44 protein-coding genes and 2 pseudogenes (1 of these 46 running past the window's edge) are annotated in these 57,671 nt (G+C 73.5%); 23 read left to right on the top strand and 23 right to left on the bottom strand.

Going from position 1 to position 57,671, the window contains the following annotated elements; translation table 11 throughout:
* The 5 genes from ACZ6Q9_RS04320 to mce all read right to left on the bottom strand — a co-directional run.
* Positions 1–610 carry the start of an AI-2E family transporter gene (locus tag ACZ6Q9_RS04320; protein WP_396827730.1) on the bottom strand. It extends 719 nt beyond the left edge of the window, so only the first 610 of its 1,329 coding nucleotides appear in the window; it begins with the start codon at positions 608–610; its stop codon lies off the left edge, out of view.
* Positions 611–1,028: 418 nt separating this feature from the next.
* Positions 1,029–3,215: a hypothetical protein gene (locus ACZ6Q9_RS04315; RefSeq protein ID WP_396827728.1), complete on the bottom strand. Its 2,187-nt coding sequence runs from the start codon at positions 3,213–3,215 to the stop codon at positions 1,029–1,031.
* A gap of 175 nt (positions 3,216–3,390) precedes the next feature.
* Positions 3,391–4,662, bottom strand: a complete 1,272-nt coding sequence (locus ACZ6Q9_RS04310; RefSeq protein ID WP_393260964.1) for a coiled-coil domain-containing protein — start codon at positions 4,660–4,662, stop codon at positions 3,391–3,393.
* A 277-nt stretch (positions 4,663–4,939) separates the two neighbouring features.
* Entirely contained in the window at positions 4,940–6,295 is a 1,356-nt protein-coding gene (gene ccrA, locus ACZ6Q9_RS04305; protein ID WP_393260961.1) for a crotonyl-CoA carboxylase/reductase, read from the bottom strand.
* A 282-nt stretch (positions 6,296–6,577) separates the two neighbouring features.
* Positions 6,578–7,048 (bottom strand): methylmalonyl-CoA epimerase, encoded by a 471-nt coding sequence (mce, locus tag ACZ6Q9_RS04300; protein ID WP_393260958.1) that lies wholly within the window; start codon positions 7,046–7,048, stop codon positions 6,578–6,580.
* Between the two features lie 62 nt (positions 7,049–7,110).
* Between mce and ACZ6Q9_RS04295 the strand changes: the two genes are divergently transcribed.
* From ACZ6Q9_RS04295 to ACZ6Q9_RS04270, 6 genes and pseudogenes are all read left to right on the top strand, one after another.
* Positions 7,111–8,310, top strand: coding sequence for an acetyl-CoA C-acetyltransferase (locus tag ACZ6Q9_RS04295; RefSeq protein WP_393260956.1), 1,200 nt, complete (start codon positions 7,111–7,113; stop codon positions 8,308–8,310).
* Between the two features lie 236 nt (positions 8,311–8,546).
* Positions 8,547–9,482, top strand: a complete 936-nt coding sequence (meaB, locus tag ACZ6Q9_RS04290) for a methylmalonyl Co-A mutase-associated GTPase MeaB (RefSeq protein ID WP_393261655.1) — start codon at positions 8,547–8,549, stop codon at positions 9,480–9,482.
* 84 nt (positions 9,483–9,566) lie between these two features.
* A complete protein-coding gene (locus ACZ6Q9_RS04285; protein ID WP_357699960.1) occupies positions 9,567–9,980 on the top strand; it encodes an Asp23/Gls24 family envelope stress response protein in 414 nt (137 codons plus the stop codon).
* A gap of 109 nt (positions 9,981–10,089) precedes the next feature.
* Entirely contained in the window at positions 10,090–11,778 is a 1,689-nt protein-coding gene (locus ACZ6Q9_RS04280; protein ID WP_393260954.1) for an acyl-CoA mutase large subunit family protein, read from the top strand.
* A 191-nt stretch (positions 11,779–11,969) separates the two neighbouring features.
* Entirely contained in the window at positions 11,970–12,887 is a 918-nt protein-coding gene (locus tag ACZ6Q9_RS04275) for a tetratricopeptide repeat protein (RefSeq protein WP_393260951.1), read from the top strand.
* Between the two features lie 66 nt (positions 12,888–12,953).
* Positions 12,954–14,207, top strand: a pseudogene (locus ACZ6Q9_RS04270) (arginase family protein); the annotation flags it as partial.
* Between the two features lie 646 nt (positions 14,208–14,853).
* On the opposite strand, the gene ACZ6Q9_RS04265 reads toward ACZ6Q9_RS04270, so the two are convergent.
* Positions 14,854–16,818, bottom strand: coding sequence for a penicillin-binding transpeptidase domain-containing protein (locus ACZ6Q9_RS04265; RefSeq protein ID WP_396827724.1), 1,965 nt, complete (start codon positions 16,816–16,818; stop codon positions 14,854–14,856).
* A gap of 286 nt (positions 16,819–17,104) precedes the next feature.
* Between ACZ6Q9_RS04265 and ACZ6Q9_RS04260 the strand changes: the two genes are divergently transcribed.
* On the top strand, positions 17,105–22,156 hold the full coding sequence (locus ACZ6Q9_RS04260; protein ID WP_396827722.1) for an NAD-glutamate dehydrogenase: 5,052 nt from the start codon (positions 17,105–17,107) through the stop codon (positions 22,154–22,156).
* 176 nt (positions 22,157–22,332) lie between these two features.
* Here ACZ6Q9_RS04260 and ACZ6Q9_RS04255 read toward each other — a convergent pair whose 3' ends face one another.
* Both ACZ6Q9_RS04255 and ACZ6Q9_RS04250 read right to left on the bottom strand, forming a co-directional pair.
* On the bottom strand, positions 22,333–23,013 hold the full coding sequence (locus ACZ6Q9_RS04255; RefSeq protein ID WP_393260940.1) for a class F sortase: 681 nt from the start codon (positions 23,011–23,013) through the stop codon (positions 22,333–22,335).
* 1 nt (position 23,014) lies between these two features.
* Entirely contained in the window at positions 23,015–24,106 is a 1,092-nt protein-coding gene (locus ACZ6Q9_RS04250; protein WP_396827720.1) for a hypothetical protein, read from the bottom strand.
* A gap of 433 nt (positions 24,107–24,539) precedes the next feature.
* On the opposite strand from ACZ6Q9_RS04250, the pseudogene ACZ6Q9_RS04245 reads away from it, so the two are divergent.
* Positions 24,540–24,611, top strand: a pseudogene (locus ACZ6Q9_RS04245) (hypothetical protein); the annotation flags it as partial.
* Positions 24,612–25,083: 472 nt separating this feature from the next.
* Here ACZ6Q9_RS04245 and ACZ6Q9_RS04240 read toward each other — a convergent pair.
* From ACZ6Q9_RS04240 to ACZ6Q9_RS04230, 3 genes are all read right to left on the bottom strand, one after another.
* On the bottom strand, positions 25,084–25,467 hold the full coding sequence (locus tag ACZ6Q9_RS04240) for a hypothetical protein (RefSeq protein ID WP_393260937.1): 384 nt from the start codon (positions 25,465–25,467) through the stop codon (positions 25,084–25,086).
* A gap of 305 nt (positions 25,468–25,772) precedes the next feature.
* A complete protein-coding gene (locus ACZ6Q9_RS04235) occupies positions 25,773–26,822 on the bottom strand; it encodes a hypothetical protein (RefSeq protein ID WP_396827718.1) in 1,050 nt (349 codons plus the stop codon).
* A gap of 10 nt (positions 26,823–26,832) precedes the next feature.
* Positions 26,833–27,426: a hypothetical protein gene (locus ACZ6Q9_RS04230; RefSeq protein WP_393260932.1), complete on the bottom strand. Its 594-nt coding sequence runs from the start codon at positions 27,424–27,426 to the stop codon at positions 26,833–26,835.
* A gap of 266 nt (positions 27,427–27,692) precedes the next feature.
* On the opposite strand from ACZ6Q9_RS04230, the gene ACZ6Q9_RS04225 reads away from it, so the two are divergent.
* The 8 genes from ACZ6Q9_RS04225 (at position 27,693) to ACZ6Q9_RS04190 (ending at position 38,232) form a co-directional block, all read left to right on the top strand.
* Entirely contained in the window at positions 27,693–29,183 is a 1,491-nt protein-coding gene (locus ACZ6Q9_RS04225) for a catalase (RefSeq protein ID WP_396827715.1), read from the top strand.
* 230 nt (positions 29,184–29,413) lie between these two features.
* The gene (locus tag ACZ6Q9_RS04220) at positions 29,414–32,098 is read left to right on the top strand and encodes a sensor histidine kinase (RefSeq protein ID WP_396827713.1); all 2,685 of its coding nucleotides are present in this window, start codon (positions 29,414–29,416) and stop codon (positions 32,096–32,098) included.
* Entirely contained in the window at positions 32,098–32,520 is a 423-nt protein-coding gene (locus ACZ6Q9_RS04215; RefSeq protein ID WP_393260927.1) for a roadblock/LC7 domain-containing protein, read from the top strand. Before ACZ6Q9_RS04220 ends, ACZ6Q9_RS04215 begins: the two co-directional genes overlap by 1 nt.
* Positions 32,510–32,899, top strand: coding sequence for a DUF742 domain-containing protein (locus ACZ6Q9_RS04210; protein WP_393260926.1), 390 nt, complete (start codon positions 32,510–32,512; stop codon positions 32,897–32,899). The genes ACZ6Q9_RS04215 and ACZ6Q9_RS04210 overlap by 11 nt, the downstream gene beginning before the upstream one ends.
* Positions 32,880–33,482: a GTP-binding protein gene (locus ACZ6Q9_RS04205; RefSeq protein WP_350708658.1), complete on the top strand. Its 603-nt coding sequence runs from the start codon at positions 32,880–32,882 to the stop codon at positions 33,480–33,482. Before ACZ6Q9_RS04210 ends, ACZ6Q9_RS04205 begins: the two co-directional genes overlap by 20 nt.
* A 123-nt stretch (positions 33,483–33,605) precedes the next feature.
* A complete protein-coding gene (locus ACZ6Q9_RS04200) occupies positions 33,606–34,643 on the top strand; it encodes a lactonase family protein (protein ID WP_396827711.1) in 1,038 nt (345 codons plus the stop codon).
* 132 nt (positions 34,644–34,775) lie between these two features.
* On the top strand, positions 34,776–36,536 hold the full coding sequence (locus ACZ6Q9_RS04195; RefSeq protein WP_393451076.1) for a substrate-binding domain-containing protein: 1,761 nt from the start codon (positions 34,776–34,778) through the stop codon (positions 36,534–36,536).
* A gap of 214 nt (positions 36,537–36,750) precedes the next feature.
* Positions 36,751–38,232 carry a sugar transferase gene (locus ACZ6Q9_RS04190; protein ID WP_396827709.1) on the top strand — a complete coding sequence of 494 codons (1,482 nt, stop codon included), beginning with the start codon at positions 36,751–36,753 and terminating at the stop codon, positions 38,230–38,232.
* A 16-nt stretch (positions 38,233–38,248) separates the two neighbouring features.
* Here ACZ6Q9_RS04190 and ACZ6Q9_RS04185 read toward each other — a convergent pair whose 3' ends face one another.
* On the bottom strand, positions 38,249–39,379 hold the full coding sequence (locus ACZ6Q9_RS04185) for a PP2C family protein-serine/threonine phosphatase (RefSeq protein WP_396827707.1): 1,131 nt from the start codon (positions 39,377–39,379) through the stop codon (positions 38,249–38,251).
* A 97-nt stretch (positions 39,380–39,476) separates the two neighbouring features.
* On the opposite strand from ACZ6Q9_RS04185, the gene ACZ6Q9_RS04180 reads away from it, so the two are divergent.
* Entirely contained in the window at positions 39,477–40,016 is a 540-nt protein-coding gene (locus ACZ6Q9_RS04180; protein WP_393260914.1) for a MarR family winged helix-turn-helix transcriptional regulator, read from the top strand.
* 38 nt (positions 40,017–40,054) lie between these two features.
* Here ACZ6Q9_RS04180 and ACZ6Q9_RS04175 read toward each other — a convergent pair whose 3' ends face one another.
* Positions 40,055–41,293, bottom strand: coding sequence for an ROK family protein (locus tag ACZ6Q9_RS04175; RefSeq protein WP_396827704.1), 1,239 nt, complete (start codon positions 41,291–41,293; stop codon positions 40,055–40,057).
* 76 nt (positions 41,294–41,369) lie between these two features.
* Here ACZ6Q9_RS04175 and xylA point away from each other — a divergent pair, with 76 nt between their 5' ends.
* The 4 genes from xylA to ACZ6Q9_RS04155 all read left to right on the top strand — a co-directional run bounded on the left by xylA (position 41,370) and on the right by ACZ6Q9_RS04155 (position 46,676).
* On the top strand, positions 41,370–42,557 hold the full coding sequence (gene xylA / locus ACZ6Q9_RS04170; RefSeq protein WP_393260908.1) for a xylose isomerase: 1,188 nt from the start codon (positions 41,370–41,372) through the stop codon (positions 42,555–42,557).
* A 12-nt stretch (positions 42,558–42,569) separates the two neighbouring features.
* Positions 42,570–44,036, top strand: coding sequence for a xylulokinase (gene xylB / locus ACZ6Q9_RS04165; protein WP_396827702.1), 1,467 nt, complete (start codon positions 42,570–42,572; stop codon positions 44,034–44,036).
* Between the two features lie 40 nt (positions 44,037–44,076).
* Positions 44,077–45,189 carry a DUF5925 domain-containing protein gene (locus ACZ6Q9_RS04160; protein ID WP_396827700.1) on the top strand — a complete coding sequence of 371 codons (1,113 nt, stop codon included), beginning with the start codon at positions 44,077–44,079 and terminating at the stop codon, positions 45,187–45,189.
* Positions 45,190–45,251: 62 nt separating this feature from the next.
* Positions 45,252–46,676, top strand: coding sequence for an MFS transporter (locus tag ACZ6Q9_RS04155; protein WP_393260901.1), 1,425 nt, complete (start codon positions 45,252–45,254; stop codon positions 46,674–46,676).
* 52 nt (positions 46,677–46,728) lie between these two features.
* Here ACZ6Q9_RS04155 and ACZ6Q9_RS04150 read toward each other — a convergent pair whose 3' ends face one another.
* The 5 genes from ACZ6Q9_RS04150 to ACZ6Q9_RS04130 form a co-directional block, all read right to left on the bottom strand.
* Positions 46,729–48,405, bottom strand: coding sequence for a glycoside hydrolase family 13 protein (locus ACZ6Q9_RS04150; protein WP_393261653.1), 1,677 nt, complete (start codon positions 48,403–48,405; stop codon positions 46,729–46,731).
* Between the two features lie 63 nt (positions 48,406–48,468).
* A complete protein-coding gene (locus ACZ6Q9_RS04145; protein ID WP_396827698.1) occupies positions 48,469–49,548 on the bottom strand; it encodes a LacI family DNA-binding transcriptional regulator in 1,080 nt (359 codons plus the stop codon).
* A 60-nt stretch (positions 49,549–49,608) separates the two neighbouring features.
* Complete coding sequence (locus ACZ6Q9_RS04140; RefSeq protein ID WP_393260896.1) at positions 49,609–50,577, bottom strand: carbohydrate ABC transporter permease; 969 nt, start codon at positions 50,575–50,577, stop codon at positions 49,609–49,611.
* A 1-nt stretch (position 50,578) separates the two neighbouring features.
* On the bottom strand, positions 50,579–51,628 hold the full coding sequence (locus ACZ6Q9_RS04135) for a carbohydrate ABC transporter permease (RefSeq protein WP_393260893.1): 1,050 nt from the start codon (positions 51,626–51,628) through the stop codon (positions 50,579–50,581).
* Between the two features lie 66 nt (positions 51,629–51,694).
* Positions 51,695–53,035 (bottom strand): ABC transporter substrate-binding protein, encoded by a 1,341-nt coding sequence (locus tag ACZ6Q9_RS04130; protein ID WP_393260892.1) that lies wholly within the window; start codon positions 53,033–53,035, stop codon positions 51,695–51,697.
* A gap of 247 nt (positions 53,036–53,282) precedes the next feature.
* Between ACZ6Q9_RS04130 and ACZ6Q9_RS04125 the strand changes: the two genes are divergently transcribed.
* On the top strand, positions 53,283–54,056 hold the full coding sequence (locus ACZ6Q9_RS04125; protein ID WP_396827695.1) for a peptidoglycan DD-metalloendopeptidase family protein: 774 nt from the start codon (positions 53,283–53,285) through the stop codon (positions 54,054–54,056).
* 178 nt (positions 54,057–54,234) lie between these two features.
* Here ACZ6Q9_RS04125 and ACZ6Q9_RS04120 read toward each other — a convergent pair whose 3' ends face one another.
* Genes ACZ6Q9_RS04120 through ACZ6Q9_RS04105 form a run of 4 tightly spaced genes read right to left on the bottom strand, consistent with a single transcriptional unit; the run spans position 54,235 to position 56,065 of the window.
* A complete protein-coding gene (locus tag ACZ6Q9_RS04120; RefSeq protein WP_018786997.1) occupies positions 54,235–54,378 on the bottom strand; it encodes a GPGG-motif small membrane protein in 144 nt (47 codons plus the stop codon).
* A complete protein-coding gene (locus ACZ6Q9_RS04115; RefSeq protein WP_396827693.1) occupies positions 54,369–55,145 on the bottom strand; it encodes a metallophosphoesterase family protein in 777 nt (258 codons plus the stop codon). The genes ACZ6Q9_RS04120 and ACZ6Q9_RS04115 overlap by 10 nt, the downstream gene beginning before the upstream one ends.
* A 9-nt stretch (positions 55,146–55,154) precedes the next feature.
* Complete coding sequence (locus tag ACZ6Q9_RS04110; RefSeq protein ID WP_350678265.1) at positions 55,155–55,430, bottom strand: hypothetical protein; 276 nt, start codon at positions 55,428–55,430, stop codon at positions 55,155–55,157.
* A complete protein-coding gene (locus ACZ6Q9_RS04105; protein WP_393260883.1) occupies positions 55,427–56,065 on the bottom strand; it encodes a nucleotidyltransferase in 639 nt (212 codons plus the stop codon). The genes ACZ6Q9_RS04110 and ACZ6Q9_RS04105 overlap by 4 nt, the downstream gene beginning before the upstream one ends.
* 101 nt (positions 56,066–56,166) lie before the next feature.
* Here ACZ6Q9_RS04105 and ACZ6Q9_RS04100 point away from each other — a divergent pair, with 101 nt between their 5' ends.
* A complete protein-coding gene (locus tag ACZ6Q9_RS04100) occupies positions 56,167–56,898 on the top strand; it encodes a dTMP kinase (RefSeq protein WP_396827690.1) in 732 nt (243 codons plus the stop codon).
* 45 nt (positions 56,899–56,943) lie between these two features.
* Here ACZ6Q9_RS04100 and ACZ6Q9_RS04095 read toward each other — a convergent pair whose 3' ends face one another.
* Positions 56,944–57,636, bottom strand: coding sequence for an SDR family oxidoreductase (locus ACZ6Q9_RS04095; RefSeq protein ID WP_393260878.1), 693 nt, complete (start codon positions 57,634–57,636; stop codon positions 56,944–56,946).
* Positions 57,637–57,671 lie beyond the last annotated feature (35 nt).

Below are 57,671 nucleotides of genomic sequence, written 5' to 3'. Positions count from 1 at the left end.
GGTAGCTCGGCAACTGGTCCACGAACTGCCCGGTCTGCGTGACGATCGGCGGCACCAGGGCGAACACGCCGCCGCAGAGGAGCAGCACGACCGTCAGCGCGACCGTCGCCACCGCCGCGCCGTGCGGCAGCCCCCAGGAACTCAGCCGGACCACGGCGGGGTGCAGGCCCACGGCGAGGAAGAGCGCGATGAGCACCAGGACGAGGATTCCGGCCGCGTTGCGCAGGCCCAGATAGAGGGCGTACGCGAGCAGCACCCCGGCCGCACCCGTGAAGCCGACCAGGAAGCTGCTGCGCCGCAGCGGTCGCCCCGGCCTGCCGAACCGTCCCGGCCCGACGGCCGGGGGCTCGTCGCCGCCCGGCGCCGACGCCGGGCCCTCGGTCACCGCCCCGGCCCGTTCCTGCTCGGCGGCCCGTCCCCACCCGGGCTCGGCCGTCCCTTCTGGCTCGGCGGCCCGCGTCCGTCCCGGGTCGTCGGCCCCCTCCGGCTCGGCGGCCCGCGTCCGTCCCGGGTCGTCGGCCCGCGCCGGCTCGGCGGCCGTCCCGGCCGGGTCCGGGGTGGCCCCCCGCTCCCGGTCGGCGCCCGACGCCGAGGGTCCGTCCTGTGCCATCCGGACCTCCCTGATCGACTTCCGCCGGCGCCTGCCGGCCCCCGGGCGCGGGGACCCCAGGTCCGGGGGCTCCGATCAGGAGCGTAGTGGTCGTCAGGGCGCCGGACCGACCCCGTCCGTCCCTCGGGTCGCGTCGGCCCGGCCGCCGGCCCACCCCACGGGATCCGCCGCCCGGCCGCTGTCGAGCTGCCCTCACAGACGGGGCACGACCGGATCCCACAGGATGCCACCGCCCGGCCGCTGTCGAGCTGCCCCCACAGACGGGGCACACCTGCCCCCGGCGGACGTGGCCCCGCATGGCCTCGACCCGGCCGATCAGGCGGCAGGCAATCGGGCCTGGTGTGACGGGTGGTCCCACAGATGGGGCAGCTCGACAGCGCCCACACCACCCGACCCGCCCGTGCGACGGGGCGGGTGGTCAGTCCTTCTCGACGACGACCTTGCTCGGCTTGGCGCTGCGCTCGTCGGTGGTCGGCTTCGTCGGCCGCTTGCCGTTCTCGCCGGTGCTGGTGATCTTCGTCGGGGTGGCGCCCCGGCCGGCCTCACCCGGCACCGCCGCCACGGTCGGCTCCCCCTCCACGCCGGCGCTGGCGGTGCCGCCGTCGACGGTGGTCACGGAGGCGACCCTGCCGCTCTCCGGCTGCCCGGCGTCCGCCGGCTCGATCCGACCCTTGGCCGGCTGGCCGGCCTCCGCCGGCTCGACCTTGCCCGCGCCGGGCCTGCCGTCCGCGGCCGGGGCGGCCTCCTTGCCCCCGGCCCCACCCGCCGAAGCCGCTGCCGCTCCGGCCGGCGTGGCCTCCTTTGCCGCTCCGGCCGGCGTAGCCTCCTTCTTCGCCTCGCCCGCCCCGGCGGCGGTCGACGCCTTCCCGCCGTTCGCCGTCGCGGTGCCGGTCCCGGCCGGCCCGCCGTCGGCCACCGGGCCGGCCGCGGCGGTGGCTGTCCCGCCCGGTCCGTCGGCCGCACCGACCAGCCCCAACCGCAGCTCGGCCACCTGCCGCTGCAACTCGTCGGACTCCTGCCGCGACTTCCACGTCTCCTGCCGCAGGTCGGCGAGCTGCTGCTGGGCCTGCGCGATCTCCAGCATCACCTGGGCGAGCTGCTGGCGGCTCGCGGCGGCCTCCTGCTGGGTGGCGGCGAGGTGCTGCTGGGTGGTGGCCAGGTGCTGCTGCGTCGTCGCCGCGTACTCCTCGAACTGGCGACGCGAGGTCGCCACGTGCTCGTCGGCCTTGCGGCGCTTCTCGGCCGCCTCCGACTCGGCCCGGCCGAGCAGCGTCGCCGCCTCCTCCTCGGCCTGGCGGCGCATCGCCAGCGCGTCCCGTTCGGCGGCCTGCCGGACGGCGGCGGCACCCTGCTCGATCTCGTTCTTCCGGCTGGTGTACTCCGACTCCAGCGCGGCGCGGCGCGACTCGAACCCGGTCTCCAGCTCGTCGTGCCGGCTCTTGTGCTGCTGCTCCAGCTCGGCGAGGCGGGTCTTGTACTGCTTCTCCAGGTCGTCGCGGCGCTTGGTGAACTCCTGCTCGGCGGTCGTCCGGCGCTGGGTCAGCTCGCGGTCCGCCGCCTCGCGGCGGCTGTTGACCTCCTGCTCCACCCCGGCCCGCCAGGCGCCCAGCTCCTGCTGCGTCTGCGCCCGGGCCTGCTGCACGTACGCCTCGGTCTCCGTGCGCATCCGCTGCACGTACGCCTCGGTCTCGGCGCGGCTGCGCTTGGCCGCCTCGGCCGCCTGTGTGGTGAGCCGCTCCGCCTCCTGCCGGGCCTTGTCGCGGGTGGCCCGGCCGGCCTGGGCGGCGTCGTCGATGATCTGCTTGGCGTCCCGCTGGGCCTTGGCGTGGGTGGCCCGGCCCGCCTCGGTGGCCTGGTCGACCAGGCGCTTGGACTCCTGCTGGGCCTTGGCGTGGACCTCCTTGGCCGCCTCGCGGAGCTGGGTGGCCTCCTGCTGGGCCCTGGCGTGGACCTCCTTGGCGGCCTCGCGGAGCTTGGTCGCCTCCTGCTGGGCCCGGTGGTGGATCTCCTTGGCCGCGTCCCGCAGCTGGGTGGCCTCCTGCTGGGCCTTCGCCAGCGCCTCCTGGGCGGCCTTGCCCAGCCGCGCGGCCTCCTCCTTGGCGCCCCGGACCGCGGCGTCCGCCTCGGCCCTGCGGGCCGCGCTGTGCCGCTCCTCCTCCGCCCGGCGGGCGGCCAGCGCGATCTCGAAGTCCTTGAGCGCGGCGGCGGCCTGCTCGCGCGCCTCCTCGATGATGTTTTCGGCGGCGGCCCGGCGCGCCTCGATCTCCTGGTTGGCGGCGACCAGGACCGCGTCGGCCTGCTCCTCGGCGAGGGTGAGGATCTGCTCCACCCGCGGGCCGAGGTGCCGGAAGGAGACGTTCTCCAGCGCGCCGGAGGACTTGCGCGCCTGGGCGAGGTCCCGCTGGAGGACCTCCACCTGGCCGGCGAGCTTGTGGATCTGTGTGTAGGCCTGCTCCCGCTCGGCCGCGAGGGCCGCGATCTCGTGCTCCGCACGAGCGACGTACCGGTCGACCTGTCGTTTCTCGTACCCCCGCAGAGCGGACTCGAAGCTGGGCTCCGTGGTCACGTCCCCGCCGAGAGCGAACAGTTCCTCGCCGTGCGACATGCCCCCATCCTCACACGCATCCGGCTCTGCTGGGGCGATACGGACGCCCCGGATGGGACCTACTTCACTGCGGCCACGCTCGGGCAATTCCCTGACGGGCAAACGCATACGGCGCGGGGCACACCGGTCACCCGGTGTCACCCCGCGCCGTCGTCATGCCCCCCGGTCGGGTCGGTCAGTTGGACGTCTCGGCCGCCACCCGCTCGTCCGCGCCGTCGGCCTTCTTCGCCTCGGGCTTGGCCGGCGCGGCCTGGGCGGCCGGCTGCGCGGCCGGCACGCCCGGCACGATGCCGGCAAGGCCGGAGAGCATCTGGCCGAGCTGGGAGGTGACGGCGTCCTTCTGCCGGGTGAGGTCCTCGACCTCGCGGCGAGCCGCCTGGGTGGTCAGTTCGGCCTCGGTGCGCGCCTCGGTGAGCAGCCGCTTCGCCTCGGCCTTCGCCTCGCTGAGCGTCTTGTCGGCGAGCGCCTTGGCCTTGTCGACCGTCTCGTTGGCGGTGCGCTCCGACTCGACCCGGCGGGCCTCGGCGCGCTGCTCGATCTCCTTGGCCCGCTCCTGCGCGGCGTGCGCCCGCTGCTCCGCCTCGCTGACCAGCTTCTGGGTCTGCGCGACCTGCGCCGCGTGCCGCTCCGACTCCTCACGCTCGGCCTTCTCCCGGCGCTCGGCGAGCTGGAGCTCCAGGGCCTGGAGGTCCTTGTCGCGCTTGTCCCGCGCGTCGGTGAGCAGCTTGGTCGCCTCGGCGCGCTTCTCCTCGGCCTCCCGGGCGGCCTTCGCCCGCTGCTGGGTGATCTCCCGCTCGGCGGTCGCCCGGAGCGTGGCGACCTCGCGCTCGACGGTGGACTTCAGCTCGGCGACCTCGTGCGCGGTGACCGTGCGCAGCTGCTTGGTCTCGCGGTCGGCGTCGGCGCGCAGCGTGTCGGCCTCGCGCCGGGCCTGGACGCGGACCTCGGCGGCCTCCCGCTCGGCGGCGGTGCGGACGGTGCCGGCCTCCCGCTCGGCGGTGGCCTTCATCGCCGCCGCCTCGGCCCGCGCCTTGTCGGTGATCTCACGGGCCTCGAGGCGGGCGGCGGAGAGGATGCCCTCCGACTCGCGCTTGGCCTCGTTGCGGTGGTCGTTGGCCTGCTCCTCGGCCAGCCGCAGGATCTGCTCGACCCGGGTGCCGAGGCCGGAGAGGGTGGGCCGGCTGTTCTCCTCGAGCTGCTTGTTGGTGTCGGCGAGCTTCTGCTCCAGCGTGCTCATGCGCTGTTCGGCCTGGCGGAGCCGGCGCTGGGCGTCGTTCATGCGCTGCTCGGCCTCGGCCCGGGCCTGCTCGGACTGGGTCAGCGCGGCCGTCATCCGACCGATGAAGTCATCGACCTGGTGGGTGTTGTAGCCGCGTAGGCCGACGGTGAAATCGGGCTGGGAGTTCGCGTTATCGAAGAACGCAAGAGGGGAGGACTGCTGGGGCATTGGGACATACTCGCAGACTCCCCAGGGTGCTTCGCAAGAGCGGTCCCGAGCTTTCGCGTCCTCTTTACATGGTCAACTACGGGAGCCCCGGGAGGCGGGACCAATCGGCGATCTTGGCAGGTCCCGGGCGGGTCGGTCGGCACAGAGAGTGACTACGGAAAAGGGCCGCGGGAGATCGCCGCGGCCCTTTGTCGCGCATGGCCGGGTCGCTCGAATGAGCGCCCCGCGTCGGTGGCGGAAAACGATCGTCGTTCGCCCCCAATGGTCGTCGGTGTGGTCAGTGGCCGCGGAACCGGTTGATCGCGTCCTCGTGCCGGGAGCGCAGCTCGCGGTCGCGCACGCCGAGCCCGTCGGAGGGGGCGAGGCAACGGACGCCGACCTTGCCCTGGTGCGCGTTGCGGTGCACCTCGTACGCGGCCTGGCCGGTCTGCTCCAGGCCGTAGGTCCTGGACACGGTCGGGTGGATTCTGCCGAGTGCCACCAGCCGGTTCGCCTCCCACGCCTCGCGGTAGTTGGCGAAGTGGCTGCCGACGATCCGCTTCAGGTGCATCCAGAGGTAGCGGTTGTCGTACTGGTGCTGGTAGCCGCTGGTGGAGGCGCAGGTGACGACGGTGCCGCCGCGCTTGGTCACGTAGACGCTCGCGCCGAAGGTCTCCCGGCCCGGGTGCTCGAAGACGATGTCCGGGTCCTCGCCGCCGGTCAGCTCGCGGATCCGCTCGCCGAAGCGGCGCCACTCGTCCGGGTCCTGGGTCTCCTCGTCCTTCCAGAAGCGGAAGCCCTCGGCGGCCCGGTCGATCACCAGCTCGGCGCCCATCCTGCGGCACAGCTCCGCCTTGTCCGGGGAGGACACCACGCAGACCGGGATCGCTCCGCCGTTGAGCGCCATCTGGGTGGCGTACCCGCCGAGGCCGCCGGAGGCGCCCCAGATCAGCACGACGTCGCCCTGCTTCATGTTCGCCCCGTGGTGCGACACGAGCTGCCGGTACGCCGTCGAGTTGACCAGGCCGGGGCTGGCCGCCTCCTCCCAGCTCAGGTGGCGCGGCTTGGGCATCAGCTGGTTGGCCTTGACCACGGCCAGCTCGGCGAGGCCGCCGAAGTTGGTCTCGAAGCCCCAGATCCGCTGCTGCGGGTCGAGCATGGTGTCGTCGTGCCCGGCCGCGTCCTCCAGCTCCACCGACAGGCAGTGCGCGACCACCTCGTCGCCGGCCTTCCAGCGGGTCACCCCGGGCCCGGTGCGCAGCACCACGCCGGCGGCGTCCGAGCCGACCACGTGGTACGGCAGGTCGTGCCGCTTGGTCAGCTCGGAGTGCCGGCCGTAGCGCTCGAGGAACCTGAAGGTCGGCAGCGGCTCGAAGATGCTGGTCCAGACCGTGTTGTAGTTGATCGCACTGGCCATCACCGCGACGAGCGCCTCGCCCGGCCCGAGTTCCGGCGTCGGCACCTCCTGCACGTGCAGCGCCTTGCGCGGGTCCTTGTCCCGGGTGGCCAGGCCGTCGAACATCCCGGCCTCGTCCGCGCGCACCACGACGCCCCGGTACGACTCCGGCACCGGCAGGCCGGCGACGCCGCCGAGCTCCCGCTCCGGTTGGTCGGATCCCTCCGCCGCCATGATCGCTTCGAGGATGTCCTGCACGTCGACCTCCCGTTCGTCCGCACCCGCGCACGCGGGCCTGGGTGCTGCCATCGTCGGCGCGAGTGCGGCCGGCCGCCATGTCGGCATCCGACACATCCGACACGGCCGCGCTCCTGTTGAGGCGGGACGTTACTGAACGGTAGCTAGGGCTGGAAGTCCTCTGTGAAAAACTGCATCGGCCGATGCGTGGAGGTGTCCGGGCGGCGGTCGTACCGCGCAGTGCCGCGCTCGACGCCGGTGGTCACCGGCCCCCAACCCGGCGGCGGGGGCCGGTCGTGGGCGTCAGTGCGCGGCGGGCTCGACCAGCTCGACGAGCACGCCGCCGGCGTCCTTCGGGTGGACGAAGTTGACCCGGGAGTTCGACGTGCCGCGCTTCGGGGTGTCGTAGAGCAGCTTCACGCCCCGCTCGCGCAGCGCCGCACAGGCGGCGTCGATGTCGGCGACCGTGTACGCCACCTGCTGCACGCCCGGCCCCTTGCGGTCCAGGAACTTCGCGATGGTCGACTCGGGCGTCAGCGGGGCCAGCAGTTGCAGGCAGCCGCCCTCGGTGGTCGGGCCGACGGCCAGCATCGCCTCGCGGACGCCCTGCTCGGCGTTGGTCTCGGTGTGCACACAGCGCATCCCGAAGGTGCGCTGGTAGAAGTCGATCGCGGCGTCCAGGTCGGCCACGGCGACCCCGACGTGGTCGATGCGGAGCAGGCCGATGCCTGTGACATAGTCGGCAGCGGTCTCGGCGGGGGAGTTCTCAGCCATGGCGCTAGTCTGACCGAACAATCGTTAAGGCGTACAGGTCGGCACCCCCTCGGAGGCAGGTTATGGCTTCGGTGATCGTCAGCGGCGCGCGGACCCCCATGGGGCGCCTGCTGGGCAACCTCAAGGACCTCTCCGCGACCAGGCTCGGTGGCGTGGCGATCAAGGCGGCGCTGGAGCGCGCCGGCGTCGCCCCCGAGCAGGTCCAGTACGTGATCATGGGTCAGGTGCTCCAGGCCGGTGCCGGGCAGATCCCGGCCCGCCAGGCGGCGGTCGAGGCGGGCATCCCGATGTCCGTGCCGGCCCTGACCATCAACAAGGTCTGCCTCTCCGGCCTGGACGCGATCGCCCTGGCCGACCAGCTCATCCGGGCCGGCGAGTTCGACATCGTGGTGGCCGGCGGCATGGAGTCGATGACCAACGCCCCGCACCTGCTGCTCGGTCAGCGCGGCGGCTACAAGTACGGCGACGTCGTGGTCAAGGACCACATGGCGCTGGACGGGCTCACCGACGCCTGGGACTGCTGCTCGATGGGCGAGTCGACCGAGCGGCTCGGCGCGAAGCACGGCATCAGCCGCGAGGAGCAGGACGCGTTCGCCGCGGCCAGCCACCAGCGGGCCGCCGCCGCGCAGAAGAACGGGCACTTCGCCGACGAGATCACCCCGGTGGTCATCCCGCAGCGCAAGGGCGACCCGCTGGTGATCAGCGAGGACGAGGGCATCCGCCCGGACACCACCGTCGAGGTGCTGGCCAAGCTGCGGCCCTCGTTCACCAAGGACGGCACGATCACCGCCGGCACCTCCTCGCCGATCTCCGACGGCGCCGCCGCCGTGGTCGTGATGAGCAAGGCCAAGGCCAAGGAGCTGGGCCTGACCTGGCTGGCCGAGATCGGCGCGCACGGCAACGTGGCGGGGCCGGACAACTCCCTGCACTCGCAGCCGTCCAACGCCATCCAGCACGCCCTGAAGAAGGGCGGGCTGAGCGTCTCCGACCTCGACCTCATCGAGATCAACGAGGCGTTCGCCCAGGTCGGCATCCAGTCCACCCGTGACCTCGGCATCAGCCCGGACAAGGTCAACGTCAACGGCGGCGCGATCGCGCTGGGCCACCCGATCGGCATGTCCGGCGCCCGGCTGGTGCTCACCCTGGCCCTGGAGCTCAAGCGCCGGGGCGGCGGCACCGGCGCGGCCGCGCTCTGCGGTGGCGGCGGCCAGGGCGACGCACTGGTCATCCACGTCCCGGCCCCCGGCGAGAGCGGTCAGTGAGCGCGGCGCACCGCTGATCCGGTAGCCGCCGACAAACGAAGGCAGTGCAGTGAGCGGGAGGAGTGACCCGGTCTTGCGAGCCCCGCAGCCGCGAACAGAGGCAGCACAGTGAGCGGGAGGAGTGAGCCGGTCTTGCGAGCCCCGCAGTCGCGAACAGAGGCAGTGCAGTGAGCGAGATCGTCGACGACGTGCCGGCGGCGGGCGCACCCCCGGTGCGCCGCAGCCGGGACGTGCCGATGCTGGTCGAGCGGGCCCGCGCGGGGGATCCCCGCGCGGTGGCCCGGCTGATCACCCTGGTCGAGTCGGGCGACGAGACGCTGCCGCGGATCGCGGCGGCGCTCGCGCCGTACGCCGGGCAGGCCCAGGTGGTCGGCCTGACCGGATCGCCCGGGGTGGGCAAGTCCACCACCACGAACGAGCTGGTCCGGGCGCTGCGCGCCCGGGGGCACCGGGTCGGCGTGCTGGCGATCGACCCGTCCAGCCCGTTCACGGGCGGGGCGATCCTCGGCGACCGGGTCCGGATGCAGGACCACGCGACCGACCCGGGCGTCTACATCCGCTCGATGTCCAGCCGGGGGCACCTCGGCGGGCTGTCGGCGGCCACGCCGCAGGCGGTCCGCGTGTTGGAGGGCGCCGGCTGCGACGTGGTGCTGGTGGAGACCGTCGGCGTCGGGCAGGCCGAGGTGGAGGTCGCCTCGCTGGCCGACACCACGCTGGTGCTGCTCGCCCCGGGCATGGGCGACGCGATCCAGGCGGTCAAGGCGGGCATCCTGGAGATCGCCGATGTCTTCGTGGTCAACAAGGCCGACCGGGACGGCGCCGACGCCACCTACCGCGACATCCAGGGCATGATCGCCCTGGGCGAGCGCGGCCCGGGCGACTGGCGGCCGCAGGTGGTCCGTGCGATCGCCGCGCGGGGCGAGGGGATCGACGACATCGCCGCCGCCATCGACAAGCACCGGGGCTGGCTGGTCGAGCACGGCGAGCTGCGCCGCCGCCAGGAGGCGCGGGCCGCCGCCGAGATCGAGGCGATCGCGCTGGGCGCGCTCCGCGCCCGGATCGGCTCCCTGCGCGACGGTACGGAGCTGCCGGCGCTCGCCGCGAAGGTGGCCGAGGGTGCCCTCGACCCGTACGCGGCGGCCGACGAGCTGCTCGCCCAGCTCGGCTCCTGAGGCGTCCCCTCCGGTACCCGCCGACCTAGTACGCTCGCACCGCTCCACGGACCCGTGGGGCGGTGCGCGGCGAGTGGGGGGACGATGGGCGACGAGGCGACCCAGGAGCTGTCGGTGACGCCGGACGCGGTGGCGGGCGGGAGCACGCACGTCTCCGACGAGGTGGTGGAGAAGATCGCGGTGGCCGCCACCCGGTCGGTGCCCGGGGTGGCCGAGCTGGGCGGCGACGTGGCCCGGTTCTTCAACGCGGTGCTCGACAAGGTCGGGCTGGACCAGGTCGGCGACGCCCGGCGGGGCTGCTCGGCCCACGTCACGAACGGCGCGGCCGTGGTCAACCTCGTCATCGTGATCGAGGCGGGTCGGCCGGTGCCGCAGGTGACCGACGCCGTCCGGGCGAAGGTGACCGAGGCGGTCGAGGCGTACGGGCTGCGGGTCGACGAGATCAACATCCGGGTCGACGACGTGACGCTGGGGGAGCCCGCCGCGCCGACCGCCTGACTGGTACGGGCAGCTCAGGTTACCAGCCGGTACGAGTATCCTTAGCGATCGTTCAGGCTGGGCTCTACACTCGACGTGCAGGTCGAGGACTCGAGGAGGAGCCCCGCGGATGAACGCCGACGAGATCGCAGCCGGACGGGCACGCTGGCAGGCCCGCTACGACGCCGCGCGCAAGCGGGACGCCGACTTCACCACGCTCTCCGGGATGGCCGTCGACCCGGTCTACGGGCCGCCGGAGGGCGTCGCCCACCCGGGCTTCGAGCGGATCGGCTGGCCGGGCGAGTACCCGTACACCCGGGGCCTGTACCCGACCGGCTACCGCGGGCGGACCTGGACCATCCGGCAGTTCGCCGGCTTCGGCAACGCCCGGCAGACCAACGAGCGCTACAAGATGATCCTCGGCGCGGGCGGCGGCGGCCTCTCGGTCGCCTTCGACATGCCCACCCTCATGGGCCGGGACTCGGACGACCCGCAGTCGCTCGGCGAGGTGGGCCACTGCGGCGTCGCGGTGGACAGCGCCGCCGACATGGAGACGCTCTTCGACGGCATCGACCTGGCCGGCGTGACCACCTCGATGACCATCTCCGGGCCGGCCGTGCCCGTGTTCTGCATGTACCTGGTGGCCGCCGAGCGGCAGGGCGCCGACCTGTCCCGGCTGGACGGCACGCTCCAGACCGACATCTTCAAGGAGTACATCGCGCAGAAGGAGTGGCTCTTCGACCCGGAGCCGCACCTGCGCCTGATCGGCGACCTGATGGAGTACTGCGCCCGGGAGATCCCGCGCTACAAGCCGCTCTCGGTCTCCGGCTACCACATCCGGGAGGCCGGTGCGACGGCCGCGCAGGAGTTGGCGTACACGCTCGCCGACGGGTTCGGCTACGTCGAGCTGGGGCTCTCGCGCGGGCTGGACGTCAACGTCTTCGCCCCGGGCCTGAGCTTCTTCTTCGACTCGCACGTCGACTTCTTCGAGGAGATCGCCAAGTTCCGGGCCGCCCGCCGGATCTGGGCCCGCTGGCTGCGCGACGTCTACGGCGCGACCAGCGAGAAGGCGCTCTGGCTACGGTTCCACACCCAGACCGCCGGGGTGTCGCTGACCGCCCAGCAGCCGGTCAACAACGTCGTACGGACGGCCGTCGAGGCGCTCGCCGCGGTGCTCGGCGGGACCAACTCCCTGCACACCAACGCGCTGGACGAGACCCTCGCGCTGCCCACCGACGAGTCCGCCGAGATCGCCCTGCGTACGCAGCAGGTGCTGATGGAGGAGACCGGGGTGACCAACGTGGCCGACCCGCTCGGCGGGTCGTGGTACGTGGAGGCGCTCACCGACAAGATCGAGGCCGAGGCGGAGGCGATCTTCGCCCGGATCCGGCAGCTCGGCGGGGAGGGCCCGCACCAGATCGGCCCGATGACCTCCGGCATCCTGCGCGGCATCGAGGACGGCTGGTTCACCGGCCACATCGCCGAGTCGGCCTTCGTCTACCAGCAGGCGCTGGAGAAGGGCGACAAGAAGATCGTCGGCGTCAACTGCCACACCGGCACGGTCGCCAAGGACCTGGAGATCCTGCGCATCTCGCACGAGGTGGAACTGGAGCAGCGCCGGGTGCTGGCCGAGCGCAAGGCCGGCCGGGACGACTCGGCCGTCAAGGCGGCCATCGAGCGGATGGTCGCGGTCGGCCGGACCGACGGGAACATGATCCCGGCCATGCTGGACGCCGTCCGCGCCGAGGCCACCCTCGGCGAGATCTGCGACGCCCTCCGCGCCGAGTGGGGCGTCTACCGCGAACCCGCCCGCTTCTGACCCCCACCCCCTTACCCCTCCGCGATCTTGCACTTTCCGCCCTGGCAAAAGCCGCATAGGCCGTGTATCGGGGGCCGAAAGCGCAAGATCGCGGAGGGCTGGGTGGGTGGGCGGGAGCAGGCGTGACAGTTGCAACTGTCGCCGTCGCGGTTGATCTGAGTTCGGCGGGTCGCGTGCGAGACTAGGTAACCATGAGCGACCCACGGATCACCTCGTCGATCTTCACCCGCGGCGCGGTCGACCTCAGCGCGCTGCGCACCCCCGCACCGGCCCCCGCCCGCCCCACCGCCCCCGCCCAGCCCGGCCCCTCTGGCGGCCTGCCCGGCACCGCCGGCGGCGGCGTCAGCGTCATCGACGTCAGCGAGGCGACATTCCAGTCTGAGGTTCTCGAACGCTCGCTCACCACACCGGTGATCGTGGACTTCTGGGCCGAGTGGTGCGAGCCGTGCAAGCAGCTCTCGCCGGTGCTGGAGCGGTTGGCCGCGGAGGGCGGCGGCGCCTGGGTGCTCGCCAAGGTCGACGTGGACGCCAACCCGCGGATCGCCCAGATGTTCCGGGTGCAGGGCATCCCGATGGTCTACGCGGTGGTCGGCGGCCAGCCGATCGACGCCTTCTCGGGCGTGGTGCCCGAGGCGCAGCTGCGGCAGTGGATCCAGGCGGTGCTCAAGGCCGGTGGCGTGACCGTCGCCGAGCCGGAGGACCCGCGCCTCGACGAGGCCGACGACGCCCTGATGAGCGGCGACCTGGACGCGGCCGAGCGCGCGTACAAGAAGATCCTCGCCGAGTCCCCGGCGGACGCCGCGGCGGAGGCGGGCCTCGCCCAGGTCGGGCTGGCCCGCCGGGTGGCGGGGGCAGACCCCGGCGCGGCGATCGCCGCCGCCCAGGCCAACCCCGACGACGTCGAGGCCCAACTCCTGGCCGCCGACATCGAGGTGCTCAGCGGTCAGGCCGAGGCGGCGTACGCCCGCCTGGTGGGCCTGGTCCGCCGCACCGCCGGCGACGACCGCGAGAAGGTACGCCAGCACCTGGTCGGCCTCTTCGCGGTCGCCGGGCCGGAGGACCCGGCGGTCGCCTCGGCCCGCCGGGCGTTGGCCAGCGCCCTGTTCTGAGCACGTAGCACGCCAGCGCGGGCCGGCGTTCCGGCCGGCCCGCCCGACACCTGAGGACGGGAGCCCATGATGCGCCGGATCGCCGTCCTCGACGCGCCCAGCAACCTCGGCCTGCGCCCACCCACGCCCACCTCGGTGCCGGGCTGCGCCAAGGCCCCGGGCGCGCTGCGCGACCAGGGGCTGCTCGCCCGGCTGCGGGCCCGGGACGCCGGCTGCCTCACCCCGCCCCGCTACGACCCCGGCGACTGGCGACCCGGCGACGGGGTCTGCCACGCCCGGGAGATCGCCGACTACTCGGCGGCGCTCGCCGAGCGGATCGGCGCCATCATCGACCGCGGGGAGTTCCCGCTGGTCCTCGGGGGCGACTGCTCGGTCCTGCTCGGCTCGGCGCTGGCCATGCACCGGCTCGGCGAGGCGGTCGGCGGCCGCATCGGGCTGGTCTTCGTCGACGGCCACTCCGACTTCCGGCACCCCGGCAACGCCTCCTACGTGGGCGCGGCGGCGGGGGAGGACCTCGCCCTGGTCACCGGGCGAGGGCAGGCCGACCTGGCCGCCATCGAGGGGCGCCGGCCGTACTTCCGGGACATCGACGTGGTGGTGCTCGGCATCCGCGCGCAGGACGAGTACCGCCTGGACCTCCAGGCCGCCGGGATCACCACCCGTCCGGTGCCGGCGCTGCGCGCCGAGGGCGCGGCACGTACCGCCCAGTGGGCGCACGAGCAGCTCGCCGACTGCGCCGGCTACTGGGTGCACATCGACGTGGACGTGCTGGACCCGGCGGTGATGCCGGCCGTGGACGCCCCCGACCCGGGTGGCATCGCCTTCGCCGAGCTGGAGATCCTGCTCGCCGGGCTGGTCGACACCCCGCACTGCCTCGGCGTCGAGCTGACCGTCTTCGACCCCGACTACGACCCGGACGGCGCGTACGCGGCCGAGATCGTCAACACCGTGGTGGCCGGGCTGCGCCCCGTCTCCGCCCCGGGCGCGTTGCCGCCCCGGCTGCTGCCGGACTCGTCGGCGGCTACCGCCCCCACGGTCCGCGCCTCGTCGGCCGGCAGCTCCTCGGTAGGTGCCTCGCCGGCCGGCAACTCGTCGGTCCGCGCCTTGTCGGTACCCTCGGCCCGGCGGGGCAACGGCCGTCCCGAGCCCCCGACCATGCCCTCGCCCGTTCCCGCTGCTGCCGCCGTCCCCGCCCCCGAGGACGACGATGACGACCGTGACCCGGGCGGCGGCGTCGAGGACGCTCCGCCGGCTCTTCTCGGCCCGGTCGGCCCGATTGCTGCGGTCGGTCCGGTCGATGCGGTCGGGGCGGTCGCCCCGGTGGCCGACGGCACCGGTCCCGGTCCCGGTCTGGGTCCCGGCCTGGCCGCGCCGGAACCGGTCGGTCCGCCCGCCTCCGCCGGGCCTGGCCTGTTGCGCCGGGCGCCGCTCGCGGGCCTGGGCCCGGAGGATTCGTCGCCCGCGACCGACGACGGCACCTCGCCGTCCACCGCCGGCATCGCCTGACGGCCGTCGGGGTCTCCGACAGGGCCGGTCCGATCGGTTCGTCCGACTCATCCGACTCATCCGGCTCGGTCGATCCCGGGCGGCCCGGTCGTGCGTCCGGCCCCCGGCGGCGTCGGCCTCTGGCACCCGGCGGCTTGCCCAGGCCGCGTGCGCTGGTGCTGGGCAGCCGAGCTGCACGTCTGCGTGCCCAGCTTCGCCCGGCCCGGGCTGGCTCGGGAGTGCCGGTGGAACCTCATGGCTGTCACCGTCGACGTTTGACGTCCATGAGGTTCCACCCGTGGTGCCTGCCGGAGCTGGTCGGTGTCGGTCCCGGACCGTGTCCGTGGCTGCCCCGTCTGTGGGGGCAGCTCGACAGCGTCGAGCCGGCGGGCGGCGCCGCGGTCCGCGTCACCCGGCCCGGTCCGCGTCACCCGGCCCGGTCGGGTGCGACCCGTGGTGGGGCTGGCGCGCGCGGGGCGCGTCAGCGGGCCAGGGCGCGCAGGAAACGCTCGGCGGCGGGGACGGCGGTGGCGGTGCTGGCGCCGCCCTGCTCGACGAAGACCGCGAACGCGACGTCGCCCTGCCAGCCGACGAACCAGGCGTGCGTGTGCGCCGGGTTGTTGTCGTACTCGGCGGTGCCGGTCTTGCCGTGCACCGGCGCGCCCGGCACGTCCTTCAGCGCGGTGCCGGAGCCCGCCGTCACCACCTCGCGCATCATCTCCTTGACGGCCTCGACCGACTCCGGCTTGAGCTGCGGGCCGGGGGCGGCGGGCTGCGCCGGGGCCGGGTCAAGCACGAGTTTCGGCTGTTCGAAGCGCCCCCGGGCGACCGCCGCGGTGGCGGACGCCATGGCCAGCGGGCTGACGACCGTGGTGCCCTGTCCGATCGCGGCGGCGGCCTGCTCGGTCGCGCCGCCGTTCGCGGAGACCTTGCCGGTGAAGGCGTCGAGGCCGACGTCCCACTGCCCCTCCAGCCCGAGCGACCGGCCGGCGACGGCCAGCCCGTCGGGGCCGAGCTTCGGCGCCAGCGCCGCGAACGCCGTGTTGCAGGACTTGGCGAAGTCGGTGCGGAACGGCACCGCCCCCAGCTCGAAGTTGTCGGAGTTCTTGAACGGCCGGCCGTCCACCGTGAACGTCTTCGGGCAGGCCACCGTCGTGTCCGGCGTAACCGCGCCGAGGTCGAGCAGGCCGAGCGCGCTGACCATCTTGAAGGTGGAGCCCGGCGGGACCTGGGCGGTGAAGGCCAGGTTTTCCCCGGCCGCGCCGGGACCGTTGGCGGCGGCGAGCACGGCACCGTCGCTGATCCGCACCGCCACCAGCGCCGCCCGGCGCTTCTCGGCGCGCAGGGCGGCGTCGGCCGCGTTCTGGGTGGCCACGTCGAGCGTGGTCTTCAGCGGCTGCCCCGGCTGCGGCTCGCGGCGGAACACCTCGGTGCCGGTGGGGACCAGCGTGCCGTCCGGGCCGGGGCGCTCGGTGATCACGGTCAGCCCGGGCGCGCCGCGCAGCCGTTCGTCGTAGCGGCCCTGGAGGCCGCCGTGGCCGACCAGGTCGCCGGCCGCGTACCGGTCGGGGTGCTTCGCGAGGTCGTCGGCCTGGGCCGGGTCGACCGAGCCGAGCACCGCCCGGGCGAACTCGCGGGTGGGCGCGAGGTCGAGCTTGTCGCTGCGGAACTTGGTGCCCGGCAGGTCGTAGATGCGGGCCTTGATCTGCCGGTACGCCTCCTCCCGCAGGGTGACCACCTCGACGAACGCGCCCGGGTCGGCGTCGGCGAGCCGCTTGGGCAGGCCGGAGAGGTCCACCGGCGGGGTGATCGCCGGCCGGATCGCCCGGAAGGCCGCGTCCAGCTTCCGGGTCAGGCCCGCCACGTCGGTGACCTCGCTCGGTTGCAGCCCCACCCGCACCACGGGCCGGGGCGCCACGATCGGCTGGCCGGCGGCGTCGAGCACCGCGGCCCGGGGGCCGGAGTCCCGACGCAGCCCGAGCCGGTCGCCCCGGCTGAGCTGCTCCTGCACCAGCTGCGGCTCCCAGATCACCCGCCACTCGTCGTCGCCGCCGCGGCTGAGCCGCACCTGCCGGTCGTACGCCCAGCGGGTCTGACCCGGGAGGCTCCACTCGACTGTGACCACCGCCGTCGCGACGTCCGCGGTGATCTTCGCGTCGCCCTGGCGGGTCAGCGCCGGCGGCGTGGCCGCCAGCTCGCCGGAGAGCTCCTTGATCTCGCGGGACACGTCGGCGGCCGGCACCTTCGCGCCCGCCGGGTCCACGAACCCGACGGCCTGGAGGTCGCCGGAACGCCAGCCGGCCAGGAACGCGTCGACGCTGCGCTCCGGCCCGTCGTTGTCCGAGCAGGCGGTGAGCGCGCCGGCCGCGAGCGCGGTCACGGCGAGCAGCGCGAGCGACGGGCGGAGCCGGTTGCGAGGGTGACGGCTGGGGTACGAGGGGTGCATGGAGCAGTCCTCCGATCTCGGAACTGCCGTCACGCTAGTACGGCCGCGCCGTCCGTATCGTCCCGAGGCGGCTGCGACGTGCGCAAAGACGGGCCTGCGACGGGGTGATGAACAACCGGTGGCGGGGTAACCCCCGACCGGCCAACCTCGTATCCGCAACGGGTGAAAGGACAGAGTCCGGAACCGGACGTCCGCACCGTGGTCCGCCGACGAAGGCGCGGAACGGCAGGCCTAGGCTGGGCGGCAGAGTGACCCACAACGCGGTGGGTCGAGGGGAGTGGCACCGATGGACCGGCGTCCGGCGATCAAACCGGGACCCGACCTCCGGCAGGATGACACCAGCCGGGACGACAGCTTCGATTCGGCAACCGACGGGGACGGCTTCGACCGGCCCGACACAGGGGTGACCGGGATGACCGGTACGAGTATCGACACCATCTACGACCTGGGCCTGCCCGCTGACGCGCTGGCCGACGACGTGGAGGACAACGAGCTCGACGAGCCGGTACCCAACGCGGAGCGCCTGGTGGCCCAGGCCGTGGCGCTCGCCGGCGACGACCACGACGTGGCGACCCTGGTCAGCCGCTTCTGGCGGTTCGCGCCGGACGAGGAGCTGATCGGCTTCACCGCCGAGGAGATGCTCGACGCGGCGCGCGCGCACCGGGACCTGGCCCAGCAGCGGGTGCCGGGCGAGTTGAAGCTCCGCATCCACGAGCCCGACGCCGACCAGCACCACACGGTCATCGAGATCGTGACCGACGACATGCCCTTCCTGGTCGACTCGGTGACCGCCCTGCTCAACGCGCGCCACCTGGACGTGCACCTGCTGGTGCACCCGCTGGTGGTGGTGCGGCGCGAGCCGCTGGGCCGGCTGATCGAGGTCTCCGCCGACGTCGAGCCCGACGACGCGATCGCCGGCGACCTGGTCGAGAGCTGGATGCACGTCGAGATCGACCCGGTCCGGGACGCCGCCGAACGGGAGAAGCTGCGCCGCGAGCTCCAGCGCGTGCTGACCGACGTGCGGGAGGCGGTCGAGGACTGGCCGAAGATGCGCCAGCGGGCGCTCGCCCTCGCCGACGAGCTGGCCACCGCACGCACGTCGGACAACCGGCCGCCGGTGCCGGAGAAGGACATCACCGACTCGGTGGAGTTGCTCCGCTGGCTCGCCCACGACCATTTCACGTTCCTCGGCTACCGGGAGTACCGCCTGGCCGACGCCGGCGACGGGGGGCAGGCGCTGGAGGCCGTGCTCGGCACCGGGCTGGGCATCCTGCGCCAGGACTCCCCGGAGGCCCGGCCGCTGTCGTCGATGACGCCGGAGGCGCACGACAAGGTCACCGAGAAGCGCCTGCTGATCATCACCAAGGCGAACTCGCGGGCGACCGTGCACCGCTCCGCCTACCTCGACTACATCGGCTTCAAGATCTTCAACGAGGCCGGCGAGGTGGTCGGCGAGCGGCGCTTCCTGGGCCTGTTCTCCACGGCCGCGTACCGCACCAGCGTGCGCGAGCTGCCGGTGGTCCGCCGCAAGGTGGCCGAGGTGCTGGACCGCTCCGGCCTGAGCCAGCGCAGCCACTCCGGCAAGGACCTGCTGCAGATCCTGGAGACCTACCCGCGCGACGAGCTGTTCCAGATCAAGACCGACGACCTCTACCACGCGGTGATCGGCGTGCTGCGGATGGCCGGTCGCCGGCAGCTGCGGGTGTTCCTGCGCCGGGACGCGTACGGGCGGTTCATCTCCTGCCTGATCTACCTGCCCCGGGACCGGTTCACGACGCAGAACCGGCTGCGCATGCAGGACATCCTGCTCCGCGAGCTGCACGGCGTCGGGGTCGACTACACGACCCGGGTCACCGAGTCGATGCTCGCCCGGGTGCACTTCACCGTCCGGACCGACCCGACCAAGCCCCCGAGCGACATCGACGCCGACCTGCTCGCCGAGGAGCTGGCCGACGCCACCCGGCTGTGGGACGACGACTACCGGCTGGTGTTGGAGCGCAAGCTCGGCGACGAGCAGGCCAAGCACCTGTTCAGCCGGTACGCCGACGCCTTCCCGGAGGGCTACAAGGACGGCCACACGCCGTACGAGGCGATGAAGGACCTGGCCAAGCTGGAGCTGCTGGAGGAGCCCGGCCAGCTGGAGATGCACCTGTTCCGCAAGCAGGCCGCGCCGCGGGCCGGCGGGCGGGGCCCGGACGTCGACGAGGCGATGGACGTCCGCTTCAAGGTCTACCGGTACGGCGAGCCGATGATGCTCTCCGCCGTGCTGCCGGTGCTGCACTCCCTCGGCGTCCGGGTGGTCGACGAGCACCCGTACGAGGTGGACCGGATCGACGGCCGCGTCTACCTCTACGACTTCGGGCTGCGGCTGCCGGAGGGGCACCAGGAGCTGGCCGAGGTGCGCCCGCACGTGGAGAACGCCTTCGCGGCGGCGTGGCGGGGCGAGGCCGAGGTCGACGGCTTCAACGAGCTGGTGCTGCGTAGCGGCCTCACCTGGCGGCAGGTGGTGGTGCTGCGGGCGTACGCGAAGTACCTGCGCCAGACCGGCGCGGTCTTCTCGCAGGAGTACATGGAGTCGACCTTCATCGCGTACCCGAGGATCGTCGCGCTGCTGGTGGAGCTCTTCGAGGTCCGGTTCGCGCCGGGCGCGACGGGTCACGAGGAGCGGGAGCGGCGCAGCGAGAAGCTGGTCGCGGAGATCCGGGGCGCGCTGGACGACGTCGTCAGCCTCGACCAGGACCGGATCCTGCGGGCCTACCTGACGCTGATCCAGGCCACCCTGCGCACCAGCTTCTACCAGAAGCGCGAGGACGGGCGGCCGAAGTCGTACGTGGCGTTCAAGCTGGACCCGCAGGCGATTCCGGACCTGCCGGCGCCCCGGCCGAAGTTCGAGGTCTTCGTGTACTCGCCGCGCTTCGAGGGCGTGCACCTGCGGTTCGGGCCGGTGGCCCGGGGCGGGCTGCGCTGGTCCGACCGCCGGGAGGACTTCCGCACCGAGGTGCTCGGCCTGGTCAAGGCGCAGATGGTGAAGAACGCCGTGATCGTGCCGGTCGGCGCGAAGGGCGGCTTCGTGCTCAAGCAGAAGCCGGGGGACCGCGACGAGGCGGTCGTCTGCTACAAGGAGTTCATCTCGGCGCTGCTGGACGTCGCGGACAACATCGTCAGCGGCGAGATCGTGCCACCGGAGGACGTGGTCCGGCACGACGGCGACGACCCGTACATGGTGGTCGCGGCGGACAAGGGCACGGCGACGTTCTCGGACATCGCCAACGAGATCTCCACGGCGCACAACTTCTGGCTCGGCGACGCGTTCGCCTCCGGCGGCTCCGCCGGGTACGACCACAAGAAGATGGGCATCACCGCCCGGGGCGCCTGGGAGTCGGTGAAGCGGCACTTCCGCGAGATGGGCCACGACACCCAGACCCAGGACTTCACCGTCGTGGGCGTGGGCGACATGTCCGGCGACGTGTTCGGCAACGGGATGCTGTTGTCGGAGCACATCCGGCTGGTGGCCGCGTTCGACCACCGGCACATCTTCCTCGACCCGGACCCGGACGCCGCCACCTCGTACGCCGAGCGGAAGCGGTTGTTCGAGCTGCCCCGCTCGTCGTGGGAGGACTACAACCGGGAGCTGATCTCGGCCGGCGGCGGTGTTTACCCGCGTACCGCCAAGTCGGTGCCGATCTCGCCGCAGGTCCGCGAGCGGCTCGGCCTGGACGCCGAGGTGGAGCAGCTCTCGCCGCAGGAGCTGATGAAGGCGATCCTGACCGCGCCGGTCGACCTGTTCTGGAACGGCGGCATCGGCACGTACGTGAAGGCCTCTAGCCAGACCAACGCGGAGGTGGGCGACAAGTCCAACGACGCGATCCGGGTGGACGGCCGGAACCTGCGCTGCCGGGTGGCCGGCGAGGGCGGCAACCTGGGCTGGACCCAGCTCGGCCGGATCGAGTACGCCCAGACCGGCGGCCGGATCTACACGGACTTCATCGACAACGCGGCCGGGGTGGACTGCTCCGACCACGAGGTGAACATCAAGATCCTGCTGAACACGGCGGTCGCCGACGGCGCGCTGACCCTCCCCGAGCGGGACGAGCTGCTCGCCGACATGACCGACGAGGTCGCCGAGCTGGTGCTGCGGGACAACTACGACCAGGCCCGGGCGATCAACAACGCGCAGGCGCAGGCCGCCTCGCTGCTGCCGGTGCACCGGCGGATGATCACCGAGCTGGAGCGTTCCGGGGCGCTGGACCGGTCCCTGGAGGCGCTGCCGCCGGACGACGAGCTGGCGGTGCGGACCGAGTCCGGGCTGACCGCGCCGGAGTTCGCGGTGCTGCTGGCGTACGTCAAGATCGTCCTGGAGACCGAGATCCTCGCCGAGGGGCTCGCGGACGAGGAGTGGACGACCGAGGTCCTGGTCAACTACTTCCCGACGCCGATGCGCGAGCGGTTCGCCGACCGGATGGGCCAGCACCGGCTGCGCCGGGACATCGTGACCACCGTCCTGGTCAACGAGGCGATCAACCGGGGCGGCATCACGTTCGTCTTCCGGGTGGTCGAGGAGACGGCCGCCTCGGCGGCGGACGTGATCCGGGCGTACGTGGTGGTCCGCGAGGTGTTCGGGCTGCGCGAGCTGTGGGACGCCGTGGAGGCCCTGGACAACAAGGTCGACCCGGAGCTGCAGACGAGCGTCTACCTGGACACCCGGCGGCTGCTGGACCGGGCGGTGCGGTGGCTGGTGACCAACCGCCGCTCGCCGATCGACGTGCCGGCGGAGATCGCCCGGTTGCGCGACGGCGTGGCCCGGCTCCTGCCCGACCTCGAGGAGCGCTTCTACGGCAGCGAGCGGGAGTCGCTGGCGGCCCACATCGACTCGCTGACCGAGCGAGGGCTGCCGCGCGACCTGGCCGAGCAGACGACCCGGCTGATGTACAGCTTCGGCCTGCTCGACGTGGTGGAGACGGCGGCGAGCAGCGGGCGCGACGTCGGCGAGGTGGCCTCGGTCTACTTCGTGCTCTCCGACCGCTTCCGGGTCGACTCGCTGCTGTCGAAGATCTCCCTGCTGCCGCGGGAGGACCGTTGGCAGACGCTCGCCCGGATGGCGCTGCGTTACGACCTGTACGCCGCGCTGGCCGCGCTGACCGCCGAGGTGCTCGACTCCACCCCCGGCACCCTGCCGCCGCAGGAGCGGGTGCAGGAATGGGAGCAGTCGAACGCCACGTCGATCCACCGGGCCGAGCGGGCGATGGGGGAGTTCGACGAGTCCCGGGCGGACCTCGCCGCCCTGTCGGTGCTGCTGCGCCAGATCCGCACCCTGGTGCGGACCTCCGCCGCCGCCTGACGCCGGACACGCCACGCGGTCCGGCCGGTCGGTTCCCCGACCGGCCGGACCGCGTCGTCGTCTTCCAGGGTGTGCCCCGTTTCGCTGCCGTGCCGCGGGACCGGCGGCCACGACGTGGCGGATGCCGCCGCCACCGCCCGGCCGGGACCGTGCGCCCGCCGGCTGTGGGGCCTGGATCAGGCGGTCATGGAGGCGAAGACGACCACGTTGTCCGGGTAGCTGCGCGCCGCCTCGTCGAAGACGCCGCCGCAGGTGACCACCCGCAGGCCGGGCCGGTCGTTGGGGCCGTAGACCTGCTCCGTCGGGAACTCGGTCTTCGGGTACGCCTTCACCGACTCGACCGTGAACGTGACCCGTTGCCCGTCCTCGCGGGTGACGATGATCGTGTCACCGGGTTGCAGGGCGCCGAGGGAGAAGAAGACCGCCGGCCCGATCTTCGCCGAGTCGACGTGCCCGACGATGACCGCGTTGCCGACCTCCCCCGGGCTGGGCCCCGGCTCGTACCAGCCGGCGCGCTGCGCCTGCTCCAGCGGGGGCACCTGGACGGTGCCGTCCGGGTTGGTGCCGAGCGACATGATCGAGGCGTCGACCCCGATCCGGGGGATGCTGATCGTGGTGGGGGCGGAACGGGTCAGCCCCGTGGCGGCCCCGGCGACGTCCGGGTCCGCGCCGTCGCGCCCCGGCCCGGAGGTGGCCGGTCCGGCCTGCGCCAGGGGCTGCGGCGGGCGGGGGGCGGGGGCGGTCATGACCGACGCGCCGATCATGCCGGTGCCCACCATGGCGAGCAGGACGATGGCGGCCGCGCCGGCGGCGCGCCACGGTTTCCCGTGACGGCCGCCGGCCCGTCTCGCCGTCATGTCAGACCAGCGACTCATCGGTCCGACGCCGACGCATCAGCACCAGGCCGCCCAGGGTGGCCGCGCCGAGCAGGCTGGCCCCACCGGCGGCCAGGCCCCGGTCGGTCCCGGCGCCGGCACCGCCGTCGCCGCCGTCGACCCCGCCGCGCGGCAGGACGACGAGTTCACCCTCGCCGCACGAGCCCTTGAGCTCGTAGCGGCCCGGCTTGGCGTCCTCGGAGACCTCGGCCTCGCCGTAGTAGACGAAGTCACGCTTGTGCTCCCAGCGGTCCTTGTCGTCCTTCCGGGACTCCTCGTCGGACCAGTCCTTCTTCTCGTGGTCCTTCTTCCAGTCGCCCTCGTCCGAGCCGTATCCCTCGTGGTCCTTGCGGTCCTCCTCGCGGCCGCTGTCGCCACGGTCCGAGCCCCAGCTGTCCTCGCCGTACTTGTCGTGGTCCTTGCGGTCCTCGCCCTCGCGGCCGCTGTCGCCCCGCTCGTCCGAGCCGTACTTGTCGTGGTCCTTGCGGTCCTCGCCCTTGCGGTCCTCGCCCTCGCGGCCACCCTCGGCGTCCTGGCCGTGCTCGTAGCCCTTCCAGTCGCCCTCGTCGGCGGCGCCGCCGCCCTGGCCGTAGCTGTTCGACGGCTGCGGCTTGGCGGTCTCGTCCTTGCCTTCGTGGTCCTTGCCCTTGTCGTGCTCCTTGCCCTTGTCGTGCTCCTTGCCCTTGTCGTGCTCCTTGCCCTTGTCGTGCTCCTTGCCCTTGTCGTGCTCCTTGCCTTCGTGCTCCTTGCCCTTGTCGTGCTCCTTGCCCTCGTGGTCCTTGCCCTTGTCGTGGTCGCCGGAACCCTCCTCCCCGCGCCAGTCGTCGCGGTCCTCGGCCGGCTTGAGCTTGACCTTGCCCGTGACCTTGGACCACACGTAGGCGTGCTCCTGGCGCTCCGAGCAGACCTCGAGCAGCTTGACCGTTTCGCCCGCCTTGACGACGTGGGGCTTGGCGTAGACCTTGCCCTCGTCGTGGTGGCCGTCCGCGAACGCGATACCCGGCGTGAACACGAGCAGGGAGGCACCACCGAGGGCAGCGCCCGCAACGACCTTCCCGAGCATCTTGTTTGCCATGACCTGCGTCACTCCATCCCTGTTGTCCTCGGCTCGGTGGCAACCGAGCTACGAACGACGTTAGACCGTTTCATGAGTTATGCAGGGAAAGATTCGTGTTTTAACCTATGTTGGGCATGCGGACGACAGGCGTGGTATGCCCGGTTTCGAGTGCTATGCGGCTTTCTCGCCCCGGGGCGGCAACCGGGTGTCGAACAAGCGGACCGCCGTGTGGCTCGACCGGATCGCCGCCATCAACGGGACCGCGGACAGCAGCTCCAACGGCGCGACGGGCGTCCGGGACCACAGGGCGACGCGAAGTGCACCGGCCCGCGAATCGTCGACATCATCGAGATCGACCCGCCGCCGAATCTGGTGACCGGCACCTCCGGCCATCCCGGCGGCACCGCCATGAGCGACACGGTCAAGGCCAACGGCGCCTACGTCAAACGGCATCGGGTACGCCCTGGCGAAGCTGGCTGCGATCGGCAACGCCCACAACCACATCGACGCCGCCCAGCACGGCTGGATCGGCTGGGACAGCAACATCGGCCCGACCGCCGACATGCCGAAGAGCGCCGCGGTCGCCTGTGGCAGCACCGTGGACAAGGTGCGGCTTCATCGGCCAACCACTCGGCCCTGCGGGAGCCGTACGTCAGGTCGCCGACACGGTGAACGGCCGGACCGTGCGCTAGTCAGGGCATCGACTGGAGTCAGGGCATCGACGAGCTGTCGTTCGCCCAGGCGTTACGAGCTGGTCCAGGTGGGCTTGGACGCCGACATCGGCATGCTGGCCTGGTGCAACGAGTCCGGGCCCTGCCGGACTCCCCGATCTCGGGGGACTGGTTCCCCGCGCAGTTCACGCGGCTCCTGCGGGACGCGTACCGCCGCTCTCCTGACACCGGCGCCCACCCGCCGCTGGCAGTGGGTGAGGCGCTCCGGCGGGGTTCCCCGGCCCGACCGCTCGATGGTCGAGCCGGGGGCATCACGTACGGAGGTCAGGGGACCGTCCTCTCGATCGCCGCCCGGCCCAGCTCGGCCAGGTCCCGGCGGGCCCGCTCGATGTTCTCCGGCGTCAGGTCCTGGCCCCGGGCCGCCACCAGGTCCTCCGGCTCCCAGGGCTGCTCCGCGCCGGTGCGGATGTTGTCCGGCGCCGCCCCCGTGCCGGTGCCGGTGGCCCCGGTGCCGGCGGCGTACGGGTCACCGATCAGCTGGTCGGTCGGCGCGCCGCCCCGTGGCTGGTCACCGGGCTCCGCGAACGACGGAGTGTCCCGGTCGGCGCCGCCGCCGGTCATCAGCTGGGGGATGCCGGTGTCGTCCTCGACCGCCGCGGCCACCTCGGGGCTCTCCTCCAGCGGTCGGTCACGGTCACGATCCGTCATGTGGCTGCCCTCCTGCCGGCAGGTGGTTCCTGATCCTCCCGGCGTACCCCGCGTGGCGGCGCCCATGCCCGGATGCGGGCCGGGCGGTTCAGCGCGTCTCGTCGGGGGTCTCCGGCCCGCTCGGCCGGGTTGCGCCACTGCCGCAGCAGCACCAACACGCCGAACACAGGCATGCCGAGACCGGCCGAGAGGTTGATCCGGACACCCTGCGCCTTCTGGGCACGCGATCGGCGCGGGGCGGCCGGCACGGGCGCACCGCCGGGCGCCCCTCGGGCCGGTCCGACCGGGGGCGCCCGTGGGAGCGGTCAGCGGCCGAGCACGCGGTCGAGGAAGTCGCGGTAGTGGCGGACCGCCATCCGCAACTGCTCGGTGTCGGCCGAGCCGGCGTCCTGCCAGCCGCCCAGCTTGTTCTTCTGCGCGGACAGCGCCGAGGCGAGCGCCTGGATCGCCTCGTCGACCAGCGACTGCGCCTCCCCGGCCGCCGCGCGGGGGTCGTCCACGAACCGCAGCTGGACGTCCCGCCAGCGGTCCCGGAAACCCTGCGCCGCCGTGGGGTCGAAGAGCGTGGCCGGCTCGGCGGCGACGGTCGAACCCGCCGGCCGGGACGTCCCGGCCGACTCCAGCGAGCCGGCGGCGGCACCCGTGCGCCCGGCCGACGCGTGCTCGGCGTCGGGGTCGACCATGGCGGGGGTGGCGCTGCCGTACCCGGGCCCGCCGGCCGCGGCGGTCTCCGCGTCGCCCGTCCAGCCGGACAGGTCGGTCCGGCGCTCGGGGCCACCGTCGGCGGCGTCCGGCGGCAGCACGGTCGTGCCGCCCCGTGACCCGCCGCGCTCGTCGGGTCGGCCCTCGCCGCGCTCACCGGCACCGCGGAACTCGGCGGTCGGGTCGGCCCGGCGCCCCTCCCGGGCGCCGTCCACGGCCCCGTCGCCCGGCCGCGCGGTCGACTCCGTACGCGGGTCGACCTCGTCCTCGGGGCGGGGGCTGGCCAGGGCGGACGCGGCCACCGCGTCGCCGACGGTGGTGGCGCCGAAGGCCGTCGGCAGCGGACCCGGCTCGTGGAACTCCGGCCGACCGCCGTCGGCGTCCCGGCCGCCGGAGCGCGCCGCGCCGGCGCCCCGGTCGCGGGACCGTGTCGCGTCGGCGTCCCGATCGCCGGACCGCTCGTCGTCGGCCGTCCCGCGGCGCGGAGCGCGCTCGCCGGCGACGGCCGGGTCGTCGAACGTGCCCCGGTCGTCGAGGGCGTCCTCGGGCACCTCGGCGCGGCCGGCCTGGTCGCCGGGTGGCGGCACCGGCACCGGCGTGGAGCGGACGGCCTCGGGGTGCTCGTTGCCCACCCGCTGCTCTTCCTGTCGCATCGCGGTCTCCTCAGCGGCTCGTGACGTCGTGCTGGCTGTCCGGACTGCGCTGCTCGGGCGGCCGGTGCCCGACCGGCTCCTGGCCGAGCAGGTCGGCGAAGAGGGCGCGGTAGTGGACGACGGCCTGGCGGAGCTCCTCGGTGCTGGCCTCGCCGCGCGAGTTGCGCAGGTGGATCTCGTGGGCGTCGCGGTAGTGGCCCAGCGTGCGGGCGTGTTCCACCGAGAGGTGGGCGATCTGGTCGGAGAAGTCGCCGGTCGGGTAGCCCCGTTCGGCGATGAGCCGGGTGACCAGTTCGTCCGCGTCGCCCACGGTCTCGGCCGGGGAGTCCACGAAGCGGACCTGGATCTCCTCCCAGGCGGCGGCGTACCGGGCGCGGGACTCGGGGGCGAGGGGGGTGAGCGTGAGCCCGGCGTGGCGGCGCTCCCGCTCGCGCAGCTCCCGCTCGGCTGCGGTACGGCTGTCCCGTTCGGCGACGGCGCGGTCGTACTCGGGACCGAACCGCGACCGCAGCGCCCGACGGCGGGCGTACGACCGGGCGGCCACGGCCAGCGCCGCGACCACCAGCACGACGAGAACTATGACGATTACCTGCGTGGGCGACATGGCTCCTCCTTCGGTCAGTGGTATTCCCTCCGCTCCGTGATCGCCAATCCCGTTCCGCGGCACTTTCCTGACGAACCCGACCGGGCGGCATTCCCCGTACCGGCATGACGAGTCGCACAGCGTGATCGCCCCCAAAAACTTGACTCATTCCAGAAAAGGGGCTTGGGTGGGGTGATGCCGGTCGAGACCGACGTCGAACGCCTCCGGGCCGCCGGGCTGCGGGTCACGCAGCCCCGGGGGCGACCACACCGATCAGGAGGAGCGCCATGAGCGACCCGCAGGCCAGCAAGCCGATCCTCACCACCCGTCAGGGTCACCCCGTGCACAACAACCAGCAGCAGCGGACGGTCGGTTCGCGTGGCCCGGCGACGCTGGAGAACTACCACTTCCTCGAGAAGATCAGCCACTTCGACCGGGAGCGCATCCCGGAGCGGGTGGTGCACGCGCGCGGCTTCGTCGCGCACGGCGAGTTCGAGGCGTACGGGACGATCGGCGACCAGCCGGCGTCGACGTACACCCGGGCCAAGCTGTTCCAGACCAGGGGCAAGACGACCCCGGTCACCATCCGCTTCTCCACCGTCATCGGCGGCCGGGACTCCTCCGAGACGGCCCGCGACCCGCGCGGCTTCGCGGTGAAGTTCCGCACCGACGACGGCAACTGGGACATGGTGGGCAACAACCTCCAGGTCTTCTTCATCCGCGACGCGATCAAGTTCCCCGACGTGATCCACTCGCTGAAGCCGGACCCGGTGACCTTCCGCCAGGAGCCGAACCGGATCTTCGACTTCATGTCGAACACGCCCGAGTCGATGCACATGCTGACCTGGCTGTTCTCCCCGTACGGCATCCCGAAGAACTACCGGACCATGCGCGGGTCCGGGGTGAACACCTACCGGCTGGTCAACGCCGAGGGCGAGGGCGTGCTGGTCAAGTTCCACTGGCTGTCGCAGCAGGGCGAGCACAACCTCACCCAGGCCGAGGCGGACGCCATCCAGGCCACCGACCTGGGCCACGCGTCCAAGGACCTCTACGAGGCGATCGAGCGCGGCGAGTACCCGAGGTGGGAACTCAACGTCCAGGTCATGAGCGACGACGAGCACCCGGAGCTGGACTTCGACCCGCTCGACGACACCAAGATCTGGCCGGAGGAGGACTTCCCCTACCTGCCGGTCGGCATGATGACGCTCAACCGCAACATCACCGACCACCACAACGAGAACGAGCAGATCGCCTTCGGCACCGGCGTGCTGGTCGACGGGATCGACTTCTCCGACGACAAGATGCTGGTCGGGCGCACGTTCTCCTACTCGGACACCCAGCGTTACCGGGTCGGGCCGAACTACCTCCAGCTGCCGGTCAACCGGCCGCGCGAGGACGTGGTCGTCAGCACCAACCAGGGCGGCGGCCAGATGTCGTACGGGGTGGACAACCGGGGCGGCAACCCGCACATCAACTTCGAGCCGTCCTCGGTCGCCGGGCTCCGCGAGGCCGACGAGTCCTACCGGGAGTACCGCCCGTTCGTCTCCGGCCAGGTCATGAAGGCCCCGATCGAGCGGCAGAACAACTACTCCCAGGCGGGCCGCCGCTACCGTGAGATGGCCGACTGGGAGCGCGACGACCTGATCCTCAACCTGACCACCCTGCTGGCACAGTGCGACAAGCACATCCAGGAGAAGATGGTCTGGCACTTCAGCCAGTGCGACGAGGACTACGGCCGTCGGGTCGCCGAGGGTCTCGGCATCTCCGTCGGCGCCTGATCCGCACCACCCACCGAACGCCCCGCCGGCCCCCGGCGGGGCGTTCGTCCGCTGTGGACGTCTGTCCGGTAGGCCCGACGCGACGGACGGTAGTGCATCGGGCGGGATTTACGTATCCTGCCCAAGGCGTCCGCCGGACGGGCCGGCACCGTGAGCCGCGACCGTCCGACCCGGACGCTGCCCGGCCGGCGCCGGCGCCCCCGCAGCCACACCTTCCGGGCGAGGTCTGATTGAAATCCCGCGACTGGCCGATCCGCTCCAAGCTGACCGCGCTGGTCGTCGTCCCGGTGACCGCGCTGCTGGCGCTCTGGATCTTCGCCACGACGCTGACCTTCGGGCCGGCCCTCGACCTGCTCGCCGCCCGGACCCTTCTCTACGACCTCGGCCGCCCCGGCGAGACGGTGGTGGCCGAGCTGCAACGGGAGCGCCGGCTCTCGGTGGTGCACCTGGCCGGCGGGGAGGTCGCGCCCGGGCTCGCCGAGCAGCGCCAGCGGACCGACCGCGCGGTCGCCGAGCTGCGCCGCCGGGTCGGCGGTGAGGAACTGCGCGACGCCGCCGGCGACCACCTCGACACGCGGCTCGACCACCTCGTCACCGCGCTGGACGCGCTGCCCGCCGGGCGGGGGTTCATCGACCGGCGCGAGGTCGACCGGGCCGGCGCGGTCGGGCTCTACAGCGGGATGATCTCCTCGGCCTTCCAGGCGTTCTCGGCCATGGCGAACCTGCCCGACCGGGACCTGAACCGTCAGGCGCTCGCCGTCACCGCGCTCGGCCGCAGCCGGGAGCTGCTCGGCCAGACCGACGCCCTGCTGGCCGGGGCGTTCACCGCCGGCCGGTTCGCCGAGGGCGAGCACACCCAGGTCGTGCAGACCATCGCCAACCAGCGGTTCCTCGCCGAGGCGGCGGTCGCGGACCTGCCCGATGCGGAGCGCGCCGCGTTCCAGCGGCTGACCGAGGGGGAGGTCTTCGGCCGGCTGCGGACGATGCAGGACGCCCTGGTCGACGCCCGGTCGCCGACCCGGCCGGCGGTGGACCCGGCGCAGTGGCAGGCCAGCTACGAGGCCGTGCAGCAGGCGCTGCGGGAGTTCGAGCTGGCCCAGGCCGACGGGCTCGCCGACCGGTCGGTGCCGACGGCCGTCGGCATCCTCGTCCGGCTCGCCGCCGCCGGGGTGCTCGGCCTGGCGGCCGTCGTGGTCTCGGTCCTGGTGGCGCTGCGGGTCGGTCGTTCCCTCGCGCAGCGGCTCACCGGCGTACGCACGGCCGCGCTGGACATGGCCGAACGCCGGCTGCCCGACGTGGTGGCCCGCCTGCGCCGAGGCGAGCAGGTCGATGTCGCCCGGGAGGCGCCCGCGCTGGAGTACGGCGGCGACGAGATCGGCCAGGTGGCGCGGGCCTTCACCGAGGTGCAGCGGACGGCGGTCCGCTCGGCCGTCGACGAGGTCACCCTGCGCCGGGGGCTCAACGAGGTCTTCCTCAACATCGCCCGCCGCAGCCAGGGGCTGGTGCACCGGCAGCTCGCCCTGCTCGACCGGATGGAGCGGCACACCGAGGACCCGGACGAGCTGGCCGAGCTGTTCCGCGTCGACCACCTCGCCACCCGGCTGCGGCGGCACGCGGAGGACCTGGTCATCCTGGCCGGCGCCGCCCCCGGGCGGGGCTGGCGCAACCCGGTCGCGATGGTCGACCTGATCCGGGGCGCCATCTCCGAGGTGGAGTCGTACGACCGCGTCGACATCGCCGCGGTGCAGCCCGGTGGCGCGCTGGGGCGGGCCGTCGGCGACGTGATCCACCTGCTCGCCGAGCTGATCGAGAACGCCGCGGCGTTCTCCCCGCCGCACAGTCGGGTGGAGGTCTCCGGACAGCACGTGGCCAACGGCTACGCCGTCGAGGTCACCGACCGCGGCCTGGGCATGACCGCCGCCGCGCTGGAGGACGCGAACCGGCGGCTGGCCCGGTCCCCCGACTTCGAGCCCGCCGAGACGGCCCGGCTCGGCCACTTCGTCGTGGCCCGGCTCGCCGCCCGGCACGGCGTCCGGGTGCGGCTGCGCCCGTCCGACGGAGGCGGCTTGACCGCCGTCGTGCTCATCCCCGCCGACCTGGTCACCGACGAGCCGCCCCTGCTGCCCGAGGGCGTCGCCCCGCCGGAGCGCCAGCCCGGGGCGACGCCGGAGGAACGGCGGATGGCCCGGGCGAGCCGGCTGAGCACGCTGCCCCGGCCCCGTACCGCCCGAGCCGCCGAACCCGGCGCGACGCCGCCTTCCGCAGCCCCGCCCGCCACAGCCGCGCCCGCCGCAGCCCCCGCCGCGCCGGACCAGCCCGGTCGTGCCGCCGGCCCGGCCCCGTCCGCGTCCGGCGTCGGGGGCCCGGCCTCCGCCGGCCCGGACCGGCCCGCCTCCGCGTCCCGAGGCCCAGCCCTCGCCGGCCGGGTGCCCGGAGGCCCCGGCCCCGCCGAGAGCGCCGGGGAGATCGACGGGCTGCCGCGTCGGGTGCGGCGTCACGGGCCGGCCGTCTGGCAGCGGCGGTCGACGCCGGACGCTCCCGGGGGCGGTCCGGCGGTCGGGTACCCCGCGGCGGCCCGGCACCCGGTCGTCGACGGCCCGACGCCGCGGCCACCGGTGATCGATAACCCGGCCCCGCGCACTCCGGAGGAGGCGCGGCGCGCCATGTCCGCCCTGCAGGCGGGCACCGCCCGTGGCCGTGCCGCGGCTGGCGGCGCGACGGCTGACGCGGCCGTGGCCGCCGGCGCCCCGGCGGCCGGTGGCGACACACCGGAGCAGGCCGCAGAGCCGACCCCGACCCCGACCTCGACCTCGACCTCGATACCGACCCCGACCCCGACCTCGATACCGACCCCGACGCCGGCCGAGCCGCCGGCGGAACCGGACCCCGTGACCGCGACTGAGAGGGACGCCTGATGCTGCATCCGACGAGGCAGAGCGCCGATCTCGACTGGTTGCTCGACGACCTGGTGGAACGGGTGCCGCCCGCCCGCCAGGCGGTGGCGCTGTCGGCCGACGGGCTGCTGCTCGGCTCCTCCACCAACCTGGACCGCGCCGACGCCGAGCACCTGTGCGCGCTGGCGTCCGGCTTCTCGAGCCTGGCCCGGGGCGCGAGCCGGCAGGTGGCCGGCGGGGCGGTCCGGCAGACCGTGGTGGAGATGGAGTCGGCGTACCTCTTCGTCACCGCCGCCGGGCAGGGGGCCTGCCTGGCGGTGGTCAGCGACGCGGACGCGGACATCGGCCTGGTGGCGTACGAGATGGCGATGCTGGTCACCCGGGTGGGGGAGTACCTGAGCGCCCCGGCCCGGTCGGCGGCGGGGGCTGCCGATGCGGGCTGAGTCCCCCGGGCCGCAGCACGAGTGGCTCGACGACGACGCCGGCCCCGTCGTGCGGCCCTACACCCTCACCGGCGGGCGGGTCCGGTCGTCCGCGGACGGCTTCGACCTGGTCGCGTACGTGCTGGCCGAGCCGGCCGCCGACCCGGTCGCCCACCCGGAGCTGCACCCCGAGCATCGGCGCCTGGTGTCGCTGGCCGCCCGGCCGGTGCCCGTCGCCGAGTTGGCGGCCGAGCTGGACCTCGCGGTGGGCGTGGTCCGCGTCCTGCTCGGCGACCTGCTGGCCCGGGGACTGGTCGCGGTGCACCAGCCGACGGCCACCGCCTACCTGCCCGACGACGACATCCTCAAGGCGGTGGTCAGTGGACTCCGTGCGCTGTGACGAGGCTGGTTCCGCTCCCCGGATCCCGCTCGCGCTGAAGATCCTCATCGCCGGGGGCTTCGGCGCCGGCAAGACGACGCTGGTGAGCGCGCTCAGCGAGGTCCGGCCGTTGCAGACCGAGGAGATCCTGACCGGGGCCGGGGTCGACACCGACGACCTGTCCGGCGTCGAGGCGAAGTCGACCACGACGGTGGCGATGGACTTCGGCCGGATCACGATCAACGACGACCTCCAGGTCTACCTGTTCGGCACCCCGGGCCAGGACCGCTTCTGGTTCCTCTGGGACGAGTTGGCCTTCGGGGCGCTCGGCGCGGTGGTGCTCGCCGACACCCGTCGCCTGGCGGACTGCTTCCCGTCGATCGACTACTTCGAGCAGCGGGGCATCCCGTTCGTGGTGGGGGTGAACTGTTTCGACGGCGCCCGACGGTTCAGCCTGGAGACCGTACGCCAGGCGCTGGACCTCGACCCCGACGTGCCGCTGGTGCTCTGCGACGCGCGGGACCGACAGTCCGGCAAGGAGGTGCTGATCGCCCTCGTCGAGCACGTGGCCCGGCAGCGCGGCGAGCCGGTGCCGGCGGCCTGAGCCCGCCGGCGCGGCCGGTCCCGTCGACCGGCCGCGATTCGGCGCGGCTTTCGGGGGCAAGGAGCCGGCACAGGGGGAAGCCTCTGGTTGGATCGACGGAGGAATCGGCGGAGGGTGGAACCGGTGACGGAACAGGGCGCGGTCGTCCACATCGGCGGCTACACGGCACACGGTGGGGGCCGGGGCACCGGCATCGTCGCGGCGCGGCGGGACCCGGGCTCCGGCGAGCTGTCCCCGCTCGGCACCGTCGCGGTCACCCCGGCGCCCTCCTTCCTCGCCCGGCACCCGCGGCTGCCGGTGCTGTACGCGGTCAACGAGCTGCCCGACGGCGAGGTCAGCGCCTTCCGGGTGGCCGCCGACGGCGACCTCACCCCGCTCGGCACCCGGTCCACCGGGGGCGCGGAGCCCTGCCACCTGGCGGTCGTCCCGGACGGCGGCCACCTCGTCGTGGCCAACTACGGCGGCGGCAGCGTGGCGGTGTTCCCGCTCGGCCCCGACGGGGTGCCCGGCGAGCGCAGTGACCTGGTGCGGCACGAGGGGCACGGGCCGGACCCGGAGCGCCAGGCCGGCGCCCACGCCCACATGGTCAACCCCGACCCGGGCCGGGGCCCGCTGCTCGCGGTCGACCTCGGCACCGACTCGATCTACCGCTACGACCTGGACGCCGCCTCCGGTCGGCTGGTGCCCCGGGCGCCCCGGGTGCGGGCGGCCGCCGGCTCCGGCCCCCGGCACCTGGCCCGGCACCCGGACGGCCGGCGGTGCTGGGTGGCGGGGGAGCTGGACGCCTCGGTGACCGCGTACGAGTTGACCGCCGAGGGTGCGCTGCACCAGCGGGGCCGGGTCGACGCCAGCGACCGGCCCGGGCACGTCCAGCCGTCGGAGATCGCGGTCGGCCCGGACGGCCGCTTCCTCTACGTGGCCAACCGCGGGGTGGGCACGATCGCGGTCTTCGCCCTGGCCGGCGAGCTGCCGGAGCTGGTGGCCGAGGTGGACACGGGCGGGGAGTGGCCGCGGCACTTCGCCCGGGCGGGGGAGCACCTCTACGTGGCCGACGAGCGGGCCGACATGGTCCGGGTCTTCCGGGTGGACTCGGCCACCGGTGTGCCGGCCCCGGTCGGGGAACCGGTGGCGGTGCCCAGCCCCACCTGCGTCCTGCCCTGACCAGGCCAGATCAACGCGGCGAGGCGAGGCGGTCACTCGTCGTCGACAATTTGGTGGTCGAGTGTATATCCTGCGTAACTTTCGTCCGAACGGTTGTGGCAGCCACCGAGGCGGGTACGCAGTATGGTCAGCGTGTCAGCAGGCCGCCATCGCATGCGTTCCAACGTTCACGCAGCTACCGCCGCCGTTGCCGTCGGCGTGCTCGCCGTGACGGCCGGCGGCTGGTTCGGCTACCGGCAGCTTGCGCAACCGGACTGCTCGGGCAGGATCGAGCTGTCCGTCGCCGTCGCCGACGAGCTCGCCCCCGCCGTCGACGCGGCGGCCGCGCGGTGGGTCGAGGACGGGGCCGCGGTCGGCGGGACCTGCATCGCGGTGAAGGTCTCGGCCTCCGACCCGGTCGACGTGGCCGCGACGGTCGCCGCCAAGCACGGTGTCACGCTGGCCGGCGTCGGGCAGGCCAGTGGCACGGCGGTCAGCCCGGACGTCTGGGTGCCCGACTCCTCCACCTGGCTGCTGCGGCTCAAGACCGGCGGCGCCACCGCCTTCGACCCCGGCAACGGCGCGTCCATCGCCCGCAGCCCGGTGGTCGTGGCGATGCCGGTGCCGATCGCCTCGCGGCTGGGCTGGCCGCAGAAGAAGTTCAGCTGGACCCAGCTCCTCCAGCAGGTCCAGAGCGACAAGCCGCTGCGTACCGGCATCGTCGAGCCGACCCGCGACGCGGCGGGGCTGTCCGGCCTGCTCTCGCTGACCGCCGCCGCCAGCGCCACCGGCGGCCCGGACGCCGAGAAGGACAAGGTCGCCGCGCTGCGGGCGCTGGCCACCGACCGCTCGGCGCTGCGGCCGGACCTGCTCGCCCGGTTCCCCACCGCGTCGGACGCGACGACGGTCGCCAGCAGCCTCGGCGCGGCGGCGCTGTCCGAAGAGGACGTGATCCAGTACAACAGCAAGAAGCCGCCGGTGCCGCTGGCCGCGCTCTACCTGGAGCCGGCGCCCGCGCCGCTGGACTACCCGTACGCGGTGCTGCCCGGCATCGAGCCGGCCAAGGCGTCGGCGGCGCGGGAACTCTACGAGGTGCTCACCACCGCCGACTTCCGCGACAGGCTGGCGGCCCAGGCGCTGCGGGCGCCGGACGGCAACTGGGGCGCGGGCTTCGACGCCCCGCAGGGCGCACCCAGCCCGGCCGGCGGCGCGTCGGCCCCGCCGGCGACCGGCGGCACCGCGGCGACCGGCGGGCCCGATCCGCAGAACATGGACCGGGCGCTCTCCAGCTGGTCGATCGCCACCCAGTCCGGCCGGATGCTGGCCGTCATCGACGTCTCCGGCTCCATGAAGGAGAAGGTGGCCAACGCCGGCAACGCGACGCGGCAGCAGGTCACCGCGGAGGCGGCCCGGCGCGGGCTGAACCTCTTCGACGACTCCTGGTCCATCGGCCTCTGGACGTTCTCCACCGAGTTGGTCGGCTCCCGCGACCACCAGGAGTTGGTCGCCATCGGGCCGCTGTCGCGGCAGCGCGGCAAGCTGGAGCAGGCGCTCGGCTCGATCCGGTCCTCCAACGGCAGCACTGGCCTCTACGACACCATGCTGGCGGCCTACCAGAAGGTGCAGGACAACTGGGAGCCGGGCCGGGTCAACTCGATCGTGCTGTTCACCGACGGCAAGAACGAGGACTCCGACGGCATCACCCAGCAGCAGCTGCTGGCCGAACTCAACAAGATCAAGGACCCGGAGCGGCCGGTGCAGGTCGTGATCATCGGTATCGGCGGCGACGTCAGCAAGGCCGAGCTGAAGTCGATCACCGACGTGACCGGCGGCGGCGCCTTCGTCACCGAGGACCCGACCAAGATCGGCGAAATCTTCCTCCGGGCGGTCGCGCTGCGCAAGGCCCCGGCCTGAGTGACGAAGCAGGGCGCGCAGGGCCCGTCGTACCGTTGGATCCGGTACCGCGGGCCCTTTCCCGCCGCTGGGTCCGTCGGGAAAAGTGACGGCAATACGTCGGAAGCAATCGGCCACCGTGGTTGTCGGGGCAGGATGTCGTAGTGCTCCGCGGCCGGCCCGCGACGGGCCGGTCGACGACCGGGGCCGTCGGCATGCGAAGTGGGGAGGGCCGGTGACCTCGGCGACGCTGTTGACCCCCGCCCGAGCGGCGTCGCCGGACCAGCCGTGGTCCGGGCAGGCGGCCCGCACCGACGAGCGCGCCTACGTCCGCTCCCTGGTGGTGCTGGACACCATCATCCTGACCATCGCCGTGCTCATCGGGTACGTGGCCCGCTTCGGCGGCGACACCCCGGGCGGATCGAAGGTCCCGTACGTCGTGGTGGCTCCCGGGCTCGTCGTCGCCTGGTTGATCTCGCTCCGGGTGCTGCGCTGCTACGACGACCGGGTCCTCGGGTACGGCGCGGACGAGTACCGGCGGGTCAGCGCCGCCAGCCTGCGCCTCGCCGGTGGCATCGCGATCGTCGGCTACATCGCCGACGTCGGCGTCTCCCGGGGCTTCCTGGGCATCTCGTTCGCGGTCGGCGCCGTCGGTCTGGAGGTGGCCCGGTTCGCCGCGCGCAAGCGGCTGCACCGGGCGCGGTCCCGGGGTGCGGGCTGGTCGCGCAAGGTGCTGGTGGTCGGCGACACCGCGCACGTGCTGGAGCTGGTGCACACCCTGCGCCGCGAGCCGTACGCGGGCTACCAGGTGGTCGGCGCGTGCATCCCCGACGCGCTGCTCGCCCCGGTCGCCCAGCGGCTGGGCGACGTGCCGGTGGTCGGCTCGTTCCGGGGCATCCCCGAGGCCGCCACCGCCATCGGCGCGGACACGGTCGCGGTGACCGCCTCCGGCGAGCTGACCGCCACCCGGCTGCGGCGGCTGGGCTGGCAACTGGAGGGCACCGGCGTGGACCTGGTGGTGGCACCCGCGCTGACCGACGTCGCCGGCCCGCGCATCCACACCCGGCCGGTCGCCGGCCTGCCGCTGATCCACGTCGAGGCGCCCGAGTTCCGCGGCGCCCGCAAGCTGGTCAAGGGCTTCGTCGACCGGGCGGCCTCCTCGCTGGCCCTGACGCTGCTGCTGCCGCTGCTGGCCGTCATCGCGCTGGCGATCAAGCTCGACAGCCGGGGGCCGGTGCTGTTCCGCCAGACCCGCGTCGGGCAGGGCGGCCGGGAGTTCGGCGTCTACAAGTTCCGCACCATGGTGGTGAACGCCGACGCCCTGCTGGCGGAGCTGGCCTCCCGCAACGAGACCGACGGCCTGATGTTCAAGATGCGCGACGACCCGCGGGTGACCCGGATCGGCCGGCTGCTGCGCAAGTGGTCGCTGGACGAGCTGCCGCAACTGGTCAACGTCCTCTTCGGGCAGATGAGCCTGGTCGGCCCCCGCCCGCCGCTGCCCTCCGAGGTGGCCCGCTACGACGGGGACGTGGCCCGCCGGCTGCTGGTCAAGCCCGGTATGACGGGGCTCTGGCAGGTCAGCGGCCGGTCCGACCTCAGCTGGGAGGACGGCATCCGGCTCGACCTCTACTACGTGGAGAACTGGTCGCTCGCGGCCGACCTGACGATCCTCTGGAAGACCTTCGGTGCCGTGGTCAACAGTCGCGGGGCGTACTGACCCGCCCCGGCGGGCGTCAGTCCTGCGGGCCGGTCCAGTCCAGGCACACCACGACCGCGTCGTCGACCAGGTCACCGGCGACGAACGCGCGCAGGTCGCCGATCAGCGAGCGCACCGCGTCCAGCGGCTCCATCGGCCCGGTCCGGCGCAGGAACCGGTCCAGCGCGGTCTCGCCGTACCGGACGTCCTGCCCGGTGGCGTCGACGACGCCGTCGCTGACCACGAAGAGCCGGTCGCCCCGGCACAGCTCGATCCGCTGCTCGTGGTAGTCGGTGGCCTCGAACATGCCGAGCGGGAACTGCGCCTCCAGCGGCAGCTGGTGGACCTCCCCGTCGCGCAGCAGCACGAGGCGGGGCGACCCGGCGTCGACCACGGTCAGCACCCCCGAGCGCAGGTCGAGGTCCATCAGCAGCGCCGCGAGGTGCTGGTCGCCGCGGTGCAGGTCGTAGATCGCCTGGTCGGCGAGGGCCGCCTGGTCGGCGAGGCCGAGCCCGGCCCGGCGGGCGTTGCGCAGCGCGTACGTGGCGAGCGAGGTGAGCATGGTGGCGGCTACCCCCTCGCCCGTGCCGTTGATGGTGGAGAGCCAGACGCGCTCCCCGTCGTCGGACCAGTCGAAGCTGTCGCCGCGCACCGCGTACGCCGGTTCGAGCTGCCCCGCGAGGCTGAACGAGGGCCGGATCCGGCTGCGGCCGGGCAACATCTCCCACTGCATCTCGGCGGCGAGGGTGAGCCTCCTGCTGCGCCGTGCGGCCCGGTAGACGTCCGTGCCGGCGCTGACCGCGGCGATCTCGTGGGCCAGCGCGGTGGCGGTCTCCGTCAGTTCGTGGAGCGCCCCCGGGTCGCCGGGGGCCGGCGCCACCCGCAGCACCCCCCGGCGTTCCCCGCGCATCGACACCGGCAGGTACGCGGTGTCGTCGGCGACGATCGGGGTCTGGTGGTCGAAGCAGCGCCAGGCGGGGTGCCCCGGGCCGGTGACCGGCTCCCCGTCGCCGAGCGGCAGCAGCGCCGCCAGCCGGTAGTCGACCTGGAGGAGCTGCACCCGGGTGATCCCGTAGGCCCCGGCCAGGGTGTCGGCGACCCGGTCCAGCAGGAGATCGGCGGGCGCCTCGTTGAGGGCGCGCCGTACCCGGTCGACCGGTTCGCTCATCCTTGGCTCCTTGGTCGCGAGCCCGCACCAGCGGTTTCGGAGTAGTCTCGGGCGCACCATGGCGGAAGTGCACGGTCCCCAGGGGCCCCAGACGAGTATGGCTGCCGAGCTCGACGCGGTGGCCGATGCCCTGCTGACGGTCTGGGAGGCCGCGCGGGAGCGCACGACCAGCCGCGTCTCCGGCGCCCAGCTGCGCGCGATCATGCTGGTCGAGCAGCACGACGGGATCAACCTCCGCCGCCTGGCCACCGGGCTCGACATGCTGCTCTCCTCCGCCAGCCGGCTCTGTGACCGGCTGGTCGCCGCCGGCATGATGGAACGCGAGCCCGGCCGCCTCGACCGGCGGGAGATCTCGCTGCACCTCACCCCGGAGGCCCACCGGCTCCTCGCCGAGCTGCGCGACGACCGGCGGCAGCAGCTCGCGGCGATCCTCGGCGACATGACCCCCGAGGGGCGGCAGGCCCTGCTGCGGGGCATGCGGGAGTTCGACGAGGCGGCGCGCCGCCGCCACGCGTCCGTCCAGTCCGTCGAGCCGGCCGGCCCCTGGTCCGGCGCGGGCGGCCCGGCGGAGCCTCGGGTCGGCCCACCGAAGCAGGAGTGGCCCGGCGACGAGCCGAGGGTGGCCAGGACGGCCTGACCCGCCGGCGGCACGCCCGGACCGTCCGCAAGCCGGGCTCAGGGCTGCCGGGTCAGCCAGCCGGCGGGTCGGGCGAGGATCCGGCGGATCACCGAACCGGCCCCGCCGACGGCCGCCGCCGCGCCGCCGAGCGCCGCGGGGCGGACGGTGACCGGCGACCAGGCCGCGGTGAGCACCCGGCGGGAGACCTCGGCGAGCACCGGCGGGCGGAGCCAGGGCGCCAGCGGGGCGTACCCGCCGCCGAGCACCACGGTGTCCAGGTCCAGCAGGTTGACCACCCCGGCCACGGCGACCCCGAGCGCGGTTCCGGCGTCGGCCAGGGCGTGCAGCGCCGCCGGGTCGCCCGCCCCGGCCAGCTCCGCGAGCCGGGTCGTCGCGGTGTCCGCCGGGAGGTCCGCGCCGGCCAGGCCGGCCGCCGCGAGGATGGCCTCCTGACCGGCGTACGTCTCCAGGCAGCCCCGAGCCCCGCACCGGCACGGCCGGCCGTCGGGGCGGACCGGGACGTGGCCGATCTCGCCGCTCCAGCCGCGGGCGCCCCGGAACAGGGAGCCGTCCAGGACGATCCCGGCGCCGATGCCGACCTCGCCGGAGACGTGCAGGAAGCTGGCCGGGCCGGCCGGTCCGGCGTGCAGCTCACCCAGCGCGGCGAGGTTGGCCTCGTTGTCGACCACCAGCGGTGGCACGCCGTCCACGTCCGCGGTCAGCGGCGGATGCCCGGCGAGGAGGGCGGGAACGGGCACGTCGCGCCAGCCCAGGTTCGGCGCGAGGCGGACCAGCCCGGCGTCGTCGACCAGGCCGGGCACCGCGAGGGCCGCGCCGGCCAGGGTGAGCCCCTCGCGGGCCGCCTCGGCGCGGGCGTGGGCGGCCAGGTCGGCCAGCCGGGCGACGGCCTCGGCCGGGGAGACCGGCCGGAGGTCGGCGCGGAGCACCGTGTGGTGGCGGACCCGGCCGGCGAGGTCGACCACGCAGGCGGCCAGGTAGTCGACGTTGACCTCCAGGCCAAGCCCGGCCGGGCCGTCGGTGGCGAGCACCAGGCCCCGGGACGGCCGCCCCGCGCCGGTCCGCGGCGTCGGCTCCGCCTCGCGCACCAGCCGGCCGGCGAGCAGGTCCTCCACCACGGCCGAGACGGTGGCCCGGGTCAGGCCGGTCCGGGTGGCCAGCTCGGCCCGGGACGGCGGGCGGTCGGCGGCGGCGATCCGGCCGAGCACCACGGCGAGGTTCCACTCGCGCAGGCTGCCCTGCCGGACCGGCCCCGGCGGGGCGTCGGGTCGGGTCACTCCTTGACGCTGCCACAGGTCGATCGAATAATTCAACCACTGAACAAATAGCGGACGACACCCCCGGAGGTCTGCCATGGCGCCCCGTCCCACCCCCGCCGACAAGTTCTCCTTCGGCCTCTGGACGGTGGGCTGGCAGGCCCGCGACCCGTTCGGCGACGCCACCCGGCCGGAGCTGGACCCGGTCGAGGCGGTGCACCGGCTCGCCGGGCTCGGGGCGTACGGGATCACCTTCCACGACGACGACCTGGTGCCCTTCGGCGCGGACGCCGCCACCCGCGACGGGCACGTCGCCCGGTTCCGCAAGGCGCTCGACGAAACCGGCCTGGTGGTGCCCATGGTGACCACCAACCTGTTCACCCACCCGGTGTTCAAGGACGGCGGATTCACCAGCAACGACCGCGACGTCCGGCGCTACGCGCTGCGCAAGGTGCTGCGCAACGTCGACCTCGCCGCCGACCTCGGCGCCCGCACCTTCGTGATGTGGGGCGGTCGGGAGGGCGCCGAGTACGACCTAGCCAAGGACGTCCGGGCCGCCCTGGACCGCTACCGGGAGGCCGTCGACCTGCTCTGCCAGTACGTCGTCGACCGCGGCTACGACCTGCGCTTCGCCCTGGAGCCCAAGCCGAACGAGCCGCGCGGCGACATCCTCCTGCCCACCGTCGGGCACGCCCTCGCCTTCATCTCCACCCTGGCCCACCCCGAGCTGGTCGGGCTCAACCCCGAGGTCGGGCACGAGCAGATGGCCGGGCTGAACTTCGCCCACGGCATCGCCCAGGCGCTCTGGCAGGGCAAGCTGTTCCACATCGACCTCAACGGCCAGCGCGGCGTCAAGTACGACCAGGACCTGGTCTTCGGCCACGGCGACCTGCTCAACGCGTTCGCCCTGGTCGACCTGCTGGAGCACGGCGGCCCCGGCGGCGCGCCCGCCTACGACGGCCCCCGGCACTTCGACTACAAGCCCTCGCGCACGGAGGACACGGCCGGCGTCTGGGCGTCGGCGGAGGCGAACATGCGGACGTACCTCCTGCTCAAGGAGCGGGCGGCGGCCTTCCGAGCGGATCCGGAGGTGGCCGAGGCGCTGGCGGCCAGCCGGGTCGCCGACCTCGGCACGCCGACGCTGGCGGCGGGAGAGGGCCACGCCGACCTGCTCGCCGACCGTTCCGCGTTCGAGGAGTTCGACGTCGACGGGGCCGCCGCGCGGGGCTTCGGCTTCGTCCGGCTCAACCAGCTCGCCGTCGAGCACCTGCTCGGCGCGCGCTGAGGGCCGCCGGAGATGCCGCTCGTCGCCGGGGTCGACTCCTCGACCCAGTCCTGCAAGGTCGTCGTCCGGGACGCGGAGACCGGTGCCCTGCTCCGGCAGGGCCGGGCACCGCACCCGGACGGCACCGAGGTCGACCCGTCGGCGTGGTGGTCCGCGCTGGCCGCGGCGGTCGACGCCGCCGGCGGGCTGGCCGACGTCGCGGCGGTCTCCGTCGCCGGCCAGCAGCACGGCATGGTCTGCCTCGACGCGGCGGGTACCGTCGTCCGGCCCGCGCTGCTGTGGAACGACACCCGCTCCGCCGGGGCCGCCGCCGAGCTGGTCGAGGAGGCCGGCGGCGGGGCGGCCGGCCGCCGGTTCTGGGCGGACGCGGTCGGCAGCGTGCCCGTGGCCAGCTTCACCGCCACCAAGCTGCGCTGGCTGGCCCGGCACGAGCCGGAGCACGCGGCCCGGGTGGCGGCCGTCTGCCTGCCACACGACTGGCTGACCTGGCGGCTGGCCGGCGCGCCCGGCCTGGCGGCGCTGCGCACCGACCGGGGCGACGCCAGCGGCACCGGCTACTGGTCCCCGGCCACCGGCGACTACCGGCTCGACCTGCTGGAGCGCGCCTTCGGCCGGCGCCCGCACGTGCCGGCCGTGCTCGGCCCGGCGGAACCGGCCGGCGCGCTGCGCCCCGACGCCTTCCCGGCCGGCCCGGGACTGCCCGACGGGGCCGTGCTCGGCCCCGGCACCGGAGACAACGCCGCCGCCGCGCTCGGAGTCGGCGCGGGGCCGGGCGACGTGGTGCTCTCCATCGGCACCTCCGGCACCGTGTTCAGCGTCGCCGACACCCCCGCCGCCGACCCGACCGGCGCGGTCGCCGGTTTCGCCGACGCCACCGGCCGCTTCCTGCCGCTGGTCTGCACGCTCAACGCCGCCCGCGTGCTCGACGCCGCCGCGGCCCTGCTCCGGGTCGACCTGGACGAGTTGGCCGCGCTGGCGCTCGCCGCCCCCGCCGGCGCGGACGGCCTGGTCGTGGTGCCCTACCTCGAGGGCGAGCGGACCCCCGATCGGCCGCTGGCCACCGGCGCGGTACACGGACTGACCCTGCGCACCTCGACCCCGGCCCACCTGGCCCGGGCCGCCGTCGAGGGCCTGCTCTGCGCCCTCGCCGACGGCCTCGACGCGCTCACCGCCCAGGGCGCCACGGTGCGCCGGGTGATCCTCGTCGGCGGGGGAGCCCGCTCGGTGGCGGTGCGCCGGATCGCGCCCGAGGTCCTCGGGGTGCCGGTGGTCGTCCCGCCGCCCGGGGAGTACGTCGCCGACGGCGCCGCCCGCCAGGCCGCCTGGGTCGCCCTGGGCGGCGCGGCGCCCCCCACCTGGCCGGTCCGGGACACCGAGGAGTACGCCGCCGCACCCGTCCCCGCCGTCCGCGAGCGGTACGCCGCCGCCCGCGGCCGCTTCCTCGACCGACTCGAACGCGCCCCGGCCGGCGAGGAGTAAACGACTGTACGGGCGCGCCCCGGCTCGCGATCATCGACGGATGCGAACCACCCCCCAAGCGGACGAGGCGCCGGTGACCGTCGGGACCGGCATCCCCTCGATGCTCCAGTACGACGACGCGGACACCCCCTGCGACGTCATCGACGCGCTGGTCCTGGCGGACTTCGTCACCGGCCGGCACCCGTGGTCGCACACGGTCCGGCTCTCCCGGGTGCGCCCCGACGCGCCCCTGACCGCCCCCGACGGGCGGCTGCTGCGTACGGCGGTGGAGAACCGGCAGCGGTCCCGCCTGCTGGCCGGCGACGGCTGGACGGCCCGGGTGGTCACCTGGAAGGGGCGGGGCGCCGAGGTGACCGTCACGGCCGTGACCGAGGAGATCGGCCGGGCGGCCCTCGACCGGATCGTCGACGGCGCCGCCGAACCGGAGGACCCGGGTGCCGGCCGGATCGGCTTCTGGCACCAGAACCCCCGCCGCGGCAGCCAGCGGGACGTGCGGTCGATCGCCGCGCCGGAGTGGGCGCAAATCCGGCCGAACTACGCCGCCGGGGCGCGCACCGCGCTCGACGCGCTGATGGCGACCACCCCGGAGCAACTCGCCGGCCGGTTGGTGCTCCTGCACGGAGCGCCCGGGACGGGGAAGACCACCGCCCTGCGCGCCCTCGCCCGGGCGTGGCGCGAGTGGTGCCAGGTCGACGCCGTGCTGGACCCGGACGTGCTCTTCGCGGACCCGGCGTACCTGTCGGAGGTGGCGGTCGGGGACGAGGACGGCGAGCCGGGCACGGGTCGCCGGTGGCGGCTGCTCATCCTGGAGGACTGCGACGAGCTGATCCGGGGCGAGGCGAAGCAGGCCGCCGGCCAGGCGCTGTCCCGGCTGCTCAACCTGACCGACGGGCTGCTCGGGCAGGGGCGCGACGTGCTCGTCGCCATCACCACGAACGAGGACCTGTCCCGGCTGCACCCGGCCGTGGTCCGCCCCGGGCGCTGCCTGGCCCGGATCGAGGTGGGCCCGCTGTCGTACGAGGAGGCGACGGGTTGGCTGGGCACGTCGGCGGGGGTGCCGCCCCAGGGGGCCACCCTCGCCGAGCTGTACGCGCTGCGTGCGGGCACGCCGGCCCCGCCCGCGGCCCCGCCCGCGATCGGCGGCTACCTCTGAGCCGCCCGACCCGCCCGCGCGCCGTCACCCGCTCGTGACCTGACCCTGGTTGGCTGCCGCTCATGACCTTGATGAGGGGCGGGGCGGCGCGGGTCTGGGGCGGCTCGGCCGCGCACCGGTTCTACAGCGTCGTGGTCTTCGTGCTGCTCGCCTCGCTGGACAACGTGGCGATCGGCCTGGTGCCCCCGCTGTACGGGCCGATCGCCGACGCCTTCGACGTGCCGCGGCGGCTGCTCGGCCTGGTCACCGCCGTGAGCTTCCTGGCCAGCGCGGTGGCGGCGGTGGGCTGGGCGTACGTCGGCGACCGCGCGAACCGCAAGCCGCTGCTGATGGTCGGCACCCTGATCTGGGCGCTGGGCACCGGCGGCAGCGCGGTCGCGGCGAACTACCCCGCGTTCCTGGCCGCGCAACTGCTGGCGGCGGTCGGGCTGGGCGCCGTCGGGTCGGTCGGGTTCTCGGTCGTCACCGACCTGATCTCACCCCGCCGGCGGGGGCTGGTGATGAGCTTCTGGGGGCTGTCCCAGGGGGTCGGCACGCTGGCCGGCACGCTGGTCGGCGGGCTGCTCGGGGCGGCCGACTGGCGGCGGCCGTTCCTGGCGCTGACGGTGGTCGGCCTGCTGGCGACCGCCGCCTACCTGTTCACCTACGACATCCGCCGGGGCCAGAGCGAGCCGGAGCTGGCCGACGCGCTCGCCACCGGCGCCGAGTACGACTACCGGATCAGCCGGGCGGACCTGCCGAGGATCCTCGGCAGGCGGACGAACCGGTGGCTGATCCTGCAGGGCCTCACCGCGCAGGCGGCCTTCGGGTCGCTGGTCTGGCTGCCCGTACTCTTCGCCGAGCGGGCCGAGGACCAGGGCTACTCCGCCGCCACCGCCGTGGTGGTGGGCAGCGTCTTCGCCACCCTGTTCCAGCTCGGCGGGGTGCTCTCCATCGTCGGCGGGCTGGTCGGCGACGCCCTGCAACGCCGTACGCCGAGGGGGCGGGCGCTGGTCGCGGCGGTCGGCATCCTCGCGGCGCTGCCGTTCTACCTGGTGCTCTTCTTCGTGCCGATCCGCATCGACGTGCCCGACGGCGCCGGCGCGGGGACGGTGGTCCGGGCGGTGCTGGCCAGCGTGGTCACCGAGCCGACGGTCGGGCTGAGCCTGCTCACCGCCGTGGTGGCGCTGGCGCTGACCTCCGCGAACTCGCCGAACTGGTTCGCCCTGATCGCCGACGTCAACCCGCCCGAGCACCGGGGCACCGTCTACAGCCTCGGCAACCTGGTGAACGGCGTCGGACGGGCGGCCGGCAACGGGCTGGTCGGGGTCGCCTTCCACGGGCTGCGGGCGGCCTTCCCGCCGCCGCTGAACTACGCCGTCGGGCTGGCCGCCTTCCAGCTCTTCTTCATCCCGACCGGGATCATGTACTGGCTGGCGTCGCGGACCTCGCCGACCGACATCGCCGACGTCCACGACCTCCTGCACACCCGCGCCGAGCGGCTGTAAGGAAGGGCCCCTTGTTAACGCTATGCGTTAACAAGGGGCCCTTCCTTACAGCTCAGGCCGGCCGGACCCAGACCGTGACGTCGGTGGGGACGGCGCCGTCGGTGTCGAGCGGGGCGCTGGCGTGCACCAGTTCGGTGCCGGCCGGCAGCGGCACGGCGGCGTCGCCGAAGTTGGTCAGCACGGTCAGCCCGCCGTTGCGGAAGGAGAGCACCTCGTCGCCGCTGGCGAGCCACTCCAGCGGGCCCGCGCCGAGGTCGTGCTCGCGGCGTAGCCGCAGTGCCGTCCGGTACAGCTCGTACGTCGAGCCGGGCACGCCCCGCTGCCGGTCCAGGGCGTGTTCCGCCCAGACCGGCGGCTGCGGCAGCCAGCTCGCGTCGGTCGGCCCGAAGCCGTACGACGGGGCGTCGGCCTCCCACGGGATCGGCACCCGGCAGCCGTCCCGGCCCCGCTCGGTGTGCGCGCTGCGTACCCAGGTCGGGTCCTGCCGCGCCTCGTCGGGCATCGTGGTGTGCTCCGGCAGGCCCAGCTCCTCGCCCTGGTAGAGGTAGGCCGAGCCGGGCAGGGCGAGCATCAGCAGGGTGGCCGCCCGGGCCCGGCGCAGGCCGAGCGCGGCGTCCGGCTGCGGGTCGCCGATGCCGATGCCGTTGGGCCGCTTGCCGCCGACGGGCAACCCGAGCCGGGAGGCGTGCCGGACCACGTCGTGGTTGGACAGCACCCAGGTGGTCGGGGCGCCGACCGCGTCGGTGGCCTCCAGCGAGCGGGTGATCACCGCGTACTGGGCGGGCGCGGTCCACGAGGCGAGCAGGTACTCGAAGTTGAACGCCTGGTGCATCTCGTCGGGGCGCACGTACCGGGCCAGCCGCTCGGCCGGCTCGACCCATGCCTCGGCGACCAGGATCCGCTCGCCCGGGTAGCCGTCCAGCAGCCGGCGCCACTCCCGGTAGATGTCGTGCACGCCGTCCTGGTCCCACATCGGCGGGCGCGGCTTGTCGACCTCCCGCCCGGAGAGGATCTCCTGCGGCTCCTGCCAGTCGGCCAGGTCGGCCTGCTTGATCAGGCCGTGCGCCACGTCGACCCGGAAGCCGTCCACGCCCCGGTCCAGCCAGAACCGCAGCACGTCCAGGAACTCCGCCCGCACCTCGGGGTTGTCCCAGTTGAGGTCGGGCTGCCCGGTGTCGAACAGGTGCAGGTACCACTGGCCGGGTCGGCCGTCGGGGTCGGTGACCCGGGTCCAGGCCGGCCCGCCGAAGACGCTCTGCCAGTCGTTCGGCGGGCGGTCGCCGTCCGGTCCCAGGCCGTCCCGGAACACGTACCGGTCGCGTTCGGGGCTGCCCGGGGCGGCGGCGAGCGCCGCGGTGAACCAGCGGTGCGCCGACGACGTGTGGTTGGGCACCAGGTCGACGATCACCCGCAGCCCGCGCGAGTGCGCCTCGGCGATCAGCCGGTCCGCGTCGGCGAGGCCGCCGAAGAGCGGGTCGACGTCGCGGTAGTCGGCCACGTCGTAGCCGGCGTCGGCCTGCGGCGACGGATAGAACGGCGACAGCCAGACCGCGTCGACGCCCAGCTCGACGAGGTGGTCGAGGCGGGCGGTGATGCCGGGCAGGTCACCGATCCCGTCGCCGTCGGAGTCGGCGAAGGAGCGCGGATAGACCTGGTAGATGACGGCCCGCGTCCACCAACCGGTGGCCGCGTCGGTGGGCGTGTCCTGGTGTGTCGGGTTGCTGTTCAGGGCCTTCTCCCGTGTGTCGAGCCGTACGGTCGGGTGCGTGGTGCCGGGGATCGGCGGTCCCCGTCAGTGTGCCCGGGGCGGCGCGGTCGATTCCCGCACGATCAGTCGAGTGGGCAGGATCACGGGCGTTCCCGGCGGGTCGCCGGGTGCCCGGCGGGCCGGGGCGCGGCCCGCGCCCGCGTCGGGGCCGGGCGGCTCTGGTCGCCGGCCGACGAGCGGGTCGAGCAGCATCCGGGCGGCCAGCCGGCCCTGCTCCGCCGCGGGCTGGGCGATCGTGCTCAGGCCGACGACGCGGGCCAGGTCGTGGTCGTCGACGCCGATGACGCTGACGTCCTGCGGCACCCGCAGGCCGGCGTCCCGCAGTGCCGTCATCGCCCCCATCGCCATCTCGTCGCAGGCGGCGAAGATCGCCGTCGGCGCGTCGCCGCGGCGGAGCAGCTCCTCGGTGGCGCGCGTGCCGCCGTCGATGGTGAACTGCGACTCCACGTCCAGGTCCGGGTCCGGGGCGAGGCCGGCGTCGCGCAGCGCGTCCCGGTAGCCCCGCCGCCGGTCGAGGTGCGTGGTGAAGGCCAGCTCGTCCTCCGGGTCGCCGGAGATGTGCGCGATCCGGCGGTGGCCCAGGTCGAGCAGGTGGCGGGTGGCGGTCCGCGCGGCGTCCACGTCGTCGATGCGTACGCAGGGCCAGCCCGGCACGACCGAGCCGGAGCTGACGGTCACCCCGGGCAGCGCCAGTTTCGTCAGGGCGATCAGGTCGGCGGGGCGCAGCGGCGTGGCGACCAGCATGATCGCGTCCACCCGCTTGTGCAGGTTGGCGGCGCTCAGCACCCGCTGGCGGGTCTGCTCCCGCCCGCCGAGGTTGTGCAGCAGCAGGTCGTAGCCCGACTGGTGGAGGAACTCCTCGACGGACTCCACGACGGTGGCGAAGAACCACCGGGTGATCCGCGGGACCACGACCGCGATGGCGCCGGTGCGCCCGCCGGCCAGCCGGGAGGCGCTCGGCGAGACGGCGTACTCCAGTTGCTCGGCCGCCGCGAGCACGCGCCGCCGGGTCGCGGCCGAGACCGTCGGGAGCCCACGCAGCGCCCGGGAGACGGTGGCCGTGGAGACCCCGGCCAGGCGTGCGACATCATCGATCTTCGTCACGGTACCCCCGCTTCGCGCCGGCTCCGCCGCCGCCGGTGTCCCGGCGGCGGCGGAGAGGCGTCAGCCCTTGACGCTGCCGGCGAGCAGGCCCCGCACGAAGTAGCGCTGGAGGGACAGGAAGACGATCAGCGGTACGACGATCGAGATGAACGCGCCGGCGGTGAGCCGCTGCCACTCGTTGCCCCGGGTGCCGGCCATCTCGGCCAGCCGAACGGTGAGCGGAGCGGTCTCGTTGCCGCCACCGGCGAAGATCAGCGCCACCAGCAGGTCGTTCCAGACCCAGAGGAACTGGAAGATGCCGAACGCGGCCAGCGCCGGGGTGATCAGCGGCAGGACGATGGTGCGGAAGATCTTCGGGTGGGTGGCCCCGTCGACCCGGGCGGCCTCCATCAGGTCTCCCGGGAGCTGCGAGATGAAGTTGTGCAGCAGGAAGACCGCGAACGGCAGCGCGAAGCAGGTGTGCGCGAACCACACCTGCGCGAACTTCTGTTCGTCGACCAGGTCCCACGCGGGCAGCACGGTGACCCCGCCGACGGTGACCCCGGTGGAGAAGAACTTCAGCAGCGGCACCAGCGCCATCTGCAGCGGCACGATCTGCAGCGCGAAGATCGCGATGTACACCCAGTCCCGCCCCCGGAAGTTGATCCAGGCCAGCGCGTACGCGGCCAGGGCCGCGAAGGCGAGCGGGAAGAGCACCGACGGGACGGTGATCGCCAGCGAGTTGATGAAGTAGCTGGCGAGCTGCCCGGACGACGAGGAACGCCCGAACAGCACCTCCTGGTAGTTCTCGAAGGTGAACTGCGGGTCGGTGAAGAAGGTCCACCACCCGCTGCTCTTGATCTGGTCCTCCGGCCGGAACGACGAGATGAACAGGCCGAAGGTCGGGATGGTCCAGAGCACCGCGATGACGATCGACACGAGGGTGGCGGTGCGGCTGTTCAGCCGCTTGCGCACCCGCGCGGCGGTGGTGGACGTGCGGCCGTCGGTCTTCTGGGTGCCGGCGGCGACGGTGGGCGTTGCGGTGGTCATCTCAGCCCTTCCGCTGCTGTCGGAGGTTGCGGATCTGGTAGATCACGATCGGCACCACCAGGACGAACAGGAAGACCGCCAGCGCCGAGCCCTGCCCGTTCTGGCCGTACCGGAACGCCTGGTTGTACATCTCGTTGGCGATCACGCTGGTGTCGTAGTTGCCGTTGGTGGCCGTCCGGACGATGTCGAAGACCTTGAGCGTGGCGATCGACAGCGTCACCACGACCACGATCAGCGCCGGCCGGATGCTCGGCATGGTGATCTGCCAGAACATCTGCCACGGGGTGACCCCGTCGAGGCGGGCCGCCTCCACGATGTCGGCGGGGATGGCCTTGATGGCGGCGGAGAGCACCACCATGGCGAACCCGGCCTGGATCCACACCATGATCACGATCAGCAGCAGCGTGTTCAGCGGCGACTCCAGCAGCCACTGCTTCGGTTCGCCGCCGAGGCTCACCACGATCTGGTTGAGCAGGCCGATCTGCTCCTGCCCGTCGCCGCGGTAGGCGTACACGAACTTCCAGATGATGCTGGCGCCGACGAAGGAGATCGCCATCGGCAGGAAGATCAGTGACTTGGCGACCGCCTCGAACCGGGCCTTGTCCACCATGACCGCGTAGATCAGGCCGAACGCGGTGGCGACCAGCGGGACGAGCAGCACCCAGATCAGGGTGTTCAGCAGCACCCGGACGATCGAGTCCTCCGAGAACATCCAGCCGTAGTTGCGCAGCCCCACCCAGTCGTTGCTGCCCGCGTCCATGAAGGACAGCATGGTGGTGCGGATGGCCGGCACCACCAGCCCGACGGTCAGCAGCAGCAGCGTCGGCAGCAGGAAGAAGAGCGCGAACACGCCCTCGCGCGGCTTGCGCCGGCGGGGGAGCGGGGCGCCGCTTGCGGAGGCGGCGACGAGCTGCGCCTCCCGGCGGCGGGCGAACCAGGCCGGCACCACGTCGAGGAGCAGGAGCAGACCGCCCACCACCGCGACGAAAGCGATCAGCCCGTACATCAGCATGAGGAACTTTGGCTGTTCCTCCGCGAAGTCGAACTCCATCGACCCTCCCAGGTCTGGATCTGCCGGTGGGCCGGCCCGCGTCCGCGGACCGGCCCACCGTTCAGATCACTTCCAGCTGCTCTCGATGCCGTTCAGCACCGTCGCGGTGTCCTTGCCGTTGATCCAGTCGACCATGCCCTTCCAGAACGTCCCCGCGCCGACCGTGGCCGGCATCAGGTCGGAGCCGTCGAAGCGGAAGACCGAGCTCTTGTCCTGGAGGATCTGGACGGAGAGCTTGTCGATCGGGTTGGCGACGTTGGCCAGGTCGAGCTTGTTGTTCGCCGACACCCAGTCACCGATCTTGGCGCGGCTGTTGGCGTACTCGCCCGAGGCGAGGTAGGTCTGCACCGCCTGGACCTCGGGGCGGTCGGTGAAGGCCGCGACGAACTCGCCGCCGCCCAGCACCGGCTTGCCCTTCGCGGGGTCGATCGCCGGGAAGTAGAAGGCGAAGACGTCGCCGTCCTCGGCCACCTTGGTGCCCTTCGGCCACTGGTTCGCATAGAAGGAGGCCTGCCGGTGCAGCGCGCACTTGCCGGTGGTGATCGGGAGGCCGGCCTCGCCGAAGGCGGTGGTGGCGATGCTCTTCACGCCGCCGTAGCCGCCGTTCATGTACTTCTCGTTCTTGAGGATGGTGCCGGCCTTGTCGACGGCCTCGGCGACCTTCGGGTCGTTGAACGGGATGCCGTGGGTGGTCCACTGGTCGTAGACCTCGGGGGTCTGCGTCCGCAGCATCACGTCCTCGATCCAGTCCGTGGCCGGCCAGCCGGTGGCGTCACCGGACTCGATGCCGGCGCACCACGGCTTGGTGCCGGTGGCGGCGATCTGGTCGCTGAGCTTGATCAGGTCGTCCCAGGTGGTCGGGACGGTCCAGCCCTTCTCCTTGAAGGTCTTCGGCGAGTACCACACGAACGACTTCACGTTCGAGCCGAGTGGGGCGCCGTAGAACTGGCCGTTGACGGTGCTGTACTTCAGCCAGTCGGCCGGGTAGTTCTCCTCCGCCATCTTCTTGGTGTCGGCGCCGACCGGCTTGAGCTTGCCCGCGTCGGCGAAGCGCTTGAGCAGGCCCGGCTGCGGGATGAACGCGAGGTCGGGCGCGTTGCCGCCGTCGACCCGGACGCCGAGCTGCGCCTCGAACTCGGCGCTTCCCTCGTGGTCGATCTTGATGCCGGTGCAGTCCTCGAACTGCTTCCAGGACTCCGCCAGGCGGTCGGCCTCGATGTCCCGGATCGACGAGTAGATCGTGACCTTCTTGCCGTCGTTGTCGCCGTACTTCTCGTATGCGGCGCACTCCGCGGAACCCGCGGCGTCACTCTTCTTGTCGTTGCCGGTGCCGCAGGCGGTGACGCTCAGCGCCAGCCCCAGTACGCCGGCGATCGCGAGAGCCTGGCGTGATCTGGCAAACGCCATGCCGTTCTCCTTCCTTGCCGGCGCGTGGGGGATCGAACGCGCGCCGGTCCGATTTGGCATCAACACATGTAAGCGCTTGCATCCGACCCGGTCCACCCCAGACCGGACACGACCGAGTAACAATCCGGAAACCCTGTCGTTGCCTCGTGGGCGCGCTCCCATGACACGCGTCCGCATCTTTTCAGGAGTGGCGATTTCTGTCACGCTGGAGGTAGGTATAGAAGAATTTCAACATTGGAGGTTCTGGATGCGTAAGCGATGGCTCAGCCTGCTCGCGACCGGTCTGCTGGCCGTGGGCGCGCTGCTCCCGGCGGCCCCGGCGATGGCCGCGCCGACGTTCAAGGTGCCGTTCCCCTGCGGGCAGTCCTGGTCCGGCCAGACCCGGACCGGCCACAGTCCGGCGTATGCGATCGACTTCAACCGCACCGACGACCTCGGCGACCCGGTGGTCGCCAGCGCGCCGGGCACCGTCGACCGGGTCACGGACCTCGGCGGGACCAGCTACGGCAAGTACGTCCGGATCGACCACGGCGGCGGCTACAGCACCTACTACGCCCACCTCAACGGCTTCAACGTCTCCGTCGGGCAGACCGTCGGCTACGGGAAGGTGATCGGCTGGGTCGGCAGCACCGGCGGCTCCACCGGCCCGCACCTGCACTACGAGCAGCGGCTCAACGGCAACGACATCCAGGTCCGTTTCAACGGCGCGCTCGCCCTCTACTGGGGGACGAAGACCTACACCAGCGACAACGGCTGCGGCGGCACCACCGGCTCCGGCACGGTCAACACCAGCGGGACCCCGCTGACCGTCCGCTCCGGCCCCGGCACCGGCTACGAGGCGGTGGGCACCGTCGCCGACGGCACCCGGGTGACCATCTACTGCCAGACCAGCGGCACCACCGTCACCGGCACCTACGGCACCAGTTCGATCTGGGACCGGATCGGCAGCGGACGCTACATCGCCGACGCGTACGTCTACACCGGCCACGACGGCTACATCCCCAACGTGCCCCGCTGCTGAGCGCGGGACGGGGCCCCGGGCTGTCCCGGGGCCCCGTCATCCGGCACACACGCCGGGAGCGGCCACCCGCGGACAGCACGGCGCCGGGGTCGTCGGGTCCGGATGCTCCCGTCGGGAGGACGGAGTTCCGGTCTCGACGACCCCGGCGGGTCCCGGTCGGCGGCGGACGACCGCCACGTCAACTGAAGATGCTCACACCACCCGGCCCGACCAGCAGGCCCACCACGATGAGGACGATGCCCCACAGGATCTGCCGGCGGAACAGCGCGAGGATGCCGGCGACCACGAGTACGACTGCGAGAATCCAGAGAATCAGCTCCATGGTTGCTGGATACCCGAGCCGCCGACGCGGGAAACCTCCAGTTGATCGAGGTGGTCGCCCAGGTGGAAGACGCTGTAGGCCTGCTTGATCACGGGGTGGGCGACGTTGCGGACGCGTACCCCGCCCGGCGTGGTGCCCCGCTCGGTCCCGGCGTGCGCGTGCCCGTGCAGCGCCAGCGCGGTCGGTGCCGAGTCGATCGCCTGACCGAGTTGGTACGACCCCAGGAACGGGTAGATCTCCAGCGGCTCGCCGGCGAGCGTGTCCGGCACCGGCGAGTAGTGGGTGAGCGCCACCAGCACGTCGCAGTCCAGCCCCCGCAGCGCCGCGGCCAGCGCGTCCGCGCTCCCCGTGGTGGTCCGGACGAACGCCTTCATCTCCGGCTCGCCGAAGTCGCTGGCGCAGCGCCCGGCGAACCCGCCGCCGAACCCCTTCACCCCGGCGACGCCCAGCCGGCCGCCGGCGCAGTCCAGCACGACGCCGTCGCCCTCCAGGACCCTGATCCCGGCGTCCTCCAGCACCGTGACCACCTGCGGCACCTGGTCGCACTGGTGGTCGTGGTTGCCGAGCACGGTCACCACCGGCACGCCCAGTCCGCCGAACTCGGTGGCCACGCACCGGGCCTCCGACTCCGTCCCGTGCCGGGTCAGGTCACCGGCGAGCAGCAGCACGTCGGCGTGCTCGGGCAGCTCCTCCAGCGCCGGCCGGAACCGGCCGACCACGTCCTCGTCCAGATGCACGTCGCCCACGGCGGCGATCCGGATCACCATGGCACCTCCTCAGGGCAGTTGCTCGATCTCCGTGGGCGCCTGCGCGCGGATCACTCCGATGTCGCTGGTGATCGGCACGTCCGGGAAGCGCTCGGCCACCCGGCGCAGGATCTCCTCCCGCCGGTGCGGGCTCTCCACCTCGCCGTACAGCACGAGGCCGCGTTCCCGGCGGACCACGGTGATCCCCTGCTCGGCCACGTCCGGGTCCTCGGTGAGCAGCCGGTGCACCTCCGCCTCGACGTACTCGTCGGGCGGCCCGGTGGCGACGTCGCGGTGCTCGGTCACGGTGTCCCCTCTCCCTGCGGGGTGCCGGAGTACGGCACCACGTCCAGCCGGTCCAGCAGCACCAGGAACGCCTCCGCGTACGGCGAGTGCTGCGTCTCCTTGCGTACCCGTTCCCAGTCGATCTGCTCCCGCAACGAACGGGCGAGCGGCAGGCCCCGGGCGAAGTCGCAGTAGTGCTGCGAGAAGCTGAGCAGCTTGTGCACCATCAACTGGGTGGCCGAGAGCACCGGCATGTGGATCGCGTCGACCGGCCGGACCATCGTGTCGGCGAACGTCTCCTCGGTCACCGGCGTCTCGATGGGCCGGTGGATGAGGTCGACCATCCGCCCGTCGTCGAAGACCTTGACCAGCCAGTCCTCGGGCGGGCGCTCGGCCGTGAAACCCGCCGCGACCAGGGCCTCCAGGGCGCGTTCCACGTCGACCTCCCGGATGAGGAAGTCGACGTCGTGCTCGCTGGAGTGGCCGCCGTGGGCGTACACGGCGAAGCTGCCGCCGAGCGCGAAGGGAATCTCTTCCTGCTTGAGCACGGCGGCGACCTTCTTCAGCGTGTGCACCAGGCTCTCGTCCCCGCGCTCGGCCATTGGCGTCTCCCGTCGATGGTGGTAGGCGGCTGATCCAACTCCGGTACCCGGCATCCCGGGGGGCCACACCTGGCAGGAGGCGCGGGTGGGGTCAACCGGGAGCAGACGGTACAAATCTCCGGCAATGCGAGCGCGAGTCGGATAGCCTGTGCAGGGTGTCCAGATCACCGGAGGCACGGCGCGGCAGGGCCCGATTGCGCGCCGTCGCCCTGATCGGCATCGACGGCTCGGGCAAGACCACCCAGGCGCACCGGCTCGCCGACGCGCTCACCGCGGCGGGACACCCCGCCACCTATCACCGCAACGCGGGCGGGCGCCGCTGGCTCGGCCGCATCGCGCACCGCCTCGGCCGGCCGGACGCCCAGCGTCTCGTCGGGCGCGGCGGCCTGCTCGCCGTGGAGTCCGTGCTGCGCTGGCTCGCCATCGCCGCCGCCCTGCTCGGCTGCCTGGCCACGGGCCGGATCGCGGTCATGGACCGCTACTCCGCCTGCCAGTACGCGAGCATCCGCGCCCACGGGGGCCAGCGCTGGGAGCGGCTCGCCCGGGTGGGCTACCGGGTCTTTCCGCGGCCGCAGCTGACCTTCCTGCTGACCGTCGACCCGGCCGAGGCGTACCGGCGGATCGAGCAGCGCGGCACCGACCACGAGAGCATGCGGTACCTGACCGCCGCGGACGCCGCGTACCGGGCGCTGCCGGAGCATCCGACCTTCGTGGTGGTCGACGCCGGGCGCCCGCCGGAGGAGGTGTCCCGGCAGATCAGGGGCCACCTCGCCGGCTGGCTCGACGCCGCCGACGGGCGCGACGGCCCGTCCCACGCGGTGGCCGGCCCCGCCGTCGTGGCCGCGCCGGCCGTGGAGCCGGTCGCGGCGGGCCGCCTGGCCGGCTGACCCCGCCGGGCCTGACCGGCCGACTGGACGCGGGCGACCGGGCGGTCAGGCGCGGCCGTAGACCGGGATGCTCGCGCCGCTGGTCGGCGCCGACTCGTCGGAGGCGAGGAAACGGACCACCGGCGCGATCTCGGCCGGCGTGACCCAGCGCGAGTGGTCGGCGGTGGGCTGGGCCGCGCGGTTCGCCGGGGTGTCGATGACGCTCGGCAGCACCGTGTTGCAGCGCACCCCGGCCGCCCGGTACTCCACGGCCACCGCGTTCGCGAAGGCGAGCACGGCTGCCTTGGCGGTCACGTAGCCGGCGGCGCCGGGGAAGGGGGCGACGGCCGCACGGGAGGACACGCAGACCACCGCGCCACCGCCGGCCGCGACCAGGCGCGGCAGCGCCGCCCGGGTCACCAGCCAGGTCGGTCGCAGGTTCACCGTCAGCATCCGGTCGAACTCCTCGACCGGGGTCTCGTGCACCAGCCCGCCGCCGGCGTACCCGCCGACGAGGTTGACCACCGCCCGCAGCGGCGCCGCGGGATCGTCGGCGGCCGCGGCGACCGCCCGCTCCGCGTCGGCCGGGTCGGTGAGGTCCGCGACCAGCCGGACCGGAGCGCCCGCCGCCGGCTCCGTCGCCGGCGGTCGCTCCCGCCCGGGTACGACCACCCGCCACCCCGCGTCGAGGAAGGCGGCCGTGACCGCCCCGCCCAGTCCGCCCGTTCCGCCGGTGACCAGCACACTGCGATCCGCCATGCGCCACACGCTAGTGCCGGCCCGGCCCCGGCGCC

The sequence above is a fragment of the Micromonospora sp. NPDC049139 genome (assembly GCF_055586845.1).
Note: the sequence above shows the minus strand (reverse complement) of the source record. Positions and strands in the feature narration are given on the sequence as shown.

Excerpts from the sequence above, each read along its gene's own strand:
- ACZ6Q9_RS04180 (WP_393260914.1), top strand. The coding sequence starts at position 39,477 with ATGGCTGCCGAGCTCGACGCGGTGGCCGATGCCCTGCTGACGGTCTGG.
- ACZ6Q9_RS04095 (WP_393260878.1), bottom strand. The coding sequence starts at position 57,636 with ATGGCGGATCGCAGTGTGCTGGTCACCGGCGGAACGGGCGGACTGGGC.
- ACZ6Q9_RS04160 (WP_396827700.1), top strand. The coding sequence starts at position 44,077 with ATGCGAACCACCCCCCAAGCGGACGAGGCGCCGGTGACCGTCGGGACC.
- ACZ6Q9_RS04210 (WP_393260926.1), top strand. The coding sequence starts at position 32,510 with ATGCGGGCTGAGTCCCCCGGGCCGCAGCACGAGTGGCTCGACGACGAC.
- ACZ6Q9_RS04310 (WP_393260964.1), bottom strand. The coding sequence starts at position 4,662 with ATGCCCCAGCAGTCCTCCCCTCTTGCGTTCTTCGATAACGCGAACTCC.
- ACZ6Q9_RS04105 (WP_393260883.1), bottom strand. The coding sequence starts at position 56,065 with ATGCCGGGTACCGGAGTTGGATCAGCCGCCTACCACCATCGACGGGAG.
- ACZ6Q9_RS04280 (WP_393260954.1), top strand. The coding sequence starts at position 10,090 with ATGAACGCCGACGAGATCGCAGCCGGACGGGCACGCTGGCAGGCCCGC.
- ACZ6Q9_RS04225 (WP_396827715.1), top strand. The coding sequence starts at position 27,693 with ATGAGCGACCCGCAGGCCAGCAAGCCGATCCTCACCACCCGTCAGGGT.
- ACZ6Q9_RS04140 (WP_393260896.1), bottom strand. The coding sequence starts at position 50,577 with ATGACCACCGCAACGCCCACCGTCGCCGCCGGCACCCAGAAGACCGAC.
- ACZ6Q9_RS04265 (WP_396827724.1), bottom strand. The coding sequence starts at position 16,818 with ATGCACCCCTCGTACCCCAGCCGTCACCCTCGCAACCGGCTCCGCCCG.
- xylB (WP_396827702.1), top strand. The coding sequence starts at position 42,570 with ATGCCGCTCGTCGCCGGGGTCGACTCCTCGACCCAGTCCTGCAAGGTC.
- ACZ6Q9_RS04235 (WP_396827718.1), bottom strand. The coding sequence starts at position 26,822 with ATGCGACAGGAAGAGCAGCGGGTGGGCAACGAGCACCCCGAGGCCGTC.
- ACZ6Q9_RS04315 (WP_396827728.1), bottom strand. The coding sequence starts at position 3,215 with ATGTCGCACGGCGAGGAACTGTTCGCTCTCGGCGGGGACGTGACCACG.
- ACZ6Q9_RS04230 (WP_393260932.1), bottom strand. The coding sequence starts at position 27,426 with ATGTCGCCCACGCAGGTAATCGTCATAGTTCTCGTCGTGCTGGTGGTC.
- ACZ6Q9_RS04295 (WP_393260956.1), top strand. The coding sequence starts at position 7,111 with ATGGCTTCGGTGATCGTCAGCGGCGCGCGGACCCCCATGGGGCGCCTG.
- ACZ6Q9_RS04115 (WP_396827693.1), bottom strand. The coding sequence starts at position 55,145 with ATGGTGATCCGGATCGCCGCCGTGGGCGACGTGCATCTGGACGAGGAC.
- ACZ6Q9_RS04215 (WP_393260927.1), top strand. The coding sequence starts at position 32,098 with ATGCTGCATCCGACGAGGCAGAGCGCCGATCTCGACTGGTTGCTCGAC.
- ACZ6Q9_RS04185 (WP_396827707.1), bottom strand. The coding sequence starts at position 39,379 with ATGAGCGAACCGGTCGACCGGGTACGGCGCGCCCTCAACGAGGCGCCC.
- ACZ6Q9_RS04285 (WP_357699960.1), top strand. The coding sequence starts at position 9,567 with ATGGGCGACGAGGCGACCCAGGAGCTGTCGGTGACGCCGGACGCGGTG.
- mce (WP_393260958.1), bottom strand. The coding sequence starts at position 7,048 with ATGGCTGAGAACTCCCCCGCCGAGACCGCTGCCGACTATGTCACAGGC.
- ACZ6Q9_RS04275 (WP_393260951.1), top strand. The coding sequence starts at position 11,970 with ATGAGCGACCCACGGATCACCTCGTCGATCTTCACCCGCGGCGCGGTC.
- ACZ6Q9_RS04260 (WP_396827722.1), top strand. The coding sequence starts at position 17,105 with ATGGACCGGCGTCCGGCGATCAAACCGGGACCCGACCTCCGGCAGGAT.
- ACZ6Q9_RS04135 (WP_393260893.1), bottom strand. The coding sequence starts at position 51,628 with ATGGAGTTCGACTTCGCGGAGGAACAGCCAAAGTTCCTCATGCTGATG.
- ACZ6Q9_RS04130 (WP_393260892.1), bottom strand. The coding sequence starts at position 53,035 with ATGGCGTTTGCCAGATCACGCCAGGCTCTCGCGATCGCCGGCGTACTG.
- meaB (WP_393261655.1), top strand. The coding sequence starts at position 8,547 with ATGCTGGTCGAGCGGGCCCGCGCGGGGGATCCCCGCGCGGTGGCCCGG.
- ACZ6Q9_RS04120 (WP_018786997.1), bottom strand. The coding sequence starts at position 54,378 with ATGGAGCTGATTCTCTGGATTCTCGCAGTCGTACTCGTGGTCGCCGGC.
- ACZ6Q9_RS04155 (WP_393260901.1), top strand. The coding sequence starts at position 45,252 with ATGACCTTGATGAGGGGCGGGGCGGCGCGGGTCTGGGGCGGCTCGGCC.
- ACZ6Q9_RS04250 (WP_396827720.1), bottom strand. The coding sequence starts at position 24,106 with ATGGCAAACAAGATGCTCGGGAAGGTCGTTGCGGGCGCTGCCCTCGGT.
- ACZ6Q9_RS04240 (WP_393260937.1), bottom strand. The coding sequence starts at position 25,467 with ATGACGGATCGTGACCGTGACCGACCGCTGGAGGAGAGCCCCGAGGTG.
- xylA (WP_393260908.1), top strand. The coding sequence starts at position 41,370 with ATGGCGCCCCGTCCCACCCCCGCCGACAAGTTCTCCTTCGGCCTCTGG.
- ACZ6Q9_RS04255 (WP_393260940.1), bottom strand. The coding sequence starts at position 23,013 with ATGACGGCGAGACGGGCCGGCGGCCGTCACGGGAAACCGTGGCGCGCC.
- ACZ6Q9_RS04125 (WP_396827695.1), top strand. The coding sequence starts at position 53,283 with ATGCGTAAGCGATGGCTCAGCCTGCTCGCGACCGGTCTGCTGGCCGTG.